This window comes from Chryseobacterium sp. S0630 (assembly GCF_024158915.1).
Taxonomy (GTDB): domain Bacteria; phylum Bacteroidota; class Bacteroidia; order Flavobacteriales; family Weeksellaceae; genus Chryseobacterium.
Genome location: NZ_JAMZGF010000040.1, coordinates 1 through 47727, shown reverse-complemented (window position 1 = coordinate 47727; position 47727 = coordinate 1). Strand labels below are relative to the sequence as shown.

Annotated in this window: 41 protein-coding genes and 1 tRNA gene; 23 read left to right on the top strand and 19 right to left on the bottom strand. The window is 36.0% G+C overall.

Going from position 1 to position 47727, the window contains the following annotated elements:
• Positions 1-73 (top strand) — tRNA-Met (locus NK356_RS16570).
• 192 nt (positions 74-265) lie between these two features.
• On the opposite strand, the gene NK356_RS16565 is transcribed toward NK356_RS16570, so the two are convergent.
• Entirely contained in the window at positions 266-505 is a 240-nt protein-coding gene (locus tag NK356_RS16565; RefSeq protein ID WP_034695636.1) for an Ada metal-binding domain-containing protein, read from the bottom strand.
• 18 nt (positions 506-523) lie between these two features.
• On the bottom strand, positions 524-1237 hold the full coding sequence (locus NK356_RS16560; protein WP_253317494.1) for a 2OG-Fe(II) oxygenase: 714 nt from the start codon (positions 1235-1237) through the stop codon (positions 524-526).
• A gap of 191 nt (positions 1238-1428) precedes the next feature.
• On the opposite strand from NK356_RS16560, the gene NK356_RS16555 reads away from it, so the two are divergent.
• A complete protein-coding gene (locus tag NK356_RS16555) occupies positions 1429-1893 on the top strand; it encodes a GNAT family N-acetyltransferase (RefSeq protein ID WP_253317493.1) in 465 nt (154 codons plus the stop codon).
• Positions 1894-2219: 326 nt separating this feature from the next.
• On the opposite strand, the gene NK356_RS16550 is transcribed toward NK356_RS16555, so the two are convergent.
• From NK356_RS16550 to NK356_RS16515, 8 genes are all read right to left on the bottom strand, one after another.
• Positions 2220-2801 (bottom strand): hypothetical protein, encoded by a 582-nt coding sequence (locus tag NK356_RS16550; RefSeq protein ID WP_034695632.1) that lies wholly within the window; start codon positions 2799-2801, stop codon positions 2220-2222.
• Positions 2802-3077: 276 nt separating this feature from the next.
• Positions 3078-3644 (bottom strand): glutathione peroxidase, encoded by a 567-nt coding sequence (locus tag NK356_RS16545; protein WP_034695630.1) that lies wholly within the window; start codon positions 3642-3644, stop codon positions 3078-3080.
• A gap of 35 nt (positions 3645-3679) precedes the next feature.
• Positions 3680-4351: a Crp/Fnr family transcriptional regulator gene (locus tag NK356_RS16540; protein WP_253317492.1), complete on the bottom strand. Its 672-nt coding sequence runs from the start codon at positions 4349-4351 to the stop codon at positions 3680-3682.
• Between the two features lie 146 nt (positions 4352-4497).
• A complete protein-coding gene (locus NK356_RS16535) occupies positions 4498-5265 on the bottom strand; it encodes a LytTR family DNA-binding domain-containing protein (RefSeq protein WP_034695626.1) in 768 nt (255 codons plus the stop codon).
• The gene (locus NK356_RS16530; protein ID WP_051934318.1) at positions 5240-6292 is read right to left on the bottom strand and encodes a sensor histidine kinase; all 1053 of its coding nucleotides are present in this window, start codon (positions 6290-6292) and stop codon (positions 5240-5242) included. The genes NK356_RS16535 and NK356_RS16530 overlap by 26 nt, the downstream gene beginning before the upstream one ends.
• Positions 6293-6396: 104 nt before the next feature.
• Positions 6397-7290: a hypothetical protein gene (locus tag NK356_RS16525; protein WP_253317491.1), complete on the bottom strand. Its 894-nt coding sequence runs from the start codon at positions 7288-7290 to the stop codon at positions 6397-6399.
• 57 nt (positions 7291-7347) lie between these two features.
• Positions 7348-7821: a cytochrome P460 family protein gene (locus NK356_RS16520; protein ID WP_253317490.1), complete on the bottom strand. Its 474-nt coding sequence runs from the start codon at positions 7819-7821 to the stop codon at positions 7348-7350.
• A gap of 3 nt (positions 7822-7824) precedes the next feature.
• The gene (locus NK356_RS16515; protein WP_253317489.1) at positions 7825-8781 is read right to left on the bottom strand and encodes a heme-binding domain-containing protein; all 957 of its coding nucleotides are present in this window, start codon (positions 8779-8781) and stop codon (positions 7825-7827) included.
• A 461-nt stretch (positions 8782-9242) separates the two neighbouring features.
• Here NK356_RS16515 and NK356_RS16510 point away from each other — a divergent pair, with 461 nt between their 5' ends.
• From NK356_RS16510 to NK356_RS16495, 4 genes are all read left to right on the top strand, one after another.
• Positions 9243-9608 carry a BlaI/MecI/CopY family transcriptional regulator gene (locus NK356_RS16510; protein WP_034695620.1) on the top strand — a complete coding sequence of 122 codons (366 nt, stop codon included), beginning with the start codon at positions 9243-9245 and terminating at the stop codon, positions 9606-9608.
• Between the two features lie 5 nt (positions 9609-9613).
• Complete coding sequence (locus NK356_RS16505) at positions 9614-11476, top strand: M56 family metallopeptidase (RefSeq protein ID WP_253317488.1); 1863 nt, start codon at positions 9614-9616, stop codon at positions 11474-11476.
• 71 nt (positions 11477-11547) lie between these two features.
• On the top strand, positions 11548-12438 hold the full coding sequence (locus NK356_RS16500) for a GLPGLI family protein (RefSeq protein WP_253317487.1): 891 nt from the start codon (positions 11548-11550) through the stop codon (positions 12436-12438).
• A gap of 227 nt (positions 12439-12665) precedes the next feature.
• A complete protein-coding gene (locus NK356_RS16495; protein WP_253317486.1) occupies positions 12666-13235 on the top strand; it encodes a sugar O-acetyltransferase in 570 nt (189 codons plus the stop codon).
• Between the two features lie 69 nt (positions 13236-13304).
• Here the strand turns inward: NK356_RS16495 and fsa are convergent, their stop codons facing one another.
• Positions 13305-13958 carry a fructose-6-phosphate aldolase gene (gene fsa / locus NK356_RS16490; protein WP_034695604.1) on the bottom strand — a complete coding sequence of 218 codons (654 nt, stop codon included), beginning with the start codon at positions 13956-13958 and terminating at the stop codon, positions 13305-13307.
• A 229-nt stretch (positions 13959-14187) separates the two neighbouring features.
• Between fsa and NK356_RS16485 the strand changes: the two genes are divergently transcribed.
• Positions 14188-14676, top strand: coding sequence for a YdeI/OmpD-associated family protein (locus NK356_RS16485; RefSeq protein WP_253317485.1), 489 nt, complete (start codon positions 14188-14190; stop codon positions 14674-14676).
• 331 nt (positions 14677-15007) lie between these two features.
• On the opposite strand, the gene NK356_RS16480 is transcribed toward NK356_RS16485, so the two are convergent.
• A complete protein-coding gene (locus tag NK356_RS16480) occupies positions 15008-15550 on the bottom strand; it encodes a hypothetical protein (RefSeq protein ID WP_034695599.1) in 543 nt (180 codons plus the stop codon).
• 189 nt (positions 15551-15739) lie between these two features.
• On the opposite strand from NK356_RS16480, the gene pepE reads away from it, so the two are divergent.
• The 4 genes from pepE to NK356_RS16460 all read left to right on the top strand — a co-directional run bounded on the left by pepE (position 15740) and on the right by NK356_RS16460 (position 19948).
• Positions 15740-16432 carry a dipeptidase PepE gene (pepE, locus tag NK356_RS16475; protein WP_253317484.1) on the top strand — a complete coding sequence of 231 codons (693 nt, stop codon included), beginning with the start codon at positions 15740-15742 and terminating at the stop codon, positions 16430-16432.
• A complete protein-coding gene (locus NK356_RS16470; protein ID WP_253317483.1) occupies positions 16432-17283 on the top strand; it encodes a hypothetical protein in 852 nt (283 codons plus the stop codon). The genes pepE and NK356_RS16470 overlap by 1 nt, the downstream gene beginning before the upstream one ends.
• A gap of 109 nt (positions 17284-17392) precedes the next feature.
• Positions 17393-18766 carry a D-alanyl-D-alanine carboxypeptidase/D-alanyl-D-alanine-endopeptidase gene (dacB, locus tag NK356_RS16465; RefSeq protein WP_253317482.1) on the top strand — a complete coding sequence of 458 codons (1374 nt, stop codon included), beginning with the start codon at positions 17393-17395 and terminating at the stop codon, positions 18764-18766.
• A 6-nt stretch (positions 18767-18772) separates the two neighbouring features.
• Positions 18773-19948, top strand: a complete 1176-nt coding sequence (locus NK356_RS16460) for a HAMP domain-containing sensor histidine kinase (protein ID WP_034695590.1) — start codon at positions 18773-18775, stop codon at positions 19946-19948.
• A gap of 125 nt (positions 19949-20073) precedes the next feature.
• On the opposite strand, the gene NK356_RS16455 is transcribed toward NK356_RS16460, so the two are convergent.
• The 5 genes from NK356_RS16455 to NK356_RS16435 all read right to left on the bottom strand — a co-directional run bounded on the left by NK356_RS16455 (position 20074) and on the right by NK356_RS16435 (position 28942).
• On the bottom strand, positions 20074-21930 hold the full coding sequence (locus tag NK356_RS16455; RefSeq protein ID WP_034695587.1) for a PDZ domain-containing protein: 1857 nt from the start codon (positions 21928-21930) through the stop codon (positions 20074-20076).
• A gap of 133 nt (positions 21931-22063) precedes the next feature.
• A complete protein-coding gene (locus NK356_RS16450) occupies positions 22064-23695 on the bottom strand; it encodes a M1 family metallopeptidase (RefSeq protein WP_253317481.1) in 1632 nt (543 codons plus the stop codon).
• Between the two features lie 135 nt (positions 23696-23830).
• Positions 23831-26791, bottom strand: coding sequence for a reprolysin-like metallopeptidase (locus tag NK356_RS16445; RefSeq protein ID WP_253317480.1), 2961 nt, complete (start codon positions 26789-26791; stop codon positions 23831-23833).
• Between the two features lie 228 nt (positions 26792-27019).
• Positions 27020-27847: a twin-arginine translocase subunit TatC gene (tatC, locus tag NK356_RS16440; protein WP_183037386.1), complete on the bottom strand. Its 828-nt coding sequence runs from the start codon at positions 27845-27847 to the stop codon at positions 27020-27022.
• Between the two features lie 135 nt (positions 27848-27982).
• Positions 27983-28942 carry an SIS domain-containing protein gene (locus NK356_RS16435; protein WP_253317479.1) on the bottom strand — a complete coding sequence of 320 codons (960 nt, stop codon included), beginning with the start codon at positions 28940-28942 and terminating at the stop codon, positions 27983-27985.
• Positions 28943-29100: 158 nt separating this feature from the next.
• Between NK356_RS16435 and recQ the strand changes: the two genes are divergently transcribed.
• The 7 genes from recQ to NK356_RS16400 all read left to right on the top strand — a co-directional run bounded on the left by recQ (position 29101) and on the right by NK356_RS16400 (position 36337).
• On the top strand, positions 29101-31305 hold the full coding sequence (gene recQ, locus NK356_RS16430; RefSeq protein ID WP_253317478.1) for a DNA helicase RecQ: 2205 nt from the start codon (positions 29101-29103) through the stop codon (positions 31303-31305).
• Position 31306: 1 nt separating this feature from the next.
• Positions 31307-31861 carry a hypothetical protein gene (locus NK356_RS16425; protein ID WP_253317477.1) on the top strand — a complete coding sequence of 185 codons (555 nt, stop codon included), beginning with the start codon at positions 31307-31309 and terminating at the stop codon, positions 31859-31861.
• Between the two features lie 10 nt (positions 31862-31871).
• On the top strand, positions 31872-32957 hold the full coding sequence (locus NK356_RS16420; protein ID WP_034695577.1) for a glycosyltransferase: 1086 nt from the start codon (positions 31872-31874) through the stop codon (positions 32955-32957).
• A 76-nt stretch (positions 32958-33033) separates the two neighbouring features.
• Positions 33034-33384 (top strand): hypothetical protein, encoded by a 351-nt coding sequence (locus tag NK356_RS16415; RefSeq protein ID WP_034695575.1) that lies wholly within the window; start codon positions 33034-33036, stop codon positions 33382-33384.
• A 50-nt stretch (positions 33385-33434) separates the two neighbouring features.
• Positions 33435-33821, top strand: a complete 387-nt coding sequence (locus tag NK356_RS16410) for a cupin domain-containing protein (protein ID WP_253317476.1) — start codon at positions 33435-33437, stop codon at positions 33819-33821.
• Positions 33822-33951: 130 nt separating this feature from the next.
• A complete protein-coding gene (lpdA, locus tag NK356_RS16405) occupies positions 33952-35355 on the top strand; it encodes a dihydrolipoyl dehydrogenase (RefSeq protein ID WP_034695570.1) in 1404 nt (467 codons plus the stop codon).
• A gap of 121 nt (positions 35356-35476) precedes the next feature.
• A complete protein-coding gene (locus NK356_RS16400; RefSeq protein WP_253317475.1) occupies positions 35477-36337 on the top strand; it encodes a DUF4476 domain-containing protein in 861 nt (286 codons plus the stop codon).
• A 73-nt stretch (positions 36338-36410) separates the two neighbouring features.
• Here the strand turns inward: NK356_RS16400 and NK356_RS16395 are convergent, their stop codons facing one another.
• The gene (locus NK356_RS16395; protein ID WP_253317474.1) at positions 36411-36857 is read right to left on the bottom strand and encodes a hypothetical protein; all 447 of its coding nucleotides are present in this window, start codon (positions 36855-36857) and stop codon (positions 36411-36413) included.
• Between the two features lie 139 nt (positions 36858-36996).
• Here NK356_RS16395 and NK356_RS16390 point away from each other — a divergent pair, with 139 nt between their 5' ends.
• The gene (locus NK356_RS16390) at positions 36997-37821 is read left to right on the top strand and encodes a S1 RNA-binding domain-containing protein (protein ID WP_034695563.1); all 825 of its coding nucleotides are present in this window, start codon (positions 36997-36999) and stop codon (positions 37819-37821) included.
• Between the two features lie 40 nt (positions 37822-37861).
• On the opposite strand, the gene NK356_RS16385 is transcribed toward NK356_RS16390, so the two are convergent.
• Positions 37862-40927, bottom strand: a complete 3066-nt coding sequence (locus tag NK356_RS16385; RefSeq protein WP_253317473.1) for a T9SS type B sorting domain-containing protein — start codon at positions 40925-40927, stop codon at positions 37862-37864.
• 289 nt (positions 40928-41216) lie between these two features.
• Here NK356_RS16385 and NK356_RS16380 point away from each other — a divergent pair, with 289 nt between their 5' ends.
• From NK356_RS16380 to NK356_RS16365, 4 genes are all read left to right on the top strand, one after another.
• On the top strand, positions 41217-41810 hold the full coding sequence (locus NK356_RS16380) for a TetR/AcrR family transcriptional regulator (RefSeq protein WP_034695556.1): 594 nt from the start codon (positions 41217-41219) through the stop codon (positions 41808-41810).
• 90 nt (positions 41811-41900) lie between these two features.
• A complete protein-coding gene (locus tag NK356_RS16375) occupies positions 41901-43253 on the top strand; it encodes a TolC family protein (protein ID WP_034695554.1) in 1353 nt (450 codons plus the stop codon).
• A 9-nt stretch (positions 43254-43262) separates the two neighbouring features.
• Positions 43263-44324, top strand: a complete 1062-nt coding sequence (locus tag NK356_RS16370; protein WP_034695551.1) for an efflux RND transporter periplasmic adaptor subunit — start codon at positions 43263-43265, stop codon at positions 44322-44324.
• A gap of 7 nt (positions 44325-44331) precedes the next feature.
• Positions 44332-47520 (top strand): efflux RND transporter permease subunit, encoded by a 3189-nt coding sequence (locus NK356_RS16365; protein ID WP_034695550.1) that lies wholly within the window; start codon positions 44332-44334, stop codon positions 47518-47520.
• Positions 47521-47727: the final 207 nt, after the last annotated feature.

The following is a 47727-nucleotide window of genomic DNA, read 5'->3' as shown; positions in this document are numbered from 1 at the left end:
CGCGGGATGGAGCAGTAGGTAGCTCGTCGGGCTCATAACCCGAAGGTCATCGGTTCGAGTCCGGTTCCCGCTACTAAACGAAAGAGAAGCAATATTTATTGCTTCTCTTTTTTATTTACTATCAGTCATTGCGAACAAAGTGAAGCAATCTCAGGTAGAAATAATGCGTAGAGACAAACTTTTATAACTGAATTTACATTTTGGGTAAGACCCAAAGATTTTATCTTGGGTAAAATAAATAGGGAGAAGGGTTATAGGGTAAGTACTACTGGTTTTTCCACAGCTTATAGGCCTCTTTCATACAATGTCCACACGGACGATAGCCATTTTCTAAAGCATCTTTCTCATCTGTGAAGAAAACTCTGTTGTCCATTTTCATTCTCTTTCCTGAGCGGCAGCTGAGCAATCCATAGATTTTTAGTTTTTTATTTCCTCCAAAACGAATTTGTCTGTGGTGGATTTTACTTCTAAGACTTTCTGCTGGTATCTGAGAATGCTGAATCATAGTTCAATTATTTAATAATTAGTTGGTTGCATCATGAAAGATAATTCCTAGCGCATAACGGTTTCCCTCTCTCACTTCACTTACTCCATGTTTCATATTGACTCTGTAGTATCCTTTGGTTCCTTTTTCGGGTTTAAATTGAGTCGTAAAAATAAGAACATCCCCTTTTTTAGGTTTTAAAACAATAGCTTTTGACTGTGCCCTCGGAATCTGTTGGGTAAGTACAAACTCACCGCCTGTAAAATCTTCGTCAGGTTCGCTGAGCATTAATACAATTTGAATAGGAAAATAGATGTCTCCATATAAATCCTGATGTAAGGTGTTAAATCCGCCTTTTCCATATTTCAAAATTAAAACCGCAGCTTTTTGCTGACTGTTAAGATGACATAGGTCCAGGAACTCCTGATGGTCTAAAGGAAATTGAGTGTCAATATGTAACGCTTTAAACCACGTATTGGCAATAGAAGCCAGATAGGGATACATTGTTGTTCGTATGGTTTGAATGATTTCAGGTAATGGGTAAGTAAAATATTTATATTCCCCCAAACCAAAACGATGTCTGGTCATGACAACTGTTTTACGATAAAGAGAAGAATGATCATAATTTGATTTCAATAGTTCACATTCATCTTCAGACAGCAGATCAGGAATGATAGCATATCCGTTTTGATGCATTGCTTCTGTAAGGTGTTGCCAGTCTGTATTTTTGAGTGTATGAAGAATATTTTTCATTGGTTTGATTTTATTCTGCAAAAATCTATAGTTGTTCAGAACAATACAATCCGAAACGTGCGGTATTCATTGTGTAATTTAATAAAGATCACAGTAAATCTATCTGGACTATAGTTTTAATATGATTCTGGATGATATCACTGGTCCTGTTTAAGGCTATTTTTGCCCTGTTAATAAAAATAGATATAACGATGAATTACATGATTAAAAAGGCAAGTCTTGAAGATCTTGATGAAACGGCTGAATTGTTCAATCTTTACCGTATTTTTTACAGACAGGAATCGGATCTTGAAAAAGGGAAGGCTTTTCTTAAAGAACGGTTTTTAAATAGTGAATCCGATATTTTTCTAGCAGTAGCAGACGGAAAAGCCGTAGGATTCGTACAGCTTTACAAATTATTTCATTATACCAGATTGCAAAAACAATGGCTTTTAAGTGATCTTTTTGTTCATCCTGATTATAGAGGGAAGGGGCTTTCTGTGGCATTAATTGACCGCAGTAAACAATGGTGTGAAGAGACAGGAGCGTGTGGGCTGATGCTTGAAACCGAAAAAACAAATGATATAGGAAATACGCTGTATCCACGCTGCGGGTTTGAATATGACGGACTGCATAATTACTACCACTGGTGGAAGAATAAAGCGAGTAAAACGTAATTGTAGAGCACCTTTTTTGAGGTGCTTTACTTCTATAATGAGAAGTAGTATTAGTTCTACAGTTTTGAACATTTAATTCTACAGGTATTTTCAGCCAGCAGAAGGCTATAGTCCTATTTTTGTAAAGCTCTTACAGATCATGGGTAGGACAGTTGATCTGTAGAGTGTATGCAAAAAAATCTCTGCCTAATTTTCTACTTTTTCCCCAAGGGTTTTATGATTAGTACCACAAAACTGCTTTTTCCGGCGGAGATTTTTTGCTTTTGAATAAAAAAGAGAACCACAATTGAGGTTCTCTTTTTTTATTTTTAAATATGATTTAGATATTATTGTGCCAGTTGAGCGTAAGGAGTAAGCTTGTTGTCATCAGACATTGTCTGTCCTAAAAAGTCTCTTTTCTGATCCGCTTTCATTCTTCCCGCAGCATCGTTTGCATTGAAATACGCTTCACTCAGCTTTGTAGCAATATCAGCAGGTTTGAATTCAAATTTTGTATCTCCTTCAACACCCAGATATCCGTTCTTTCTTGTAAGGTTGGTAATATAATTGTTGTAATTGATCATCGTACCTCTCAACATATTGTTGTGGTATTCCATACATTTCTTAGCTTTTTTAGAAGAATTGTTCAGGATACAGTTTTTCATATTGTTTCTGTATAAAAACCATTCAGACTCTAAAATACCATATTCTCTACCCAAAGCAATCTTTCCGTTATTCACAATATTATTATCTCCTTCTTTTGTAGAGATCGTTTGAAGATGCTGAATAACCAATGGAACGGTAGCTTCGATTTTTGATTTTGTATCTTTTAATATACTAAGATCAGCAGCAGGAGAACCCTTCTTTTGTGCTGTAGTAACATTGAAAATAAGCAGTAATAGTACAATCAATAAATTATATCTTTTCATGAGAAATTTTTAAAGCACTAAAATAAATATAATTTCCCGGTTAAAACAAATACATTTTAATATTTATTTAATAAAATTTAACAATTCTATAATGTATATGAACCATTGTTGTAAAAATGACGTCTTCAGGGTCTTTATTGACATGATTTTTGTAATTTAAATTGTTAATACAACTCAATTTGTGCATTTGAATGGTCATTCACAATCAAAATAATTTTGTGTGCATGGATAAAAAAAACACTACTCATAATGATAGTAGTGTTTTGCAAAGATTATTTATTTGAAATAATGAGTGATTTTATCACTTTCAGGAACTACTTTAGAGTCAAAATGTTCTAATAATTTTCCTTCCGGGCTGATCAGAAACTTATTGAAATTCCAGCTTATGGTAGCGTCCATTACCCCGTTTTGAGATTTGTGGGTAAGATAATCGAATACAGGAGTGATTTTTGAACCTTTTACATCCACTGAAGTAGTAAGCGGAAATGTTACCCCATAGTTCTTTTCGCAGAAAGATTTGATATCAACATTGTCATGAAACTCCTGATCTGCAAAATTATCAGAAGGGAAGCCAACCACAACCAGTTTATCACCATAATCCTTGTAAAGTTGCTCCAAGCCTTTGTATTGAGGAGTGTATCCACACTTGGATGCTGTGTTTACAATAAGAATGTATTTTCCTTTGTATTCAGAAAAGTCAATTTTTCCGCCATCGATGGATTCAATCTTAAAATCATAAATTGATTTTGCAGGTTTCGTACCTCTGGAATCATCCGATTTAATAAATGATGAAAGGCTTATAATCCCTATAAGCACCATTCCGATAAAAAGTATTTTTTTCATTGAGAAAAGATTTTAATATTAATGTATGTATTATGTTATTTATTTAATGGTAAAGGCATTTGATCTGCTGCCCATATTTTACCTTCTTCATCTTTAAAGATTTTGCCTTCATTTTCTATTTTTTTCAGCACTCGGCTTACTACTTCCCGTGAAGTTCCCAGGCTTCCTGCTATTTCTCTGTGTTTGATTTTTACAGGTTGATTTCCTGCTAAAATCACTTTTCGTTTAATATAATTCAGAACGCGTGTATCCAGATGATGAAACATTGCTTCATTAATCATATCCATCACGGCTGAAAATCTTCTTTCATATTCATGAAAAAATATTGTATTAATGGCAGGAAACGCTACCAGCCACTTGCTTATCACTGCCAGAGGAACAAGAAGAACCTCAGAGTCCTCTTCCGTAGTAGCATAAACCTTACTGATGTTATTATTAAAAATTGATGAAAAGGTCATCAGACAGTTCTCTTCATCACTGATATAATAATATACAAGTTCACGGCCATCATTCAGAGAATACACTTTAATAGCTCCTTTTATTAAAAACAAAACATACTTGACGCGGTCTCCTTCGCGGATGATTTCCTGCCTGGCTTCTATTTTGTCGTAGATTCCATGAGTTTTGAGCTCTTCCAGAAAGTCTTCACCAAGAAAACCAAATTTACGGCGAATAAATCCGTCTGCAATAGTATTTTTTTGATCCATTTTATTTGTTCTTTATTTTGAGCTGGAGTTGAGCTCAGTTGTTTATTGCTGTATTCCAAAACGATTTCTGATTGGGCAAAATATTAGCTTTCTCCAATGGTAATCAGAGATTAAATTATTTTATATACTGCTTTTAGTTAATTGTTTTATCGCTCTTCCAGCCACTGGAGAAAACGGGAAGCTTTATCTTTAGTGACCAATGGCTTTTCGGGGGTAGTAATTTTCAGGCTGACAAGAAGTTTTCGGGAGAAATAATGTTCCACTTCAACAATAGCTGTAAAGCTGATCAGATATTGCCTGTTAATTCTAAAGAATTGAGCTCCTGAAACCAGCTGTCCAATCTCATCCAATGACTGTGGAACTGAATATTCTTTCTGATCGAAAGTCACCAGTACAGTACTTCCAAACTGGCTGTAAAAACAGGCAATTTTGTCAACAGGGATATTATTGTATTTATTATTGGAAAAGACCAGGAAATTGGTTTTTCCTCTTCCTGTTGTCAGATTATTCAGAATATCTTCCAGTTTCTGGTCGGGAGAAGGAGCGTGCTGAAAAAAGTTTTTAAGATTATTGATCTTTTCAAAAGCGGACTGAATATCTTTTTTCTCAAAAGGTTTCAAGATATAATCCACTCCGTTACTTTTAAAAGCTTCTATCGCATATTCATCAAAGGCAGTACAGAAAATAACGGGCACTTTTATCCTGACCTTGCTGAATATCTCAAAACAATTTCCGTCCGCCAGTTGAATATCCATAAATATAATGTCCGGAGTTTCAGTGCCAGAAAGATATTCCACAGCCATAGCAACACTTTCAATGTACTGTACTATGGTAGCTTCCGGCTGTACTGCAACGATCATCCGTCCCAATGCCTTTGCGGTTTTTATCTCATCTTCTATTACTAAAACTTTCATCTACTATGGGTAATTTGACTGTGAAATTATGATCATTATGCAGGATGGTAAGTTCCTTTTCAGCAAAATGCTTGTAACGTTCTCGGATATTTTCAATTCCTATCCCTGCGGATTCCTGTGGTATATTCTTCGGCTGGAAATTATTTTCAATAATAATATATTCGTTATCACTGTATAATTTTATGATTAACGGATTGGCCAGTGATACAATATTATGTTTGATACAGTTTTCACACAAAAGCTGCAGTGTAAACGGAGGAATGTAAGAATTTAAGATCTCTTCCGGAATATCTATTTTAAACTCTATACCATCTTCAAACCTAGATGTCAGAAGAAAAACGTAGGCATCCAGTATTGTAAGCTCCTTTTTTAAGGGAATAAGATCCATTTTTCTGTTGTCTAAAGTGAAGCGATAGAAATCTGCCAACCTCACCACAAAATCCCCGGAACTTTCATCTTTTATGTCAATCATAGATTTCAGTGTATTGAGACTGTTGAATAAAAAATGAGGATTAATCTGCTGCTTCAGCAATTCATATTGGGCATTGAGATTATCCGTTCTGATTTGTTCAAGTTCAAATTTAATCTGCTGAGAATTATAAGTCTGATACAAAAGGTAGAGAAACATATAAATCGTAAGATTGATCAATACGCCCCGGAATTCGTACATCAGCACCATAGTATTAAATCCATACTTGGGAAATATAATATGATGAATAAGCACTATGGCTGCCATGACAACTACTCCGATGGATAAGCTGATCACCAGTTTTTTATTGAAAAATCTCGTAGATATATTCTGAATAGAAAACTTCGGCAGACTGTAGATATTAAAATACCATACAAATAATGAGAATAAAAAGGAGATGGAAAAATCTATCGTCAGCTCTCCCAGTGTAATATGCATACGGAGTATTTTGGGCACTGAAGCCAGAATCCCCATAAAAAGAGAGCTGAAGAGAATGATTCTCGGATCAATCCTGAATACCTTTCTTCCGTTGGTATTTATATATTTTGCATAGATCATAAATAAAAATCAGGCAGTTAAGCAGTAACAAAGATACAAAAGCTAAATAACGGCACGGCAGCACGTCCGTTATTTAGCACTGAGATTTCTATAAAAACACAAAACTAGGGCATAGCTGCTGCCATATTTTTCACAGGTACAGGCCAAACACCGCCCGGAGTAGGAAATGAAACACCTTTATTAGAGCCCATCACCATATTATCCTGTCCAAAACGGTAAAGAGGCCATCCTTTATACGTAAGCTGTTTTCTTCCGAATACTGTAATAGATCCAAAAAGCGTTTTATCAAGCCCGGAAGGAACTACAATTTTATCTGTTTCATAAATGGGCCAAACGCCATTATTCGAAAAATCAGAGGCGGTAAAATTGTTCTTATTTTGTTTGTCATTCTTAAAGGTGTAGAGTGTTACTCCTTTAGCATCTGTAAAATAGAGCGTTTTTCCCGTCCCTTCCGTATACGTTGAAGTATAGTTTTTTCTGTCATGTCCTACAAGTTGTGCATTGGTAAGCATAATAGTATAATCAGGTTTTGCAACAAACCATACGCCTCCTACGTTTTCTCCGCCGGTTTTCCCTGCATCTTCTTTTACATTGGTTCCGTTCACCAAAGGTGCATAGTAATAAAGAGGTCTTCCTTTATAGGTTACCTGCTTTTTCCCTGAACCCGTTGTTATTGTCGTAAAATCTGAAAGTTCCAATCCGGAGCCTAGTTTTTCGGCAGAAAGATTATCTACATTGAAGATAGGCCATACAGGTTCGCATCCTCCGGTACAATTGTTGGTGGCAGTAGCATCATTGGCAAAATAATAAAGAGTATGGCCCTCTTTATCAGTCAGTACACTTCCAAGACCGGCATCATTTCTCAATTGTACTTCTTTAACGGCAGGATCAGACGATTCATCCTGATTATCCTTTGAACAGGCCACAGAGGTGAAAAGCAATAACGCTGCAGAAACGCATCCGGTAACCAGACTTGAACTGAATGTAAATTTTTCCATTTTTTTAATAGTTTTTAATGAATATTATTTTTTTATATGTGATTTTAAAATCCTATGTTAAGGCATGATTGAAGGTTTCATACTTAGAATTGTAGAAACTCTGTTTGTCCCATCTGCCTTCACTTTCTTAAGTTCTTTCCCTTCATATTTTTGATACAGAATTTCTGAGTTTTCGGAGAAAGGCAGTTTACTTTTGATAACTTCTACAGACAGAAGATTATTGGGGATTTTAGCTCCATACCAATAAGGATCATCCTTCTGCGACCAGGTAACCAATGCCAGTATTCTTTCTTTACCATTGACTTTTCCAGCATTATCCTTCAAATCATCAATTGCTGAATCAGTGCCGTAGAGCGTCATCATCGTCTGTTTTTTATGATTGATCGAAGAGGTTACCACCTTTAAGTTCATAGCATTAAAATCAAAGCTTTCAGGAAGGGACGCATTTTCATTCACGGGTTCGTATTGTTTTTTGGAATTGCAGCTCACAATAAATACGCACATTATTAAATAAACAGTCAGATTCTTCATCACTTAATGGTTTATAGGAGAGGTAAATACAAAATCATTGTCTTTCATAGGACGATGGCAGCTGATGCACTCGTTGCCGAAATCTGCTGTCTTTCCATAGGGGTCAAGTTTGGGAGATAAAAATCTTGCCCATCCCCATCCTTTTGTAGAGGCGAATTTTTTGGAATCCTTAATCATATATTCCACCTGTTTAAAGGCTCCGGTAGTGACATTCCCGTCACTATCTATTATCTGATCCCATGCTACTTTCGCAAATATGGTTCCGTCCGGCCATGGATTGGTTTTATGCTCTTTTGCCGCTTTTACAGCAATATCATTTCCGAATATGATACGCATTGTACCATTATCAAATCTTTCTGTAGAACTTATCGGTTTCCAGTTTTTATAATCAGGAATATAGCTGATCCCATTCAGTGCAGTAGGGAATGATGGTTTAGATGCATTAGTATGCATTTTACTGACTTGCTGAAGCTGTTTGTTATAAGTAGAAACCTTTGCAGTGTCAGGTTTTTGCTTGGGAGCAAGAGAAGTCACATAGTTTTTCAGGATGCGGATATCATTTTCAGAAAGTTTTGCTTCGGGATGAAGTAATTTGTAGCTTTTTAGAGGCATTGCTTTCAGGTTAATCTGATTAAAAGCTTCCCAAAGTTTGGCATTTTGTGCAGGAGGAGCCAGTTTATCCCATTCAGAAAAATTGAGTCCTTGTTTTCCTTTTTTAATATGATTTTCTACCAGCCAGTAAGCAGGAGCAATCTGATCAAACCACTTCAGATCTGTCTGATTAGAATGACAATCGAAACACGAACGCTGCAGGATCGCTCTTACATCACTGGGCACATGAATCTCACCAGTTATAGGCTTTTGTACAATTTCAGGTCTGTAAAACTGAATTCCAATAAAGACAATCAGTACTATTACCAGTATATTTTTTGTTTTTAATTTTTTCAAAAAACGATTCATATCTCTTTGTTTTTATTCAAATTTCAGAACTTTTTGAGGTATGTTTTTCTGAAAATCTGATCAATCGGACAAATTTTACTTTGAATCTGACATTTGTGATTATGAATTTTTTTAGTCTTTCATTTTTTATATATTGACCCTTGTCAAGGTTTAAAACCTTGACAAGGATTGCTACTAAAAGAGTTGAAAATCTTTGAGCAACCGGACCTGTTTAGTGTAAAAAAGTAATACTATTAAATGATTTTCTACAAAATAAACAGCAAATATTCCCATTCATTAAAAATTTAATAAATTTTAACTATTTTTATTGTGTTGATTTTCAAACGATTAGTATTTAAAACGTTTTATCACTAAAAAAATAGTTGTTTGATTCATTTTTATTTCTACATTTGTATAACTAATTTATTAGTGATATAGGATAATATGATTGTATATCACTTTAATTGATAAATGAACAGGATATGAAAATTCAGACTCTAACAAAAGCAGAAGAACAGGTAATGCAGTATTTATGGAAATTAGAAAAAGGCTTCCTGAAGGATGTGCTTGATCTTTTCCCGGAACCAAAACCACATACGAATACTGTTTCTACTATTTTAAAAGTATTGAAGGATAAAGAATTTGTAGACTATCATGTATACGGAAGACAGCATGAGTACTTTCCGCTGGTTTCAAAAGAACAGTACTCCGGGAAAACAATGAAGAGCCTTGTGAAAAACTATTTTAAAGGTTCTTACAAAAGTGCCGTTTCATTTTTAGTTGAAAAAAATGAAATGACAGTAGAAGATCTTGAGATGTTATTAGATGAACTCAAAAAGAAAGACTAAGACTTATGGAAGCAATACTTTTATACTTTGGGAAAACTATTTTATGTTCAGGTGTAACATTTTTGTATTATCAGTTGTCATTAAAAGACAAGACATTCCATCATTATAACAGATTTTATCTGCTGGGTGCAATTGTGATATCACTTTTGTTGCCACTTATCAGAATAGACGATTTTACGATAGAGGTAAATAATGATATGTATATGCTTCTTGACAAGATTCAGAATTTTAACACAGAAAAAAACATAGACAGTGGTAACCTTTATTTTAACATTATTTTTTCAACTCTGGGACTGGTTTCTCTCTATTTTTTAGGGAAGCTGTTGTATGGGATTTTCAAAATCCAGCAGTTTAAAAACCAATTTCAGAAAGAAAGTTTTGACGGGATCAATTTTTACCGTACAGACCTTACCGAAGCTCCATTTTCTTATTTTAAAAACCTGTTCTGGAAGAATACAATTACACTGCATTCTGATATCGGAAAACAGATTTTAAAGCATGAAATGGTACATATTGAGCAGAAACATTCCTTTGATAAGATCTTTATCGAGATTATTACCTCTGTTTTCTGGTTCAATCCGTTCTTTCATCTCATTAAAAAAGAAATTAATCTAATCCATGAATATCTGGCTGATAAAAAAGCCGTAAAACAATCGGACACCAAAGCATTTGCGCAGATGCTTTTAGCAAGCCACTTTTCCGGAACACAGTTGCCTGTTACCAGTCCGTTTCTAAGTTCAAACCTTAAAAAAAGACTTAAGATGTTACAAAAACCAAAAACCAAATTCGGATATGCGCGAAGAATTTTTGCCCTGCCGGTTGTATTCTCTATCGCTTTTGCTTATCTGGTAAATGCGAAGAACAGAGAAATTGAAGAAACAAACCTTTCTATAAAAAAAGTAGTTTCAGAAATCAAGAAAGATACGATAAGACCTGAAAAATCAGGTCAGGAAAAAATTGCAGAACTGAAAACCGTATCGCCTGAAGACCACACAAAAATTTCAGGGCTTGAAAAGAAAATAAAAGAAAAAGAGAAAGAGCTGGAAGGTTTGGATCCCGAAAGTGATCTCTTCAGCGATAAAATAGAAGAAATAAGCAATATGGCTTCAGAAATAGGAGAAATTGCTTCAAAAGTGGAAGTTGATAAGTATTTCAATTCTGTTGAATGGAAGAATCAGATGAAGGAGCTCGAAAATATGGAACCTCTTAGTAAAAAAGAGCTTCGAAAAATAGAAAGAGCGGCAAAAAAAGCAGAAAAAGCAGCGGCAAAAATAGGAGAAATGCCAATTCCTCCTGCACCACCTAAAGCGCCAAAAGAACCAAAAATAACCTATTTTAAAACAAACAGAGTTGTTAATTATAATGATCTGAGCGCTCAGGAAAAAGAAGAGATACGCAAAGCAATGGCCGAAGCTAAAAGAGCAATGAAAGAAGCAACTAAGGCCAGAATAGAAGGTGACAGAGCACGTGCTGAAGGAGATAGAATCAGAGTACAAAGCGAAAGAATCAGGATTGATGCAGACAGAATCAGAAAAGAAGCTGAAAAAGCCCGCGTGGAAGCAGAAAAAACAGCACAAAATTTCAGAGGAGGTAATTTTACGATGGTAAGTTCTTCTCCAAACGTGATGGTAATGCATGCTGATTTTATTAAAAAAGATGGCAGTGGCAACATTTCAATGAATGGAGTGAAGAAATTCAATATAAGTGCCGGAGATGATTTCAGATACAAATACTATATTGATGGAAGAGAGGTTTCTAAGGATGATGTCAATTCATTGGATACAAACAATATTTCAAGAGTGAATGTCAACACACAGAAAAAAGGAGATGCTAGACAGGGAGAAGTAAGAATAGAGACAAAAAAATAAAGTTCCAGAAAGCTTTGTCAGTTTTGGATTGGCAAAGCTTTTTTAATAATATTTAAATAAATACATAAATTATGAAAAAAATACATTTGCTTTTGCTAGCGTTTTTAAGTGTAGCCCTACAGGCTCAAGTCAACAGATTCTATTATGACTATAAATATATCTCTGATTCTACCAATAAAGCAGATGTGAAAAGTGATGTAATGTTTCTGGACATTGATAAAAATGGATCTAAATATTACAGCAGAGAAAAATTTGCTTCAGATTCTGCAACAAAAGCAGATATTGCAAAGCAGATGAAAGGAGGATTTGGGGGAAGTATTAATATCAAAAAAAATATAAAACCCGGTACAATTTCCTCCACGGTTACAAAAAAGTATCCGGATTACAGTGTTTCATTCTCAGAAAACATTGGGAATACCAGCTATAAAATGCCGGAAGATCAAAAACCTGAATGGAAAATACTTCCTGAAAAGCAGAAAATCGGAGAGTATAATACCCAAAAAGCAACTACCAGTTATGGAGGAAGAAGTTGGGTAGCATGGTTTTCTACAGACATTCCTTTTCAGGATGGTCCTTATAAATTCTATGGATTGCCGGGACTTATTGTTAAAATTGAGGATACCACAGGCTCGCATATAATGACTCTAATCGGTAACAAGAAAACAGAAGCTGCATCGCAGGAAGATCTTCAAATACCCGGCCTCACTACAATAGGTTTGGGAGGTAAAGAAATAGAGATCAGCAAAAAGCAGTTTAAAAAAGCCTGGAAAGATTATCTTACTGATCCTACAAAAGATATGAAGCAAACCATGAGTACGCTTCCGGCAGGAGCTGTAGTGCAAATGAAAAACCAGGATGGTAAAAGCATTGATATGAATGAAATGTACAGGAATATTGAAAAAAGAGCAAAAGAAGATCAATTAAAAAATAACAATAAAATAGAACCTGATTTGTTCAAGTAAAATTATATATTTTCTAATATCTGCAGGATGGCATTTTTGTCATCCTGTTTTTATTTTTTAGAACATAATGTGGTTTGAGGTGCTGAAACGAATGATCAATATCACTGAGGTTTATCAGGACATATTTCTTATATTTCATAAGCAATAAGCAATAAGCAATAAGCAATAAGCAATAAGCAATAAGCAATAAGCAATAAGCAATAAGCAATAGCAAAAAATTATATCTCATGACAGAAAAGGAAAAATGTGCTGCCGGGCTTTTATATAATGCCAATTATGATAAAGAACTGATTCGGGAACGTATTGCCTGCAAAGATCTATGCCAGGAATATAATGGATTGAAAAATTCAGATACAGAAAACAGATACAGACTGCTCAGAAAGATTATTGGCGGTATAAAAGAAAATATCTGTATAGAACCCAATTTCTGGTGCGACTACGGATACAATATCAAAGTGGGAGAGAACTTCTATGCCAATCATAACCTTGTTATTTTAGACTGTGCCAAAATAGAATTTGGTGATAACGTGTTTATCGGGCCCAACTGCAGTTTTTATACAGCAGGCCATCCGCTTGATGTACAGCAAAGGAATGAAGGGCTGGAATATGCACATCCGATCAAAGTAGGTGATAATGTATGGTTGGGAGGAAATGTGGTTGTACTTCCGGGTGTTTCTATCGGAAATAATTCGGTGATTGGAGCAGGAAGTGTTGTCACAAAAGATATTCCGGATAATGTAGTGGCAGTGGGAAATCCGTGTAAGGTGGTTAAAAATATAACTGAAGAAAAAAAATAAAACACCCATTAAAAAATAAAATCCCGGATAGTGTTCCGGGATTTTTTATATCTGAATAAGGACCAGTGATTATGCTAATTTCTGAGAATCTGCAATAAACTGAGCCAATCCGCTGTCTGTTAACGGGTGCTTCAATAAGCTCAAGATCGGAGGAAGTGGAGACGTGATAACATCTGCTCCTATTTTAGCACAGTCGATAATGTGCATTGAGTGACGGATAGAAGCGGCCAGGATTTCAGTTTCGAACATATAGTTATCGAAAATTAATCTGATCTCCTGAATAAGGTTCAGACCGTCAGTAGAAATATCATCTAATCTTCCTAAGAACGGAGAAACATAAGTTGCTCCTGCTTTTGCTGCCAAAAGAGCCTGTCCCGGAGAGAAGATCAAAGTACAGTTTGTTTTGATTCCTTTATCAGAAAAATATTTTAAAGCTCTGATTCCGTCTTTGATCATCGGAATTTTTACAACGATATTCGGGTGAATAGCAGCCAATTCGTCTCCTTCCTTAATCATTTCTTCATACGTTGTAGAAAGAACTTCTGCAGAAATATCTCCGTCTACAAGTTCGCAGATCGTTTTATAATGGTTTTTGATCGCTTCAGCTCCCTGAATTCCTTCTTTTGCCATTAATGAAGGATTGGTAGTTACACCATCTAAGATCCCAAGATCTCTTGCTTCCTTGATTTGCTCTAAATTAGCTGTGTCAATAAAAAATTTCATTTTGATAAATAGATTTATTGATACAAAGATAGGGAATTAATTGGGTTCTGAGGTATGAATTTTGAGTTACGGCGTGATTGGGTTAGAGGGTTTTGGGGTGGGAGAGTTTGAGTGTAGGAGGGTTTGAGAGTTTTAGGGTTTTAGAGTAGGAAGGCTATAGAGGAAAAAAATATGTTGATGTTAAACCAAATAGTTAATTTTGTTTCTAGCCTAACTAAATCTGTTATCTATGAAAAACAACAGCTTCACCGCCTCATTGGAAATTATAGGAATCAATCCTTTTGTTTTTATTCCTGAAGAAATTCTGGAAGAAATTTTTAATGAATCAGGGAGAAATAAAAGTCCTATTGCTGTAAAAGGAACTGTGAATGGGAAAGAATTTAAGCAAAACCTGATGAAATATCTGGGAGAATGGAGGCTGTATGTGAACCTGATAATGCTGAAAAACTCTCCAAAAAGAATAGGAGAAGTTATTGAAGTTGTTCTGGAATATGATGATTCTGACAGAAGTATTGCTATCCATCCGCAATTAGAAAAAGCAATTAAAGAAAGTACTGTGGCAACAGCAAATTTTGAAAACCTGATTCCTTCAAGAAGACATGAGCTGATCCGGTATATCAATAATTTAAAAACCGAAGCCAGTATTCAGAGAAATATTGATAAAATTATCAGACATCTGCATGGTGAAACAGATTTTTTCGGAAAGATGATTGAGTAGGATCATAGCAAGACAAAGTTTCAAATAATGCAGGAAATCTGGAATTAAAAAAGAGTAACTCTGCACAAAAAATATATTTTAAATTTAACGCAAAGATTAGCTTAAATTCTCTTATTCCTAAGCGTGCTAAGAAAGCGACAGTGTCGCTGATGAAACTTTATGATATACATACGCTTAGAAAGAATCAATGAAATTGATTCCATCCTTAGCTTCCTCAAAATTTAACAGCAGGTACTTAATCTTTGTGTTTAATTTAAATAAAACCTGAACATTTCATCATTTATAATTAAAAACAAAAAGACCGGAAAAATTTTCCGGTCTTTTTTATTTACTAAGAATTTAATGTTTTGCTAAGCTTTACAGCATCCTCGTTGGTTGGGTCATACTGTATAGATTTTGCAATGTGTTCTTTTGCTTTATTAGGATCAGTTTGCTGTTCTGTAAAGGCAAGATAGAAATAAGCGTATGCCAGATTCTTCTTATTTTGCTCTACTTCTTCAGGTTTTACTGTTGCAATATACTTTTCGTAAGCAATTTTTGCATTGGCATCATCTTTTGCAGACTGATAGGCATAAGCCTGGCTGTAATAAGACGGAGCCCAGTCCGGTAATAAAACAGATATTTTCTTCCATGTATCAATGGCATTGGGCCAGTCTGAAGCTTCCTGATAAGCATTAGCCAGTTTTGCTAATGATTCTGCATCTTTTGGATTGGCTGCGATCTGTTTTTTAAGACCCTCAATAGTTGGATTAGTGGTTTGACTCGTTGATGCCGAAGTTTCCGGCTGAGTCGTTTGTGCATTTACAAGACTTACACTTCCTGCTAGTATTAATCCTAAAAATAGGCTTCTACTATTAATTTTACTCATTTTCATAATCTTATATTTTAAATTCGAAAATCTAAAATTCAATAATAATTCCACAAAATGTAAAATTTTAGAGGCTTTAAGTTTTTTTAGAAAATATTAACGGGATTCGTGTTTTTTTTAGTTTAATTTTTGATTCGTTCATCTTTGAAGCTATCTTTGTAATTCATTTTTTATTAATACCTATAATTTCGCCATATGAACATTATATTAGCTTCAACATCCACCCTTTTTGGTGGGGAATATCTGGAATACTTAAGAGAAGAATTAATCCAACTCTATAAAGGAATTGACGAAATTGTGTTTATCCCTTTCGCAAGACCAGGCGGAATTTCCCATGATGACTATACGGCTAAAGCACGCTCTTTTTTTGAAACCATCCATATAAAAGTAAAAGGGCTTCATGAATTTGAAGATAAAAAAGAAGCCATTCATCAGGCAAAAGGTTTCTTTACCGGAGGAGGAAATACTTTTTTATTGGTTAAAACATTACACGAAGAAGGATTGATGTCTGTCCTGAAAGAAAATGTATCTGAAGGAAAAGCTTATCTTGGATGCAGCGCAGGAAGTAATATCGGAGGTCAGAATATGAAAACGACGAATGATATGCCGATTGTATACCCACCGAGTTTCGACTGTATGGGACTGGTGTCTTTCAATATCAATCCCCATTACCTTGATCCCAATCCGGATTTGAAACACAACGGAGAAACCAGAGAAACCCGTATTCAGGAGTTCCTTACCCAAAATGATATTAAAGTGGTTGGCCTTAGAGAAGGAAACTGGATCCGAAGAACAAATGATTCCATTACAGTGGAAGGAAGTGAACTGACCAGGATTTTTGAAAAAGGGAAAGAACCTTACGAAATAGAAGCAGGAAGCAGCCTTTAATGAACAAAGAAGAAATCAATCTTTTCATAGAACGTAATCTCACTAATTTTTCAGTGAACAGTACCGGATGGAATGATCTTATCCGGAAATTGCTGTATGAATTTGCTGTTGCAGGCTGGAATATGGAACATCGTGTCTTTGGAAAGGAAAAGTTTGGAGAATTGAGATGCTACACCTATTCTGAAGATGAAACGCTCAACGACAAACTTAAAAAGATCAAAAGTAAATATTCAGAACTGTCTGTCAGGACGTGTGAGATCTGTGGAGAAGAAGGTAAACTGAGAACAATTGGTTCATGGCAGACCACATTATGCCTGAATCACTTTCTGGAGCAGCAACCCGTTATTGAAATTGATGACAAACAGAATGTCAAAAGAAACAATGAGACTGTTCTGAATATTAAAAATATTGTTAAAGCTGAGGTAGAATATGACTTTCAAAGACTATGGCTTTTTATAAATAAAACGGAGTCGGTGTATTTTTCATGGCAGGAACCGAATTATTATCTGCTTCTGAAAACAATTCCTCTTTCCCTTTTTTCGGAAGAAAGCCAGCATGAGATCTCAGTATTGTTTCAAAACTTACAGGATTGTGAAGTATGTGGTCATAAAGCTGTTTACCGAAAAAGCTGTTTACGCTGCCATAATGAAACCTGGAATGATTCCGGATATTTTGTTCAGGATTATGGGGAGAAATCAAACTATATCAAAGAATGTCAGATGGATATTTTCATAGATGAAGATGATTATGAGAAATATTTCAAAAATGATCGTTCATTTGAAAAATCTCCTGACCATCAGATTCTTTTCACTTCCGATGACCTCATTGAGTATAAAAAGCTTTTATTTTAACTATATTTGATTAGAATTAAATAGAGCAAAAGGTTCAGCCATCGGCAAGCATTAATAGTCTTGCAAACTGTATTTGATACCTGCTTGCTTAGATCCAAACAACAATGCAATGAAAAAAACACTTGCTGTTCTTGTGCTTTCTGTACAGATAGTTGCTGCACAGAATATAGCCCAAAAATTAGATAAAGTAACAAAGGATCTTATGGATTCTTCTGGGGCGGTTTCTTCTAGTTTATCATTTTATGTTTCAGATGAAAACGGCAATTTTATATATGAATATCAAGGAAATAAGGGGCTTTCTACTGCTTCTACACAAAAGATTTTCACGGCAGGAGCTGCATTGGAAACTTTAGGGAAAAATTATACTTTCACTACTACTTCAAGCTATTCCGGAAACATCTCCGGAGGAACACTGAACGGAAATCTTTTCATCAGCTCCAATGGCGATCCTACATTAGGAAGCTGGAGGTACGATGCCTATAAACCCGAAAATTTTAAAAAGAAACTGATTGATGCTGTCAAAAATTCAGGAATCACAAAAATATCCGGTGATCTGGTGATTGATGATTCTTATTTTGATCATCAGACGATCCCGGGAGGCTGGCCTTGGGATGATCTGGGTAATTACTATGGAGCCGGAGTCTGGGGAATCAACTGGAAAGAAAATCAGTTTGATATCAATATCAACGGAACAGATTTTAAAAGCTTTTCTTATCCGCTGGAAGGCGTAAAGTGGCTCAATGACCTTAAAGCAGGAGGAAACTCAGATCAAAGTCTGATTTTTACTGCTCCTCATTCTGATGTTGCTTTGATTAATGGAATGCTTCCGGCGGGAAAAACTGTTACCGTTTCCGGTTCTACTCCTAATCCGCCACTCCAATTAGCCACAGAAGTAAAACAATGGCTGAAGGAATCAGGAATTGAACTTTCAGGAAAAGCAGTAACGAATTCAGAACTTGAAATAGAAGGGAAAACGGCTTTAGCAGCTCCTAAAAATAATATTCTCCTGACTTATCAATCTCCGACTTTAGATAAAATTGTCTATTGGTTTTTAAGAAAAAGTATCAATCTTTACGGAGAGATTTTGATTAAAACATTAGGAAAAGAGAAAAAAGGAAATTCAAGCTTCAAAAGCGGCGTTTCTTATCTGAAAGAATTCTGGAAATCGAAAGGAATTAATCCTAATATGATCAATTTTGCTGATGGAAGCGGACTTTCTCCACAGAATTATGTAGCGGCAAAAGCAGAAGTTCAGGCTCTTTTATATGCTAAAAAACAATCATGGTTTGAGGCTTATTACGACGGATTCCCGGTTCAGGATAATGGAATGAAGATGAAAAGCGGGACGATGAGAGATACCAAGTCCTTCGCAGGATATCACACTGCAAAAGATGGGAAAAAATATGTATTTTCGATTATCATCAACAATTATCAGGGAAGTGGAAATACAGAGCTGCAGAAAATCCTGAATGTTTTAAAATAAAATACTTTGAGAAAATCCATACTCACCAGACTGAATAACTGGATCATTTTTGTTGTGATGACTACTTTGGTAATTGCTATTGTAGTAGCCTCAACATCGCTTATTAATTTTCTCAGAAAAGAGGAGATCAAAAGGATTAGCCTTCTTTCCAAAGCAATTAGAATACAGCAGGAAGTGAAAACTCCAGACACAGACGTTCTGGATTTGTTGCCAGATATCCTGAATATCAACAATACCATTCCGTTTATTGTAACAGATAAGTTCAAAAATCCAATCCTTGATCTCGGATACTACAGAAATATTCCTGAAAGTACGATTAAGGATCCTGAGAAATTGCAGGATTTGATCCGGAATATGGAGAAAAACTATGATCCTATTGAGATCAAAGTGCCGGATGGCAATAATCAGTTTGTGTATTATGATAATTCACGTCTGCTTAATAATCTTCGATATTCACCCTATATTTTAGGACTGTTTATTTTACTGTATTTTGGTTTTTCTTTCTGGTTTTTCAGAACGATAAAAAAAACAGATGAAGGCTATCTTTGGGCAGGTTTGGCTAAGGAAACAGCGCATCAGATTGGAACTCCTCTGTCTTCTATGATTGGCTGGATAGAAATTATGAAGCTGGATAATCCGGATTCAGATGGCGTACATGAGATTGAAAAAGATATTGAAAGACTCAGAACGATCTCAGAGAGATTCTCAAAAATTGGTTCTATTCCTGAGCTGAACGACAGAAATTTCAATGAAACCATTCAGGAGAATTATGACTATTTGAAAACAAGAATTTCAAGGAAAATCAATTTTACACTTAATCTTCCAACATATATCGTTTTGGTTCCTCACAATAAAATTCTAATAAGCTGGGTGATTGAAAATCTTGTAAAAAATGCTGTGGATGCGATGAAAGGAGAAGGAGCAATCACCATGTCTGTTTTTGAAAGAAATAAAAATATTCTCGTTGAAGTAAAAGACAACGGCAGCGGGATGACAAAACAACAGGCAAGAAATGCTTTTAATCCTGGCTATTCTACCAAAAAAAGAGGGTGGGGATTGGGATTGTCATTGGCAAGAAGGGTAATTCATGAATATCACAATGGAGATATCAAGATTTCCCAGACTGAAGTAGGAAAGGGAAGTACTTTCAGGATAACAATCAGAAAGGAGGAAAATCTTTAACGGCAAATTTCTTTTACAAATAATAAACCTAACAGGTTTTCAAAACCTGTTAGGTTTGAATATTCAAGAATAAAGTTATCAGAGTAAGAAAATAAAAAGCGGGGAAATTTTCCCCGCTTTTATCTTTATTTTTTACCAGTAAGCCACTGGGTCTGTAGTTTCAGTTCTTCCGGAGTTGGATTCGCCTTGAATGAAGGGGTTTCCATGGTCATTTTATCCAGAATAGCCTTTCCTTTCAATGTCATTTTCTCTTTCTTCCCGGCATTATCTCTTAAAATAGTTACCGTAACTTCCTGTCCTTCTTTAATGGTTCTGGTATAACCAATAAAATCCTGTACTTTTTTGATGTCTACTGTTCTTCCGTCTAAAGCAAGTACCTGGTCAGTGATTTTAAATCCGATACTTTTTGCAAATGGAGATAGTGCTGAATGATCGTCAAAAGCAAAAGCATTGGTCTTCTCATCAAAACCAGTCTGGTTCGGGTCTTTGATAAACCAGAAAAGAGGGTGGCTTTCCTGCTTTTTAATATCCACACCTACCATGCTCAGATATTGTGCATAAGGTGTTGGCTGGTTTCCTGCAATATATTTGTTATAGAAATCTTTTACCTGAGGATATCCGGTTACCGTTACCAGTTCGTCAATCAGTTTATCATCTTTGAAAGGTTTGTTTTCACCAAATCTCTGAGACAGTTTTCTGATCATATCACGATATCCCATTTCTCCGTTGGACAATTTTCTAAGCTCGATATCTAGACACATTGCTAAAAGCGCTCCTTTCTCATATACGTTTCTGTACTGATCTTTGTAAGGCTCTACCAATACATTTTTACTCATTACCGTAAATGGCATTGTATCATCATAGCTCTTGGAGTTGGCAATTTTTTCACCGATTCTTTCAAGGAACTGATCTTTATTAATCAAACCTTCCTGAATCTGGAATAAGTTGGCAAAATATTCTGTCCCGCCTTCATACATCCATAAATGCTGAGACATTTTCGGATCTGCATAATCGAAATAGTGAATTTCTTCAGAGTGGGTCTTCAGAGGGTTTACAGTATGGAAAAATTCGTGGGAAACTACATCTGTAATGGTATTGTCAATAGCATCTTTCGGCATTCCTTCCGGAAGCACTACACTTGTAGATTCATGGTGTTCCAATGCTCCGAAACCTTTTATTTTAGGCCCGTCACCACCGGAAAGATAGAGCATGATAGCATACTTCTTATTGGTGTTCATATCCCCCAGAAACTTCTTTTGGGCAACAACCATTTTCTCAAGATTGTCTTTGAAATCTGCTGCTTTATATTTTCCTGTCGGAGAATATACACCCAATACAAGATCCATTCCTCCGGCATTGAAGGTAATATAATCAGGTTTTGTATACATTAATGGAGAATCTGTCACCTTAGCATAATTGGCAAGAGTATAGGTATCTGTAGATTCAGATTTATCCTGATCTACCAATGCTGTGGTTCCATAGAAATCAGTTGGTTTCTGAACGACAAGCTGATAAGGAACATCCTGCATATTCTCAATATATCCTATGAATCCGTGGGTATTGATCATGTATACTTTTCCTTCTTCAATATCCGTTCCTGAAGGAGAAAATACAGCTTTATGCTTTGATGTATCTAATTCATCATCAAAACTGTCATTCACTAGATATGAAATTTTGGAAAGTGCCTGAGCATTTTTCAATGAATAGGTATTGTCATTTACTTTAGTATAAGTAAGTTCTTTTCCTTTATTATCGTAAAATTTGATTCCTTCGATGAATCTTCCATAGTCGTCTACAGAATAAGTACCTGGAACCGTTTTTGGGAAATGAAATTTAATATCCCCGGATTTCATTTTCGGAAATTCCATGGTAACGGCTACTTTATCATCTTTTACATTGACAAGGTCAATGGTGGTTTTTATAGACTGAGCATTTGCTAAAAAAGCAGCAAAAATACCAAGGCTAAGTACTGTTTTTCTCATTAGGTTTGAATTAATAGTTAAATAGTTGCTTTTTTTCTGAGTTTGTTACGAAGAAAGTATTAAACTTTTCTTAAAATTTTAATAGCAAAAAGCAAAAAGGCAAATCTGCTGATGTGCGGATTTGCCTTTTTCTTTATTTAGTTTCCTTATAATTGATATAATAGTTCGTATTTAGCTCAACAGGAGTGCTCTTTTTAAGCTTTACAGTCTGCCATTCTTCCGTTGGATTTATGGTTTGATCGCCATTGATGATGATAGGTAATTTCAGGTTCTTTACCACATCTGTATAACGGAACTTTAAAGTATCACCATTTTGAGCATACTCAAGGGTTGGTATTTTTATGGTTCTCAGATACTGATCAAAAACTGTTGAAAAATCGATTCCTGATTTTGAGGAGATATAATCTTCTATCTGCTGAGTGGTAACAGTCTGATGATAAAAGTCTTTATTCAAACCTCTTAAAATCTGTCTGAATTTTTCATCATTATTGATAACTTGTCTTATCGTGTGAAGCATGTTGGCTCCTTTCGGGTACATATCTCCGCTGCCTTCATTTCTTACACCATACTGGCCAATAATAGGAATGTCATTGTCTATCAATTTTCTGATCCCCTGAACATAGATTTCAGAAGATTTTTTGTCCATATATTTTTCCGTGAAAAGAGTCTCGGAATAGTTGGTGAAACTTTCATGGATCCACATATCAGCCTGGTCTTTTGCGGTAATATTATTGGCGAACCATTCGTGGCCACTTTCATGGATAATAATGAAATCCCATTTTAACCCAACTCCCGTCCCTGAAAGATCTCTTCCGAGATAGCCGTTCTGGTATTTATTTCCATAGGCTACATTGCTCTGATGCTCCATGCCAAGGTGAGGTGATTCTACAAGTTTGTATGAATCTTCATAAAACGGGTACGGACCAAACCAGTATTCAAAAGCTGATAGCATAGGTTTTACTTGCTCAAACTGTTTCTTTGCCTTGTCCAGATTATAGTCAATTACCCAGTAATCCAGGTCTAGTTTTCCTTTTTCACCCTCAAATGTATCTTTGAAATTTACATATTTTCCTATACTCGGGATAATGGAGTAGCCATTTATAGGATTTTTAACCTCCCAGGTATAAGTAGTTTTAGTGCCGGTTGTTTTTTTATCAGTGAGTCTGCCGTTCCCTACACCTACCAGATCATTAGGTGTTACAATTTTCATAATGATCCCGTTATCAGGTTCATCGCTCCAGATATCTTTGGTCGGAAGCCAGATGGAAGCTCCTATTCCTTCGTCAGCAGCAGTCATCCATGGATTTCCTTTTTCATCTTTAGTGAAAACCCATCCGCCATCCCAGGGAGCATTTTTAGCTATGGTAGGTTTTCCGGAATAGGTAACGTTTATTGTATATTTTTCACCTTTTTTGAACTTCTTATTCGTTGTAATGAAAATAAAGTCTCCATCCTGCTTATAATTGGCAATAGGGAAATTTCCTTCCACCTTATCCGCTTTCATTGGTTGTTGAAGGTCAATCTGGAAAACAGGATTGGTAACATCTTTGATGATCTCAAAACTGATTTTATTATTTCCTTTAATACTTTTCTGTTCAAAATCAGGTTCTACAGAAAGATCATATTTTTTGACATCCCAAAAATTTCTGAATTCAGTATTAGAACCTTTTAAAGTATCCTGTTTGGTGAAAACCTTATCTTTCTCAAAGAACTGTCCGAAAACCAGCCCTGATGCAAATAAGAGTGTATATGACAATTTTTTCATTTAAACTTATATTAAATCTTTTCAAAAGTATAAAATTAAATTAATAGGCCCATGCCGGAAATCAAATTAAATACAGATTTTAAGAAGGCATAAAAAAAGCCCGGTCATTGCCGGGCTGTAAAAACTTATTAGGTTTTATTTTTTGATGAATTTCAGATTTGAAGTAGTTCCTTTATCTTCAATTGAAATAATATAAGCTCCTGTACTTAGGTTGGATACAGAGATTTTATTATCATTAATCTGGCCATTCATTACTTTTTGACCAGCCATATTTGTAATAATATACTGAGCTTTAGATGAAATCTGAGTTACATTCAATACATCACTTGCCGGGTTAGGGTAGATCTGAATTGAGTTTTTGTCTTTCACCGTCTCACTCGTGGAAAGCTGCTGCTGAATCAGTACCGGATAATCCTCAACTTCACCATATTGCTGGTTGCTGCATCCGCTACTTGGCTGGCTTTCATATCCTAATACAACTCTCATAATTACGTTTCCTCCGGTATAAGCATCTGCCGGTACGGAGAATGTTCCGGAAACAGGTGATATGGTACTAGCTGCGCTGGTGTAGATTACTTCAGAAGAAGAGAATACTCCGTCTTTGTTAAAGTCTATCCATGCTGTTACTCCGTCATTATACTGAGCACCTGTCCATCCTTTGGTTATACTTACATTATTTCCAGTAGATCCGGACATAAGGGTAATCAGTTTTGAAGGATCTGTAGTATAGTCTGTGTAAGGAGTATTACTGCTGCTGTTTGAAACAGGGCTCATTCCGGAACCAGTTACTGTAACATTGGAAATATACTCATCAGCAGCATTTGTTCCGGTTATTGAACATTTAGCAAATGATGAAGTGGTAAAATTCGTTGATGCAGAATAAGTACCAACAGAAGCGCTACAAACATTAGCTACCTGTACTTCATATTGAGTGGCTTCAGTAAGCCCTGAAATGTTATAAGCATTTGTTGAAACAGGTACTGTAGTCCATGTTGCTGTTCCTACTTTTCTATACATTACAGAGTATGTTGCTCCTACTAATGCGGTCCAGTTTACAGACGCAGAAGTTCTTGTAATACCGGTTACTGTAATACCTGTCGGAGCAGATGTTGTACAAGCACTCGCAGATGCGGATACGGTAGCATTTCCAACAGCGTAGAATACATTATCAATAGCACTTACTCTAATTTTCAGACTGGCACCAGTTGCCAAAGATGAGAAAGAAAACGGCTCAGATCCGTCGTTCGCTGTAGATGGGCTAATAACGGTCCATGTAGTTCCGTTGTCTGTAGTATAATCTATTTTAACATTTTGTACATTATACGGAGCATTATTGGTGTTTACCACATCCCAGGTAACAGCTCCAGGTGTATTATTATAAACGGTAGTTGAAGTTACTTTGAAAGGTCCTTCATTTCCTATATCCACTTTCATCAGACTGCTCTGAGTTTGCTGTTGCGCAGCATCCGGATTGTTATCTCTTACCGTTACCTTGAAATTCATTGTTCTCGGGATATTGGATACAGTTTCCCAATCTACTGCACTGGTAAGAGTACCGTTAAGAACATTGGTGAATTTAGGAAAATAACGGGTAGGCGAGGTTGTAGGCATTAGAGATCTGAAATTCGCTCCATTATTTCTGGTTGCACTTACGGGGCCAAAAGCAGATGTAGCCAGATCATATTGTTCCCAGGTATAAGTCATAGGATCATTTTGTGTATCTGTTGCAGAAGCTGTTAACACAAAAGCTGTTCCTTTAGGGATCATTTTATTAGCCATTGGCTGAATAGAAGGAGGAGTATTGGCTACATTCGTAATAATTCCACAGTCCTGAGCATTAACATAGGTATCTACTTCTTCAATATTTTTAGTATGAAAATAAGCATCAGAATGCATCTGAACATTATAGTTGGTAATACCAGCATATCCCATAATTGAAGATCCTGATCCCGGCTCCATATGGGCACCGTGCAATGCAATAGACATGGTATGTGCTGCACCGAACTGGTGGCCAATCTCATGCGCTACAAAATCGATATCATAATTGTCTCCAAAAGGCTGATCCGGAGTAGAAGGTGAAGTAATTCCCGCTCCTTTAGAAGTTGCATCATTGTTATTTGCAGGGTTTCTGCAGACATTTCCTACATCTCCGGCACTTCCACCACCACCTCTGTGACCAAAGAAATGTCCTATATCATATGCTGCGTTACCTACACCGGCAGTATTGGTAAGCGTTTGCTGAAGCTGAAGGTTCCATGCTCCAGGAGCGCTATAGGTTCCGTTTGAATTAGCGATTACATTTGAATAAGGGTCAGTAGCGGGATCTGCAAATATAAGTTGGGGAAGATCCTGTACAATCATATGGATTCCAAAATCTTTTTCAAAAACACCATTCACACGGTTCATGGTAGCGTTAATACGGGCTGCTGCTGCAGGAACACCTCCGGCAAGTTGCGTATATTCACCATTTACAGAGATCGCAATTCTGTAGGTTCTGTATTTTTGTTCATTACTTTTGTTAGCATTTCCTAAACCCTTTAAAACATTTTTTGTTTTAAGCAGTTTATTCATTTCTTTCTTTACCTTCTCAGGTTCAGAAGTTCTACATTCGAAAGGATCTTCATGAGATTTATTAGATTTGAAAAAGACTCCATATACATCCTTTTCTTTATTGATGGGTTCTATGAATTCGTATTTTCCTGTATCAGTATTGAATGTCATAGACTGAAAATCGTTTGGTGCTGTACTGAATCGGATTTGTTTATGTGGATTATCCAGCCCGATACCTGCATATGCTCCCAATTCATATCTGTCTGCCATAGATTTTTCTACTACCGGCGAACTGTACACTGAAAACCTTTCAATTCTTCCATCTGCTGTAGGAAGGGAAATAATTACAGCGTTTCCTCCTTTTCCTGCTTCAGGAGCATTCTTCAGTTGATCTCTTAATGCAGAAAGATCAAATTTGTAGGCATATTCTACTTTTACTTCTTTTCTTACTGGCGTAACTTTTTCCGAGACAGGTTCCCAGCGTTGTGCCTGCAAACCACTTAGACTTAAAGCCAATGCACAGACGAAAATAATTTTCTTTTTCATATTTTTTTATTGATTGTTATTAAAGTTTTTAAAGATAGTTTATTTTTTTAAATCTTTAGTTAGTGATACATTGTTAATTACTCCCAACTTTATAATTTTAGTTGAATTTTATCGTTCTTTTTAATTATATTAAGAATAGATATAATTAAGGTTGATTTTTTTTAATAAAAAAAGTGCTACTATTCAATTGAATAGTAGCACTTAGGCTTTTATTAGTAAAAAATACTTTTATTTTTGTACTGCCGGAAGATTTCCGTTGCTTTTCTGTACTTTTTTATAAGTGAAGGTACACATCATAATACTGAATTCATATAAGATAAGCAGCGGGAATGCGGCCATCAGCATACTTAGAACATCCGCCGGAGTAATAATTGCAGCCACTACCATAATCAGAACAATAGCATGACGACGGTAGGTCTTCATAAATGTAGGCGTAAGAATTCCAATGCTGGTAAGGAAGTAGATCAAAATCGGGAAAAGGAAAATAACACCCATACCCAAAACCACCTGTAAAAATAAAGTGGTATAATCACTTAAATCATAAAGCGGAACGATAATGTCTGAGATTTTAAAAATGACCCCGAAATTAACGGCAAACGGAAGAATCAGGAAATAACCACATAATACTCCGGTCATAAAAAGAATCCATACCGCATTAATAATATAAATAGAATTTTTTCTTTCTCTCGGATGTAAAGCAGGGCCAATAAAACGCCATAGCTCCCAAACAATATAAGGAAATGCAGCCACCATTCCACCAAAAATTGAAACAGCCATCATTACATTGAACTGCTGATACAATCTCTGTACACGAACAGGGAAGTCCTTTGGAAGATGAATACTGTCTTCTCCTAAAATCATTCTTGAAAAATGATTAACAACTCTGAAAGTCGGGAAATCATTTCTGGTAGGCCCAAAAAAGATATGGTCCATAATCCAGTTGATATTAAAACCAACCACAAAAGCCGCAATTATGATAGCAATAATCGAACGGATCAGATGCCCTCTTAATTCTCCTATATGCCCAAGGAAGGACATGTCTTTACCATCACTCACAGAATACAATTTTTAAAGCGCAAATTTATAAAAAAAATGACAGAAGTAAGAGTCTGCAGGTTATTAGTTAAATTTTACTTTTAATCCGCAAATTTTCTTTTATTTATTAACCTCCAACTTCTGAATTTCTATCTTCTAGTTAATCCCTTCGTCCAGCAGTTTATGCAGGTCTATAATCCCGAAATATCTTCCGTTTTCCGTTACTACCAGCTGGCCGATATTATTTTCTTTCAAAACTTTCATGGCTTCTTTCGCCAGAGCTTCCTTTTCAATTGTTCTCGGACGGGCAGACATAATGTCTTTAGCCGATACCTTACTGATATCTTCTCCTTTCATCAGCATTCTTCTCAAATCTCCGTCTGTGATAACGCCAATAATCTGGTCTTCATTGGTTACTACAGTGATTCCATGGCTTGAAGCACTGATGGAAATTATGACATCTCTTATGGAAGAATCTTCTGTTACCTGAGGCTTTTGGGAAGAAAGAAACTGTTCTACTTTAGAAGTAAGATTCTTTCCTAGACTTCCTCCAGGATGAAATTTGGCAAAATCATTAGCTTTAAAATCGTTCAGTTCCATTAAAGCAACAGCTAAAGCATCTCCCAACGCCATTTGTATCGTTGTAGAACTTGTAGGTGCCAGTTTATTCGGACAAGCTTCAACGTCCACATGAGTATCCAGAATAACTTCTGAAAATTCAGCCAGTTTACTGGATTTATTTCCCGTCATTCCGATCAAAGCCGAAGAATAATCTTTTAAATAAGGAACCAGATTAGCAATTTCAGGAGAATTTCCGGAGTTGGAGATGCATAAAACAACATCCTGCTTCTGAATGACTCCAAGATCCCCATGAATAGCTTCTGAAGCATGTAAAAACTGAGAAGGTGTACCCGTAGAATTTAACGTAGCAACAATTTTGTTACCCACATGGGCAGATTTTCCTATTCCTACTACGATGAGCTTCCCTTTTGCTGAGTGAATGATCTCTACAGCCTGTGCAAATTGGTCATCAATTCTGTTTTTTAATTTTTCTAGTTCAGAAATTTCTATTTCTAAAGTGCTTTTTGCAATTGATATAATGTTGGTTCTATCCATTTTACGATGATAAGGTATACAAAAAAGTTTATAAAAAACGTTATATTTTAAAAAGAATATTTAATATAAATTTTATTTTTTATAAATTCGTTCGCTTTTATTTTAAGCAGAATTTTTATAACTTTGGGTGAGATGCAAATTTAGCAATAGAAAATTAGATGAGCGCAAAAAAAGCCAATTTATCAGGCGAATTGAAAAAGTATTTTGGGTTTTCTACATTTAAGGGCCAGCAGGAACAAATTATAGACAACCTATTGAATGGGAAGGATATATTTGTTTTAATGCCTACAGGTGGCGGAAAATCATTATGTTATCAGCTTCCGGCACTTATTTCGGAAGGAACAGCAATAGTAGTTTCGCCCTTAATAGCGTTGATGAAAAATCAGGTAGATGCGGTGAACGGTCTTTCATCAGATGATGGAGTAGCACATGTACTGAATTCATCATTAAACAAAACGCAGACCAAGCAGGTTTTTGACGATATCAAAAGCGGCAAAACCAAACTTCTGTATGTAGCTCCTGAATCATTAATTAAAGATGATTACCTGGATTTTTTGAAAGAAGTGAAAATTTCTTTCTTTGCTATCGACGAGGCCCACTGTATTTCAGAGTGGGGACATGATTTCAGACCGGAATACAGGAATCTGAAACAGATTATTGACAAAATCGCCAATGTACCGGTGATTGCTTTAACGGCTACTGCTACTCCTAAGGTTCAGGATGATATCCAGAAAACTTTAGGAATGACCAATGCATTGGTGTTTAAAGAAAGTTTCAACCGTCCTAATCTATATTATGAAGTATGTCCTAAAATCAACGTAGATAAGGAAATCGTTAAGTTTATTAACCAACATAAAGGAAAATCAGGAATTGTTTACTGCCTGAGCCGTAGAAAAGTTGAAGAATTTGCCCAGCTTCTGCAGGTGAATGGAATCAATGCGCTTCCTTATCATGCCGGTCTTGACCAAAAAGTGAGAGTAGCCAATCAGGATAAATTCCTGATGGAAGAAGTGGATGTAATTGTGGCCACCATTGCCTTCGGGATGGGAATTGATAAACCGGATGTCCGATTTGTAATTCATTACGACTTCCCAAAATCATTGGAAAGCTACTATCAGGAAACCGGAAGAGCAGGAAGAGACGGAGGTGAAGGCCATTGTCTGGCATTCTATGACCCGAAAGACATTGAAAAACTGGAGAAATTCCTGGCTCAGAAACCTGTTTCAGAAAGAGAAATAGGATTACAGCTTTTGAATGAAGTGGTAGGCTATGCTGAAACTTCCATGAGCAGAAGACAATATATTCTATACTATTTTGGGGAAAGTTTCGATCCGGTAAACGGAGACGGAGCTAAAATGTGCGACAATTCATCCAATCCTCCAAAATTAAAAGATGCTACGACAGATCTCGAAAAATCATTGGCGTTGATTAATGATACAGGAGAAAAATTCAAATCTAAAGACCTGATTTCGGTTATCGTAGGAAAAGAAAATGCAGTAACGAAATCTTATAAATTGGAGCAAAGTTCTCACTTTGGTTTTGGAAAAGACGAAAAAGATAATTACTGGAAAACAATTTTGAGACAGGCGACTGTTCAGAATTTTTTACAGAAAGATATTGAAACCTACGGGGTTTTAAAAATTACAGAGAAAGGGAAAAGTGTCCTGAATGGTAAATCTAAAGACATCTTTTTAATTGCTGAAGACCGTGAATTTGATCTTACTCAGGCAAAAGCTGAGAGTGATCAGGTACAGCAGCAGGCTGGAGGAGGACTGGATCAGAACCTTTTCAGTCTGTTGAAAGAATTGAGAAAAAAAGTAGCCAAAAAACATGGAATTCCACCATACACAGTATTTATGGATCCAAGTTTGGAGGATATGACGGTTCAATATCCAATAAGTGTAGATGAGATCACCAAAATCTATGGTGTAGGTGAAGGAAAAGCCAAAAAATACGGTAAAGAATTCGCAGATTACATCAAAACATACGTAGAAGATAACAATATCGAACGTACTCAGGATATGGTATTGAAGCAGGTGGCCAATAAATCCAGCCATAAAGTTTTCATCATCCAGAGCACTGATAAAAAGATTGACCTTGAAGATATAGCAAGAGCTAAAAACCTTTCTATGGATGAACTTCTGAAAGAAATGGAAAGGATTGTTTATCAGGGAACAAAGCTGAATATCGACTATTATATTGAAGATAATTTTGATGAAGACATTGTAGACGGATTCATGGAATTCATGAACGAATCTGAAAGTGACAGTATGAAAGTATTGCTGGATGAATTCGGGGATGAACTGTCTGATGAAGAAGTAAGAATGTTGAGAATTAAATTCATTAGTGACGTAGCCAACTAAAATGATTTTAAACAATAACGAAATAATTAAAAAAGAAATTCTTCCTAAGAAGAGTTTCTTTTTTAATATGACAGAAAAGTTGAGAACAGCTTTTTCTGTATTCTACCTTGCAATTGGTGTTTTTTTTATTACGAGTAGCTTAAATTCCAGTTTTTGGCTCTTTTCAATAATAGGGATTGGGGTTTTTTGTAATGCTTTATACGTTACTTTTTTCAGATGGATTGTAAAATATTGGAAACTGAAAAATAACTATTATGTAATTACAAACCAAAGGATAGCTATCGTTGAAAAGGGAAGCGGGAAGGTTCTAAAATATAAAGAACTGAATGAAATAAAAGAGGTAAACGCTGAAATGAATACCAATCATTTTGGGAATATCATTTTTGGAGAGCCTGAAAGTTTTTTTGGTAAAGATGATGAGAGTTTTTCTTTTTTTAGAAGAAGAGGAGTCAATTTTACTGAAGATAAATATGCCTTTCTAAGTGTTGAAAACATTAACGAAATTATACCTTTATTTAACGAAATGGGCTTAAAGGTTAACAAAACTTTTTACTAACTTTACATTGATGAAAAAAATATCTGTCATATTTATTCTGCCGGACTTAGAAACCGGGGGCGCAGAAAGGATTGTTACCACAATAGCGAATCATCTTTCCAGAGATCGGTTTGAGCCTAAGATTTTGCTGTTACGTAAACAGGGCGGATATTTGAATTTTCTGAAAAAAGATGTCGAAATTATCGATATCAATACCGAAAGAATAAGACATTCTTTAAAACCTATTTTAGGAGAAATCTATAGAAGAAAACCTGATATTGTATTCTCCGGTTTTGGTGAAGTCAATGCTTATTTATCATTATTTATAAGACTTTTTCCAAGAACAAAATTCATTGCAAGGGAAACCAATGTGGTGACTCAGCATGTAACCCGCAAAGAGATTAAGTTTTTCTATAATTTTTACAATAACTATCAGAGAATCATTGCTCAAAGTGATGATATGATGAAAGATCTTGTGGATAATTTTAATATTAAAAAGAAAAAAATTGTCAAGATCAATAATCCTGTAGACTTTGACTTTATTGAAGATAAAATGTCTATTTCTTTAAAACCGGAATGTTTCAAATACAATTATAAAAATGTAGTGGCCATTGGAAATCTGTCTTCCAGAAAAGGGTTTGATAACCTGCTGAAAGTTTTTTCAAGGCTGAAGAATGAAAATATTATGCTTCATATTTTAGGAGATGGAAAAGACAAAGATGTTCTGCTTCAGACAAAAGAGCTTTTAGGATTAAAAAAAGTGATTTTCCATGGCAGACAGGACAATCCTTATCAATACCTGAAATATGCAGATTTATTTGTGCTTTCTTCACGATACGAAGGTTTTCCCAACGTTCTTCTGGAAGCAGGAGCCTGCGGAACTTATTCTTTAGCCAATAACTGTCCCGGTGGAATCAATGAAATCATCCAGCACAATGTAAACGGTGAAGTTGCCAATATTGAAAACTATGATGGCTTTGCCCAACAGATTGTGAATGTTCTTCAGAATAACTATAACAGAGATGCCATAAAAAACTCTATTAAATCAAGGTTCTCTAAGAATATTATCATGGATAAATACGAAAAAGTTCTACTGGATTTGATCAAACCTTCATAGCCCTATTTGTTTTGTAGGGTGTTAATTTCTTACTTTTGGAGTTATAAATTTTATCTGAAAACCAATTTTTTCATTCATGAATAAAATCCAAAAATTAGGATGCGCCTGTGAGAAACCGAACTCCAGTTATACCGAATATAGAAGCTCGGCATTAGGAATTGATCATACCAACGGAAGATATGGAGAAGTAACGATTCAACAGTGCAAGTTGTGCCAGAGAATATGGATTCATTATTTTGTGGAATATGAAAGCTTTTCCAAATCAGGAAGATGGTACAAAGGAATTGTTTCGAAAAAAGATCGTCCTCAAATCACCCCGGAAAATGCAGTAGAATTTCTTGAAAGCCTTGAATGGTATGTGTATGGCGGGTCGTTTTTTGAAAGTACAGGCGAATTTGGACAAGGAAAATTGAATATAAGTTTGTAAAATTTATGCTGATTGAATTAGAATAAGTCATAAAAATAAACATCCAATCAATGAAGCCATTTATAATCGTTATTTTGTTGCTGAATGCTGTTCTCATGAATGCTCAGCAGAAGACCATCTCCAGAAAAGAGTTATTAAAAACAGCTCTTGATCAGAAAGTGAAATCTACAGAGATTCAGGAAATAACAATGGCTGCCGGACAAGGAGCTCCTGAACATCTGCATCCCTGTCCTGTTTTGGGAATCATCAATTCCGGTGAAGCTGTTTTCCAGATCGAAGGGAAAGAAAAAGTAGTACTTCATGAAGGAGATGCTTTTTATGAACCTAAAAATGTGAAAATTCTTCATTTTGATAATGCCTCTGCCGAAAAACCACTTGTCTTTACCGCAATTTACCTGAAGAAAGGGAATGAGGAAAATATAAAGTTCATAAAATAACACTTTTCATAAAACTAAAGCATATAATTATCATTTTTAAAATTGATAAAACTCACTTTGGTGCTTGGTAATTTATATGTAAATTTGTGAGAATTAAGATAGATAATAATAAACAAATTCATACAATAACATGAGTCAATTCGATGTTACCGTAATAGGTTCTGGTCCCGGTGGTTATGTTGCTGCTATCCGTGCAGCACAATTAGGTTTCAAAACAGCAATTATTGAAAAATATTCAACTTTAGGCGGAACTTGTCTTAACGTTGGATGTATTCCGTCAAAAGCGCTTCTTGACAGCTCTGAGCATTTCGAAAATGCAAAACACAATTTTGCAGGTCACGGAATCATCATTAACGAGCCTCAAGCAGATATCGCTAGAATGATCGAGCGTAAAAACGAAGTGATCAAGCAGAATACAGACGGAATCAGCTATCTGATGAACAAAAATCAGATTACTGTTTTTGAAGGTGTAGGAAGCTTCGAATCTGCTACTCAGATTAAAGTTACAAAAAACGACGGTTCTTCTGAAACGATCGAATCTAAATATACAATCATTGCAACAGGTTCTAAACCAACTACACTGCCTTTCATCTCTTTAGATAAAGAAAGAGTGATTACTTCTACGGAAGCTTTAAACCTTAAAGAAATTCCTAAGCATTTAGTAGTAATCGGAGGTGGAGTTATCGGTCTTGAACTAGGTTCAGTATACCTAAGATTAGGAGCTCAGGTAACGGTTGTTGAATTTATGGATAAAATCATCCCTGGAATGGATGGAGCTTTAAGCAAAGAATTGACTAAAGTTCTTAAGAAACAAGGAATGAAGTTTATGCTTTCTACTGCGGTTTCTGCAGTTGAAAGAAACGGAGATACTGTAAAGATCACTGCTAAAGATAAAAAAGGAGCAGAAGTAGTAGTAGAAGGAGATTACTGTTTAGTTTCTGTAGGTAGAAAACCTTACACAGATGGTCTTGGACTTGAGAAAGCAGGTGTAGAGCTTGACGAAAGAGGAAGAGTAAAAGTAAACGACCACTTACAGACAAATGTTGCTAATATCTATGCGATCGGTGACGTTATCAAAGGTGCGATGTTGGCTCACAAAGCTGAAGAAGAAGGTGTTTTCGTTGCTGAAACATTGGCAGGACAAAAACCTCACATCAACTATAACCTGATTCCTGGTGTTGTTTATACATGGCCCGAAGTTGCAGGAGTTGGTAAAACTGAAGAGCAATTAAAAGAAGAAGGTGTTGCTTACAAAGTAGGATCTTTCCCAATGAGAGCTCTAGGTAGAAGCCGTGCAAGTGGTGATATCGATGGTCTTGTTAAGATTATTGCAGACGAAAAAACAGATGAGGTTTTAGGAATGCACATCGTAGGAGCAAGAGCTGCTGACCTTATTGCTGAAGGGGTAATCGCTATGGAGTTCCGTGCAAGTGCTGAAGACATTGCAAGAAGTTCTCACGCTCACCCAACGTATGCAGAAGCTATTAAAGAGGCTGCATTGGATGCTACAGCAAAAAGACCTATTCATATGTAATATTTGATTAAAAAATTTAATCATTTAAATATTTAAAAATTAAAGGCTGTTTCTTATTGAAGCAGCCTTTTTTGTACTGCTTTTGGCATGAAAATGGAGATGGTTTTTGAAAATTTCATGTATGAAAAAGATTTTTATCAGTTGGATGCTTTTGGCGGGAATCAGTTCATGGGCACAGGAAGCAGGAAAAGCAGGAGAATTATTAAAAAATGAGGCTTCCACTACAGAAATGAGAACCTCTAAAAGTCCGGATGAAAGAAATAAAACTTTTGATCAACCTAGATCTGGAAATAATACAATTCCCCAGAGAAGTGGAAATAGAATAAAAAATCCTAATTATCAATGGAACAGAAACTATGGGTATGCAGAAGTCTTTCTGCGAATTCCAGAGCAGGGATTTTTTACTGTGGAAGTTGGTGATCAAATGATGGCAAACGGCTCCGGAAAGTACAGGTTCTTTGATCTGTCATCAGGAAGAATGCCTATTTCAATCTACGAGAATGATTTTCTGATCTACAGAACAACATTGATGCTTCGAAATAACAACAGAATGGTGCTTGATTTCTTTACCAACGAAGGCCTATACCTCCTGGATTCTTATCCTGTTCAAAATCAATATGGTTTTAATGACTGGAACGATATCTGGAATAATCCTTATGGAAATCATTCCGGAGACTGGCCTCTGCAGGGAAATGTGATGGATAATCATTCTTTCCGTCAGTTTTTTGATATGATGATGAGCAATGAGAGTTTTGATGATGGAAAAATTAAGATGATCAATCAGCAGATGCGTACATCAATGTTTACTTCGGCACAAATAAGAGATCTGGTAAAAGCGATCAGTTTTGATAATAAGAAATTGGTTCTTGCGAAATCGATGTACCGCAATTGTGCGGATAAAGACCGTTATTTCATGGTTTATGATGCTTTTGATTTTGAAAGCAGCAAGCGTGAACTGATGGATTATATCTCGAACTTATAATATTCCATAGAAACGGGCTTTAGCCCGTTTATTTTATACAACAAATCCAATGGCTTTAGCCAAAACGTATTTTTTACATGACTTTCAGTTTATCATAAAACTTAGAATGTTTCGGAGCGATATTAAACTGGATTCCAAAAGTTACCCCTTTAAAATATTTTTCCCTGTGAATAGGAAAGGCATAGCCGCTATTCAGAAACACTGCATTGAATAATGAAACACCAATCCTGGGTTCTACTGAATATGGATTACCGGATATTCCCATTAATAGTCCGGCACGGAGAAGATTGATGTTGATCTCTGGAATAAATTTATTGGTCTCATTTACACGCGTATAAAGTAGGGAAGGACCAATAATAATAGACCCTTCATAGCTTTCGCCCCATCTGTATTCTAATCCAGCCTGCAAAACATTTCTTCCGGTATAACGATATGAAATATTGACCGCTGTTTTCTCAAGCAGTTGAGCTTTTGAAAAGACAGCAGAAAGAAACAGAAGCAGGATGAAATATTTTTTCATGATTATTTTTCTTTGTTCAAATGTAAGTGTTTTAGAGGTTTTATAAAAAATAGAAATGAGTCTTTAAAAGAATTATAATGGTATTAACTAGGATAGCATCTTCAAATTTCCGTACCTTTGTCAGCTAATTTTATCATCAATGCAACTCGGAAAAACTCAAACTTTAACAATTTCAGAAAAAATTAATTCAGGATGGATCCTCGTAGATGAATCCGGTGAGAAGGCTTTTCTACCTAAAATCTTTATTCAGGACGAAAAAGAAATAGGTGAGGAAGTTGAAGTTTTTGTATACCAGGATGATGATAAATTAAAAGCAACTACTGAGATTCCGTTAGCTGAAGTCGGTGAATTTGCGGTAATGAGCTGTGTACAAAGTCTTCCAAGCGGAGCTTTTATGGACTGGGGAATCATTAAAGATTTATTTATTCCTTACAAGCAGCAGAAAACCAAAATCATCGAAGGAAAAAGATACCTGGTTTATATCTATGTAGACGAAGATATGGAACTGATTACAGGTACTACTAAGTTCAAGAGAAACCCTCAATATGATGAGCTTCCGTTCAAGAAAGGAGACAAAGTAGACCTGATCATGATGAATGAAAGTGAACTGGGCTGGAATGTCATCATCAACAAACAATACATTGGTTTGATCTACGCTTCCGATGTTTTCAAAAAACTGTATCCATTATCAGAAGAAACAGGATTTATCAAAGCTATTCGTGAAGACGGTAAAATAGATGTCTCTTTACAGCCGGAAGGATTTGAAAATATTGATGAGTTCAAACAAAAGATTCTGAACAAACTGGAAGAAAACTACGGACTTCTGTATGTATCTGATAAATCTTCACCTGAAGAGATTAAGGACGAACTTCAGATGAGTAAGAAAAACTTTAAAAAAGCGATCGGAGGACTTTATAAAGATAAGATCATCGATATTTCAAACGATAAGATCAAATTATTATAAAACAAAAAACGAGCAGAAATTTCTGCTCGTTTTTATTTTACTATCTGTTCTTAATCAGAAGCCAGCCGCTGTAGACTCTTCCGTCAGAAACTTTTATAGTATACCAATAATTTCCTGTGGAGATAGCATGAGATTCATATTTTCCATCCCATTGAAAAGGATTCTTTTTAATAATCTCTTTGTAGATCACAGCACCTCTTCTGTCATAAAGGCTGACTTCTGTTCCCGGATAATTTTCCAATCCTGCAATTCTCCATGTATCATTGATGCCATCACCGTTGGGGCTGATTGCATTCGGAATGTTGAATATCGAGAAGTTCTTCTGTCCGATAATACATCCTGATTTTGTTCTCACATACACAGTATATTCTCCCATATTTAAATTAGTGAATATATTAGAATCCTGCCATGTGAAATTATCTAAAGAAAACTCATAATTTCCGCTCTGAGAAAGAATCACAGTTGCTGTATTGTTTGTAATATTCACAGAAACAATATGAGCCAAAACAGAATAACTCACCTGAGTAGAGCTTGTACTTTCACATCCAAAAACGTTGGTTACTTTCACAGTATATGTTCCCGGAGTAGATACTGTAATAGTTTGAGTGGTTGCTCCCGTATTCCATTCATAAGACTTAAATCCGGGACCCGGATCTAAAACAACTGATTTTCCTTCACAGAAATCAAGCATATCAGGAAGCAGAACAATAGGTTTTGGATTAAGCGTAAGGTTTAATCTCACCACTTTAAAACATCCGTCTGGAGTTGAAACCCTTACGTGGATAAGGATTGTTCCGATATTTAAAACATAAGCTGAAGGATTAGAAATAGGGTTTCCTGAAGTGTCAGTATAAGTAAAAATATAATTCCCTGGGTTATTAATAATATTTGCTTCATAAGAATGAAGATTAACGACCATAGAATTGGCAGTCGTCGTATTACATTGTACCTGTGTAATGTCTTTTGCCGGTACATTATCTGAGGAAAGTGTTACGGTAATAGCCAGTTTTTCAGATTCACAGTTATTGACTGTTTGGGTTACAAAGTATGTTTGTCCGTTCACAAGAGGAGTTGACATTGGAATTACATTTCCTGCTGTATCATAGAATTTAAGGGATGTTCCCATTGCAACTATCTTTTCGAGTGTAGGATTTGCAGAAGCACAGAAATCCTGATTAACATTGGCTGTAGGTTTAGGAGTATTATTTACCGTTACTTGAACCGAAGTTTTATTACTCTCACATCCGTTAATAGTCTGGGAAGCATAATAGGTTTGTCCATTGATAAGAGCCGTTGTTGCAGGTAAAGTATTTCCTGCTGCATCATACCATTGGATGTTCTGTCCTGTGATCTGAATGTCAGAAATCTTTGGATTGTTGGTAGCACAGAAGCTCTGTTGAGTGTTTACAGGGGTCGGAAGAGCAGGAGATGATACAATTACATTCTGATTCTGAGTTGCAGTATTACCATTTCCATCGTTATAAGTCCAGTGGATGATATAGTTTCCTGGAATTGAATAAGATAAAGGATCAGTTGTTGTTGCGGTAATTACTCCTGCACAATTATCGGTAGCAGTAGGAATAGTAGCAACCGTTGTATGACAGTCTCCTGTGATATCTGTCAGAACAGGAATATTCGGAACAGGAGCGATATGATCACCTACAACAACATTTATGGTAAATGTTCCACTGCAAGTTCCTCCTGAAACCTGGCAAGTATAAGTTCCTGTATTATTTGTGGTTGCATTAGGTATGGTTGGGTTCTGCTGATTTGAGGTAAAGCCATTTGGACCAGTCCAGCTATAGTTTGTTCCGCCAGAGGCATTAAATTGAAGGGTGGAGTTAGTACAAACAGGAGAGTTTGATGAGAGTGTATTGGAAGAGTTGGTTGTACTATATTTATACAGTAACACATCCTCAGCACCATTTCCACTGTTGTTATTAATTGTTGTTCCGTTCAGTATGATCGGTATATTTCTAAAGTTTGATGAAAGATAGACATTATCATTATTGATGAAGATTTCATTTGCTGCATTTAAGTTTTGATAGGGAGTATTTTGTGGAGCATCAGACTTAAACAGGTATTCAGCTTCAAAATTGACCAAATTAATTTTAAAGAAAACCAAATCTTCGCCATAATAAGTGTTATTGGTATTAGAACTGGTAATCGTAGTATTACCCAGCGTCATCGTTTTTGAAAAGGTTCCAAAGGTGTACAGGTAATCATTGGTTTCAGCAAAATAGGCATTATTTAAAGTTCTCGTATTATTATTGGTTTCCTGAGGAATTTGTAAAAAACTGTTATTGTAAAACTTTAAATACCGGAGAAGATTTAAATTATTAATATCAAACTTGGTAATAATACTTTGCTGTATTCCATTACTGGTGCTGCCTGTAGAAAATGAAGTGTTGTCTACTTTTGTTGAAATAGCAAAAGTTCCATAAACATACATCTTATCATTAATTTTGTTATAATGAAGATTTGTAGGGCAATATGCCCAGTAAACTCCTGCATTGTTGGAGATCTCTTTAGAAAGAATTAACTGTAGGTTATGATCAAACTTTTCAATCTTACTATAAGCAAAATTCGCATGAACTTTTGATATATAAATATTGCCGGCATTATCCATTTCAGAGTCTTTAAAAAATTCCATATCCTGACCTAGCTGGATGGCATTGTAGAAATTTCCATTGGTGTCAAATTTGGCTAGAAATCCTCTGCGATAAGGCTGTGTAAGACCACTGTTATTAGTTAATGAAACTTGATTGAAAAAATCCAGTGTATAACTGAAAACTCCTGTTACAATGACATCATTCTGATGAATAAATATGTTTTTTGCCAGTCTTCCAATCTCTCCAGTGAATTGTTTCTCCCAAATTAAAGTACCGTCTGCGCTGTATTTTTTTAATTTGTTGACATAGTTCATATAATAACCAGACGTTCCAAGCGTATAGATATTCCCGGCATTGTCTACTGTTAAAGCCTGTATTACATCATATTTTTCCCAAATCAGATTACAGTTAAAATCATATTTGAGCATTTCGGCATACGTATAAGACTGGTCAGCCTGATAAACATATAAAAAACCATCATTTGTTTTTTTCATGCCTACCATATTATCCTCAATCCAGCCTCCAAAATTTTTTGCACAGTTATTACATTGTGAATAACACAGAGTTGCTATCAATAGAACGAATAGCAAGAGAAGTTTTCGCATTGGGTTATTAATTTTGCGGCAAAGATATAAAAATAGACTTCTCGTGAAACATTAAGAAATCACAAACTTAAGTTGGGAAACATGATGGATGTCATAACATTTTTGTTTAATTTTTTTGTTTAACAATTTTGTCAAAAATATTTTTTACTATAAATTTGCACAAATTTGTTTAACAAAAATGTCAAATCAAGCAAAAAAAGACCAAACACAGGAATTGATCAAGGAGACAGCGAAGAATTTATTCTTTGTGAAAGGAAAGTTTGATGCTACTACGCAGGAGATTGCCGATGAAGCTGGAGTGAACAGAACCCTTATTAATTACTATTTCCGTTCAAGGGATAAGCTTATCCAGATCATCTTTGATGAAGCACAAAGAGTAGAACAGGAAAAGTCGAAGATCATTCAGAATTCTGATCTGCCTTTTAAAGAGAAGATCAGTCAATTCATAGAAAGCAGTCTTTCTACAAGTCTTCAGTATCCGTATCTGGAAACGTATATCGTATCCCAGATCAATAAAGGAACCTGCCATCAGAGAGAAATTGAAGAAGATATCCTGAACGATATGTACAAGGATATTGAAAAAGAAATGGAATTGGGAAATATTGAGAAAATGGCACCTGTTCAGTTTATTCTGAATATGGTTGCCCTATTGGTATTCCCAAGTGCGATAAGACCATTATTTATGGAGAATCTTTTAATTAATGATGAAGAATATGATAAGATTATTTCTGAAAGAAAAGAGATTATTATCAATATGTTGTTCAAAAACTAAAAAAAAACTAAAGTATTTCTGAAAATGATTCGTCAAATAGAAATAAATAATGACTGAAAATTAAATAAAAAATAAACGAAGTATAAAATTATGAATAGAAAACGTATAACTGCTACAAAGCTAAAAATTGGGATAGCTTCAGCATTTATGATTTTCGGCTCAACACTGATGTCTGCCCAGCAGCAGGTTTCCCTGCAGGAAGCAATAAAACAGGCACTCCAAAATAAAGCAGAAGCTAAAAAAGCTGCTTTACAGGTCAAAAAAGCCGAATACAAGATAGATGAAGCCAGAGCTGGTGCCCTTCCACAGGTGACTGCGACGGCAGGATTAACCTATAATCCAATTATTCAGGAATCTTTACTGGAATTTGGAGGAGAGAAAATCAGAGCTCAGTTTGGGCAGCCTTGGGGTTCAACAGCTTCTGTACAACTTCAACAGGCGATTTTTGATCAAAGAGTATTTACAGGACTTAAAGCGGCAAAATCAACAAGAGAGTTTTATGTACTGAATGCCCAGTTAACCAATGAACAGATTATTGAAAATGTAGCTACAGCTTATTATCAGGTGTTCGTACAGGAAGAAAATCTTAAAACGGTAACTGCCAGCTATGCCAACACTGAAAAAGTAAGAAATGTTATTAAAAGTCTGGTTGATAACGGTTTGGCAAAATCAATCGATTTAGACAGAACCAATGTCCAGCTTACCAATATTGGTTCCAATAAGCAGACCTTAATCAACTCGGTTGAACTTTCAAAAAATGCCCTGAAGTTTTATATGGGAATCCCGATTTCTACAGACATCGAGCTTGAAGAAAAAGAAATCGAACCAAAGCCTGAACTGATTGCGAGCAACGTAAATCTTAATGATCGTACAGAGCTTAAAGTTTTAAATAAAAACAGAGAACTTTTGGTTTTCAATAAAAAGGCGACTGAAGCTTATCTTTATCCATCAGTAAATCTTACAGCGAACTACGGATGGGGAGCAAACGGAGCCAAATTCCCGTTGACAAATGGTCTTAGCAAAGGCGTTCTTTGGAGTGATTATTCAGCCATTGGTTTGAATGTAAATATTCCTATTTTCACGGGAGGTGCTACAAAAGCTAAGATCAACCAGGCAGAAATTGATATTCAGGATCTTGATGTTGATATTGAAAACACTCAGTTGAGCTTAAGTTTAGATTATAAAAATGCAGTGACCAATATGGAAAATGCATTGATTAATATCGAAAGCATGAAAGATAATGTAGGATTGGCAGAAAGAGTTCAGAAAAATACTCAATCTAACTATCAGTATGGCTTGGCAACACTTACAGAAGTACTGGATTCTGAAAATGCTTTAACACAGGCAAAACAGAATTATTCTAATGCATTATTAGATTACAAACAGGCAGAGATTAAGCTGATAAAAGCTAAGGGTGAACTAAACACACTACAAAACTTATAATAAACTAAAATGAAAAAAACTGTAATATATATCATCGTAGCAGCTGTACTGGTAGGGTTAGCCGCATATAAGATTGCTGGTAACAAAGAAAAGCAGACGCAGGAAGTAAAAGAAGTTGCCAAGCAGGTAGATAAAATCAATGTAAATATTGTAACGGTTACAAGAGAAAATATTGATACAGACTATTCAGCCAATGGTACTTTCATTCCAAAACAGGAAATGAACCAGTCTTCTGAAATCTCAGGACGTATTGTAAGCGTTTTGGTAAAAGAAGGTTCAAGAGTTGGAGCAGGCCAGGTTTTAGCAACCATTAAAAGAGATGCTATTGAAGTGGATGTTACCCAGGCTCAGAATAATCTTCAGAATGCTATTATGGATAACCAACGCTATGAAAATGCTTACAAAACAGGTGGAGTTACAAAGCAACAGCTTGATAACTCAAGATTACAGCTGAAAAATATGCAGGCTGCAGTTAGAGCACAAAGCGTAAAAGTAAATGACACAAGCATTCGTGCGGGAATCAGCGGTACCATCAACAAGAAAATGGTTGAACCTGGAACAGTAGTTTCTCCTGGAACGTCAATGTTTGAAATCGTAAATATCAACAGCCTTAAACTTTCTGTTTTAGTAGATGAAAGCCAGATCGGAAAAATCCAGTTAGGTCAGGAAGTTCCGATTAAAGTAAATGTTTTACCTGAAGATTCTTTCGTAGGTAGAATTACTTTCATCGCTCCTAAAAGTGATGCTTCTCTGAATTTCCCTGTAGAAATTGAAGTACAAAACAGAGGAAACCTGAAAGCAGGTATGTACGCAACCGCTAAATTCAGTACAAACAACGGTGCAGAAACTCAGAATATGCTGACAGTTCCTGCAGAGGCGTTTGTAAATGGAGTAAGCTCAGGACAATTATTCGTTGTTCAGAATGGTGTTGCTAAATTGATCAAAGTAACCATCGGAAAAGTTTACGGAGATAAAGTTCAGGTGTTAAGCGGATTGAATGGAGGAGAGCAGGTAGTAACCAGCGGACAGATCAATCTGGATAACGGATCTAAAGTGAACATTATAAAGTAGTAGATCTATGAAGTTAGCAGAAATATCGATTAAAAGACCCTCGCTGGTAATTGTATTATTTACAATTCTGACGTTGGGAGGTATCCTGAGTTATACGCTCATGGGATACGAATTGATTCCAAAGTTTGAAACCAACATGGTAACCATTTCTACGGTCTATCCGGGAGCTTCACCTGCAGAGGTGGAAACCTCCGTGACGCGAAAGATTGAAGATGCCGTAGGTTCTTTGGAAAACGTTAAAAAAGTAGAATCTTCTTCATACGAGAGTTTATCCGTAATCATGGTTCAGCTGAATGATGGTGCCGATGTAGACTACGCCTTGAATGATGCCCAGAGAAAGGTAAATGCAATTCTGGCAGACCTTCCGGAGGATGTGAAAGCGCCGTCTTTGAATAAATTCTCCTTAGATGACTTACCTATTATCACGATGAGTATTTCATCGGATAAACTGAACAGTAAGGACCTTTATGACTTATTGGATAAAAAGATTGAACCTATTTTCTCCCGTGTAAACGGTGTGGCTCAGGTAGACCTTGTAGGTGGACAGGAGAGAGAAATCCAGGTGAATCTTGATGAGAAAAAATTACAGGGGTACGGACTTTCAATCGGAGACGTACAACAGGCAATTCTTTCATCAAACCTTGACTTCCCTACAGGAAGTTTGAAAACGAGAACTACAAAATCTACGATCAGACTTTCAGGAAAGTATAAATCTACAGAGGAAATGAACAACCTTGTTGTTTCTAACAAAAATGGAGCACAAGTACGTTTATCTGATATCGCAACCGTTTTTGACTCTCAGAAGGATGTTGAAAAAGTAGCGAGATTCAACCAGTTTCCTACTATTTTGATGCAGGTTAAAAAACAATCTGATGCGAATGCCGTAGCAGTATCTGAAAGTGTTCAGAAAACAATTAAAACGGTAGAAGAAGCTTATAAAGTTCAGGGAGTAAAAGTAAAAATCGTAAACGATACTACAGAATTTACCCTTGAATCTGCCAACCACGTTATTTTCGACTTATTCTTAGCGATTATCCTCGTGGCAATTGTAATGTTATTATTCCTTCACAGTATCAGAAACGCATTCATCGTAATGGTTTCTATCCCGGCTTCATTGGTAGCAGCATTCATCGGAATGAACCTGATGGGATATACTTTGAACTTAATGAGTTTACTGGGACTTTCGCTTGTGGTAGGGATCCTGGTGGATGATGCGATTGTAGTACTGGAAAACATTTACCGTCACATGGAGATGGGTAAAAGTAAGATCAGAGCAGCGTATGACGGAGCTTCAGAGATCGGATTTACCGTAGCTGCGATTACCTTGGTAATTGTGGTGGTATTCTTACCGATTGCGATGAGTTCAGGTCTTGTAGCCAACATCCTTGCACAGTTCTGCGTCACGGTAGTTATTGCCACCTTGTTATCATTGTTGGCTTCATTTACCATCATTCCTTGGTTATCATCAAGATTCGGTAAGCTGGAGCATTTAACAGGTAAAAACTGGTTTGAGAAATTCATTCTTTGGTTTGAAGGATTAATTGACAAGTTTACACACTGGATCACTGATATTCTTGAATGGTGTCTGAAAACGACATTGAGAAGAATTTCAACAGTGGTGATTACCTTCATTGTTTTAATCAGTTCATTCATGCTGGTAGCATTCGGATTCATTGGAGGTGAGTTTTTCCCGCCCATCGACCGTGGTCAGTTCCTGGTACAAATGGAATTATCAAAAGATGCAACCGTTGAAAAAACAAACCAGTTAACATTAGATGTTGAGAAATTCTTAAGAAACGATAAAGATGTTGTAGACCTTATTACAACAGTTGGACAGCAGTCTACAGGTTTTGGTGGAGCTCAGGCAACAACATACCAGTCTGAGGTTCAGGTAAACTTAACAGATAAATCTGAGCGTACAGAAAGTACCAATATCAAAGCTGCAAAAATTAAAAGACAACTTGAGGAGAAATTCACAGGAGTTGAATTTAAAACGGCTCCAATCGGTATCATGGGTGCAGAAAATGCTCCAATTGAGATGGTGGTAACTGCTCCGGATAATGCTACAGCAGTAAAAGAAGCAACAAGAATCCTTGAACTATTGAAAAAAGTTCCTGGAGCAGTAGATGCAGAATTGTCAACAGATACAGGTAGCCCGGAGGTTCAGGTAAGTATTGACAGAGATAAAATGTCTGCTTTAGGTTTAAACCTTTCAAGTGTAGGACAGACAATGCAGACAGCGTTCAACGGAAATACTGACGGAAAATTCAGAGCCGGAGAATATGAATATGATATCAATATCCGTTTCGGAGATGTGAACAGACAGTCTATTGATGACGTTAAAAACCTTATGTTTACAAACCCTCAGGGACAGCAGGTTCGTTTAAGCCAGTTTGCTGATGTAAAAATGGGTTCAGGACCAAGCTTACTTGAACGTAGAGATAAATCTCCTTCGGTAAAAGTAAGAGCTAAAGCAGTAGGTAGACCAGTAGGGGACGTAGCTAATGAGTGGGCAAATCAGTTCATGAACAGCACCAAAAAACCTGTGGGTGTAGATTACATCTGGAGTGGAGATATGGAGAACCAGCAGGAAGGTTTCGGTACATTAGGAATTGCATTATTGGCAGCTATCGTATTGGTATACCTGGTAATGGTTTCCCTATATGACAGTTTCGTATATCCTTTCGTGGTATTGTTCTCAATCCCGTTAGCGATGATCGGGGTAATGGTAATTCTTGCCTTAACTGCCAACTCGTTAAACATCTTCACCATGTTAGGGATGATCATGTTGATTGGTCTGGTAGCGAAGAATGCGATCCTTATCGTTGACTTTACGAATGCGAGAAAAGCAGCAGGTGCCAATACTCACGATGCCTTGGTACAAGCCAACCACGCTCGTCTTCGTCCGATCCTGATGACCACTATTGCGATGATCTTCGGTATGTTACCGATCGCATTGGCAACAGGTGCCGGAGCTGAGATGAACAAAGGTCTTGCATGGGTAGTAATCGGTGGTTTGACATCATCACTATTCCTTACATTGATCATTGTACCGGTAGTATACTCTCTATTTGACTCTGTTCTAAGAAGAATGGGTAAAGATACTAAAGTAGACTACGAAGCTGAAATGAAAGCAGATTACGTACACAGAGAGCTGAATGAAGACGGATTTACTCCTAAGCATTTAGACAAATAAATTAAACCTTTAATTAACCGAAAGCGCCTCAGATTTTCTGAGGCGCTTTTTTGTTGATATGGATGATTAATGCTTTTATAGATTTGTGCTAAAGCCGTTGGATGGTTTTTATTATTGTAAATGGGCTAAAGCCCATTTCTATTGATGATTATTGCGAATTAAGAAAAATATTCAATAGGAGCGGGCTTTAGCCCGCTTAAATTTATA

Bases quoted from the DNA above. Each gene is read 5' to 3' on its own strand.
- NK356_RS16565 (WP_034695636.1), bottom strand. From the start codon at position 505: ATGATTCAGCATTCTCAGATACCAGCAGAAAGTCTTAGAAGTAAAATC.
- NK356_RS16560 (WP_253317494.1), bottom strand. From the start codon at position 1,237: ATGAAAAATATTCTTCATACACTCAAAAATACAGACTGGCAACACCTT.
- NK356_RS16555 (WP_253317493.1), top strand. From the start codon at position 1,429: ATGAATTACATGATTAAAAAGGCAAGTCTTGAAGATCTTGATGAAACG.
- NK356_RS16550 (WP_034695632.1), bottom strand. From the start codon at position 2,801: ATGAAAAGATATAATTTATTGATTGTACTATTACTGCTTATTTTCAAT.
- NK356_RS16545 (WP_034695630.1), bottom strand. From the start codon at position 3,644: ATGAAAAAAATACTTTTTATCGGAATGGTGCTTATAGGGATTATAAGC.
- NK356_RS16540 (WP_253317492.1), bottom strand. From the start codon at position 4,351: ATGGATCAAAAAAATACTATTGCAGACGGATTTATTCGCCGTAAATTT.
- NK356_RS16535 (WP_034695626.1), bottom strand. From the start codon at position 5,265: ATGAAAGTTTTAGTAATAGAAGATGAGATAAAAACCGCAAAGGCATTG.
- NK356_RS16530 (WP_051934318.1), bottom strand. From the start codon at position 6,292: ATGATCTATGCAAAATATATAAATACCAACGGAAGAAAGGTATTCAGG.
- NK356_RS16525 (WP_253317491.1), bottom strand. From the start codon at position 7,290: ATGGAAAAATTTACATTCAGTTCAAGTCTGGTTACCGGATGCGTTTCT.
- NK356_RS16520 (WP_253317490.1), bottom strand. From the start codon at position 7,821: ATGAAGAATCTGACTGTTTATTTAATAATGTGCGTATTTATTGTGAGC.
- NK356_RS16515 (WP_253317489.1), bottom strand. From the start codon at position 8,781: ATGAATCGTTTTTTGAAAAAATTAAAAACAAAAAATATACTGGTAATA.
- NK356_RS16510 (WP_034695620.1), top strand. From the start codon at position 9,243: ATGAAAATTCAGACTCTAACAAAAGCAGAAGAACAGGTAATGCAGTAT.
- NK356_RS16505 (WP_253317488.1), top strand. From the start codon at position 9,614: ATGGAAGCAATACTTTTATACTTTGGGAAAACTATTTTATGTTCAGGT.
- NK356_RS16500 (WP_253317487.1), top strand. From the start codon at position 11,548: ATGAAAAAAATACATTTGCTTTTGCTAGCGTTTTTAAGTGTAGCCCTA.
- NK356_RS16495 (WP_253317486.1), top strand. From the start codon at position 12,666: ATGACAGAAAAGGAAAAATGTGCTGCCGGGCTTTTATATAATGCCAAT.
- fsa (WP_034695604.1), bottom strand. From the start codon at position 13,958: ATGAAATTTTTTATTGACACAGCTAATTTAGAGCAAATCAAGGAAGCA.
- NK356_RS16485 (WP_253317485.1), top strand. From the start codon at position 14,188: ATGAAAAACAACAGCTTCACCGCCTCATTGGAAATTATAGGAATCAAT.
- NK356_RS16480 (WP_034695599.1), bottom strand. From the start codon at position 15,550: ATGAAAATGAGTAAAATTAATAGTAGAAGCCTATTTTTAGGATTAATA.
- pepE (WP_253317484.1), top strand. From the start codon at position 15,740: ATGAACATTATATTAGCTTCAACATCCACCCTTTTTGGTGGGGAATAT.
- NK356_RS16470 (WP_253317483.1), top strand. From the start codon at position 16,432: ATGAACAAAGAAGAAATCAATCTTTTCATAGAACGTAATCTCACTAAT.
- dacB (WP_253317482.1), top strand. From the start codon at position 17,393: ATGAAAAAAACACTTGCTGTTCTTGTGCTTTCTGTACAGATAGTTGCT.
- NK356_RS16455 (WP_034695587.1), bottom strand. From the start codon at position 21,930: ATGAGAAAAACAGTACTTAGCCTTGGTATTTTTGCTGCTTTTTTAGCA.
- NK356_RS16450 (WP_253317481.1), bottom strand. From the start codon at position 23,695: ATGAAAAAATTGTCATATACACTCTTATTTGCATCAGGGCTGGTTTTC.
- NK356_RS16445 (WP_253317480.1), bottom strand. From the start codon at position 26,791: ATGAAAAAGAAAATTATTTTCGTCTGTGCATTGGCTTTAAGTCTAAGT.
- NK356_RS16435 (WP_253317479.1), bottom strand. From the start codon at position 28,942: ATGGATAGAACCAACATTATATCAATTGCAAAAAGCACTTTAGAAATA.
- recQ (WP_253317478.1), top strand. From the start codon at position 29,101: ATGAGCGCAAAAAAAGCCAATTTATCAGGCGAATTGAAAAAGTATTTT.
- NK356_RS16425 (WP_253317477.1), top strand. From the start codon at position 31,307: ATGATTTTAAACAATAACGAAATAATTAAAAAAGAAATTCTTCCTAAG.
- NK356_RS16420 (WP_034695577.1), top strand. From the start codon at position 31,872: ATGAAAAAAATATCTGTCATATTTATTCTGCCGGACTTAGAAACCGGG.
- NK356_RS16415 (WP_034695575.1), top strand. From the start codon at position 33,034: ATGAATAAAATCCAAAAATTAGGATGCGCCTGTGAGAAACCGAACTCC.
- NK356_RS16410 (WP_253317476.1), top strand. From the start codon at position 33,435: ATGAAGCCATTTATAATCGTTATTTTGTTGCTGAATGCTGTTCTCATG.
- lpdA (WP_034695570.1), top strand. From the start codon at position 33,952: ATGAGTCAATTCGATGTTACCGTAATAGGTTCTGGTCCCGGTGGTTAT.
- NK356_RS16400 (WP_253317475.1), top strand. From the start codon at position 35,477: ATGAAAAAGATTTTTATCAGTTGGATGCTTTTGGCGGGAATCAGTTCA.
- NK356_RS16395 (WP_253317474.1), bottom strand. From the start codon at position 36,857: ATGAAAAAATATTTCATCCTGCTTCTGTTTCTTTCTGCTGTCTTTTCA.
- NK356_RS16390 (WP_034695563.1), top strand. From the start codon at position 36,997: ATGCAACTCGGAAAAACTCAAACTTTAACAATTTCAGAAAAAATTAAT.
- NK356_RS16385 (WP_253317473.1), bottom strand. From the start codon at position 40,927: ATGAAAAAAACAAATGATGGTTTTTTATATGTTTATCAGGCTGACCAG.
- NK356_RS16380 (WP_034695556.1), top strand. From the start codon at position 41,217: ATGTCAAATCAAGCAAAAAAAGACCAAACACAGGAATTGATCAAGGAG.
- NK356_RS16375 (WP_034695554.1), top strand. From the start codon at position 41,901: ATGAATAGAAAACGTATAACTGCTACAAAGCTAAAAATTGGGATAGCT.
- NK356_RS16370 (WP_034695551.1), top strand. From the start codon at position 43,263: ATGAAAAAAACTGTAATATATATCATCGTAGCAGCTGTACTGGTAGGG.
- NK356_RS16365 (WP_034695550.1), top strand. From the start codon at position 44,332: ATGAAGTTAGCAGAAATATCGATTAAAAGACCCTCGCTGGTAATTGTA.